Source organism: Streptomyces cavernicola (assembly GCF_029968035.1).
Taxonomy (GTDB): Bacteria; Actinomycetota; Actinomycetes; order Streptomycetales; family Streptomycetaceae; genus Streptomyces; species Streptomyces cavernicola.
Map to the genome: position 1 here is coordinate 1 of NZ_JASCIQ010000002.1, position 56,491 is coordinate 56,491.

A 56,491-nucleotide genomic window follows, 5' to 3' on the forward strand; every position below is an offset into this window, starting at 1 on the left:
CGGCCTCGGAATTCAATTCGGGCATGCCGAAATTGACCCCGTAGGGAGATCGTGCTGAGTTTGGTGTGCCGCTCACGCGGCGAGAGTGGCCGCCGCAGAACCGTTACGGCTCCGTGGCAACCCGGAGAACTTTACGGATCCGGTCAGGGGCTGTCAACCCCGGGTTCACTCCAGATCCGAGAGCCTGCCGCCGGCGTCCGGCTGGGCGTCCTCGACCCTGCGAAGCAGCCTGGTCAGCAGCTCGCCGAGGAGTCCGCGCTCCTCCCCGGAGAGGTCCTGCAGCAGGTCCTCCTCGAAGACCGTGGCCAGGCGCATCGCCTCCAGCCACTTCTCCCGGCCCGTGTCCGTCAGCTCGATGATGACCCGTACCCGATTCGACTCGTCGCGGTCGCGGGTCACTAGGCCCTCCGCGACCATGCGGTCGATCCGGTGCGTCATGGCGGCCGGTGTGAGGCCGAGGCGCTTGGCGATCTCGCCCGGACCCAGGCGGTACGGAGCGCCGGACAGAACGAGGGCCTTCAGGACCTCCCACTCCGCATTGCTGATGCCGAGCGTCGCCGTCTGACGGCCGTACGCCACGTTCATCCGGCGGTTCAGGCGGCCGAGCGCGGAGACCACCTGCTCGACCTGGGGATCGAGGTCCTTGAACTCGCGCTGATACGCGGCGATCTGCTCCTCGAGGGTCGGCTCGGTCGGTGCTGTGGCATCGGCGGTGTCACCCATGCCCGGCAGTATCGCACGCTGCGACTTTGCACTAAAGACCTTCGAGCCGTACTCTTTAGCTCTGAACTTTAGCTTCTAAGTCTTCAGGTCTAACTCCTGGAGCGACTCCTAAGGCAGGTGAAAGTGACCAGGGCGAAGGGCGCTGCGATGCGCCGGATCCACGTGGGCAACGCACTGAGTGCGTTCGGTCTCGGCTTCACGGTCCCGTTCCTCTACGTCTACGTGGCGCAGGTGCGGGAACTCGGTCCTACGACGGCGGGCCTCGTGCTCGCCGTCTTCGCCGTGGCCGCGCTCGTAGTGCTGCCGTTCACCGGTCGGGCCGTCGACCGGCGCGGTCCGCTGCCCGTGCTGCTCGCCGCCCTGGTGACCGCCGCGATCGGTGCGATGAGCCTCGGGCTCGCCACCGGCCCCCAGACGGTGCTCGCCGCGGCCGCGCTGCTCGGCGCCGGGCAGGCCGTGATGCAGCCGGCGCTGGCCACGATGATCGTGGAGTGCTCGACTCCAGAGACCCGGACGCGCGCCTTCGCCATGCAGTTCTTTCTGCAGAACCTGGGCCTCGGCATCGGCGGCCTGATCGGCGGCCAGATCGTGAAGCAGGAGCGCCCCGGCGACTTCACGCTGCTCTTCGGCATCGAGGCCGGCATGTTCCTGGTGCTCGTCGCGATCATGGCGACGGTGAAGCTGCCGGCGCAGCCGCGTATCGGCGATGCCACTCCGCAGGCGAAGGGCGGCTGGAAGCAGCTGTTCAGTCAGCGGGCCATGGTGCAGCTGTGCGTTCTCGGCTTCGTGCTCTTCTTCGCCTGCTACGGGCAGTTCGAGTCCGGTCTGTCCGCGTACGGCGTCGAGGCGGCGGGGATCTCGCCGTCCACCCTTGGTATCGCGCTCGCCGCCAACACCGGGGCGATCGTGGCGGCGCAGTTCCTGGTCCTGAAGTTCGTCGAGCGGCGCAAGCGCTCGCGCGTGATCGCTTCCGTCGGGCTGATCTGGGCCGTGGCCTGGGTCTTCGCCGGGTACGCGGGCCTCGGGCACGGCAGCCAGGCCATGGCGACGGCCGCGTTCATCTCCACGTACGCGCTGTTCGGGATCGGGGAGGCGATGCTGTCGCCGACCGTCGCGCCGCTGGTGGCGGATCTGGCGCCGGACGGGATGGTCGGTCGCTACAACTCGGCCTTCGCGCTGGTGAAGCAGCTCGCGCTCGCGGTCGGGCCCGCGGTGGGCGGGCCTATGGGGGCCTCGCTGCACGGGCCGTACATCGCGGTGTTCGTGCTCTTCTCGCTCGGCATCACGGTGCTCGCGCTGAAGCTCGGCCGGTCGCTCACTCCGGCGCAGAACCACCCGTGGGCCGAGAGGAAGAGCCTCGTCGTACGGGAGGGCAAGCCCGCCCCGGAGGCGGTCAGCGCCTGACGGCGGGCATACGGGCTACTCGCGCGGCAGGGCGAACTCGCACCAGACCGCCTTGCCGCCGCCCGGGGTGCGCCGGGAGCCCCAGGAGGACGCGATCGTCGCGACGATGGCGATGCCGCGCCCCGCTTCGTCGGCCGGCTCCGCGCGGCGGCGGCGCGGCAGGTGGTCGTCGCCGTCGGTGACCTCGACGATCAGGCGGCGGTCCGTACGGCGGAGTCTCAGGCGCATCGGCGGGGTGCCGTGCTGCAGGGAGTTGGCGACGAGTTCGCTGGCGGCGAGGACGCCCAGGTCGTGCAGCTCAGCCGGGAAGCGCCAGCTGGCGAGGACGCCGGAGGCGAAGGCACGCGCGCGTGGTGCCGCTTCCACGCCGCCGAGCAGTTCGAGGGCGGCGCCCCGGAAGCGCTCGGCGTCGGCGCCCGTGCGCTTGGGGTGCTGCAGGACCAGGACCGCCACGTCGTCGTCGTGCTCGGCGGTCACGCCAAGGGTGCGGATGAGGCGGTCGCAGACCACCTGCGGGTTGCCCGTCGCCCCCGCGAGGGCCTGCTCCAGGGCGGCGACTCCCTGGTCGATGTCCTCGTCCCGCCGCTCCACCAGGCCGTCGGTGTAGAGGACGGCCGTGGCGCCGGGCGGGAAGGGCAGGGAGCCCGAGGTGTGCATCCAGCCGCCGGTGCCGAGCGGCGGTCCGGTCGGCTCCTCCGCGCGGTGCAGCTCGCCCTCCTCGTCGCGTACGAGGATCGGGAGGTGGCCGGCGGAGGCGTAGGTGAGGCGGCCTTCGTTCGGGTCGTGGATGGCGTAGACGCAGGTGGCGATCTGGCTGGCGTCGATCTCCGCGGCGAGGCCGTCGAGCAGTTGCAGGACTTCGTGCGGGGGCAGGTCCAGGCGCGCGTACGCCCGGACCGCCGTGCGGAGCTGGCCCATCACCGCGGCGGCGCGCACGCCGCGCCCCATGACGTCCCCGATGACGAGGGCGGTGCGGCCGCCGCCGAGGGTGATCACGTCGTACCAGTCGCCGCCGACCGCGGCGTCCGTGCCGCCCGGCTGGTACGTGGCGGCGATGCGGAGGTCGTCCGGGCCCTCCAACTCCTGGGGGAGCAGGGAGCGTTGGAGGGTGACAGCGGTCTCGCGGTGGCGGCGCTCGCTCGCGCGGAGCCGTTCGGCGGCCTCGGCCTGGTCGGTGACGTCGGCGGCGAAGACGAGGACGCCGCCGCCGTCCGGGGTGTCGAGCGGGGTGCACGTGAACGTGTACGACCGGCCGCCGGGGACCTTGCGGGACTTGACCGTGCGCGGCTTGGCGCTGCGCAGGACCTGGTCGAGCAGCGGCAGCAGGCCGAGCTCCTCCAGCTCGGGCAGGGCTTCGTGCGCGGGGGCGCCGACGGGGCGGGGGCCGAAGGCTTCGGCGTAGGCGTCGTTGACGTACGCGATGCGGTGTTCGGGGCCGTGGACCAGGGCGACGAGGGCGGGGACGCGGTCGAGGACGCCGCGCACGGGGATGTCCTCGACGGCGGGCGTGGGAACGGCGTCGTCCGCTTCGTCGGCCGGGTGCTCGGCGCGGGCGGCGGGCACGGATCCGCGGTCGGATCGTGCTGCGGCGCGGCGCTGCGTTCCGGGGAGTCGGGCGCTCCAGCGCGTGAAGTTCACTGCGTTAGGCCTCGTGTGTTCGCTTCTGGGTCGAGACACGGCACTGGGGATGCCTCGTGCAAGGTCGAGGGGCGGTTCGCCCGTGGTCGTGTCCAGTCTGTCCGACCGGACTGACATCCGTCAGACGCCGGTGCTGTACGGGGAGTTCCTGGCTCCGGTCAGGAGGACTCCTTCGGGCGCTGTCCTCCGGCAGCGAGTTCGAACTCCGCACGCGGGTGCTCGAGGGAGCCCAGGGAGACGATCTCGCGTTTGAAGAGCCCGGCGAGGGTCCATTCGGCCAGGACGCGGGCCTTCCGGTTGAAGGTGGGCACCCGGCTGAGGTGGTAGACGCGGTGCATGAACCAGGCAGGGTAGCCCTTCAACTTCCGCCCGTAGACGTGTGCGACGCCTTTGTGGAGGCCGAGGGACGCGACGGATCCGGCGTACTTGTGCGCGTAGTCCGTCAGGGGTCTGCCGCGCAGTGCGGCGACGACGTTGTCGGCTAGGACCTTGGCCTGGCGGAGCGCGTGCTGGGCGTTGGGGGCGCACTCTGTGCCCGGTTCGGCGGCGGTGATGTCGGGTACCGCGGCCGCGTCACCGGCCGCCCACGCGTGCGTGGTGGCGTCCAGGGCGAGCTTGGCGGTGCACTTGAGGCGGCCGCGTTCGTTGCGGGGCAGGTCGGTGGCGGCGAGCACGGGGTGGGGTTTGACGCCTGCGGTCCAGACGACGGTGCGGGTGGGGAAGCGGGAGCCGTCGTCGAGCACGGCGACGCGGTCCTGGCAGGAGTCGAGCCGGGTCTCCAGGCGTACGTCGATGTTGCGGCGGCGCAGTTCGCGCACCGTGTAGCTGCCCATCACCTCGCCGACCTCGGGCAGGATGCGGTTCGAGGCCTCCACGAGGATCCACTTCATGTCCTCGGGTTTGACGTTGTGGTAGTAGCGCGAGGCGTAGCGGGCCATGTCCTCCAGCTCGCCGAGCGCCTCCACGCCCGCGTAGCCGCCGCCGACGAAGACGAAGGTGAGGGCCGCGTCGCGCACCGCGGGGTCACGAGTGGAGGAGGCGATGTCCATCTGCTCGATGACGTGGTTGCGCAGGCCGATGGCCTCTTCGACGGTCTTGAAGCCGATGCCGTAGTCGGCGAGTCCGGGCACGGGCAGGGTGCGCGAGATGGAGCCGGGGGCGAGGACGAGTTCGTCGTACGTGATCTCGACGGCGCCGGTGCCCTCCTCCTCGGTGGCGAGGGTGGTGACGGTCGCGGTCCGCTTGGCGTGGTCGATGGACTGCGCCTCGCCGATGACGACCTTGCACTGGTCCAGGACGCGGCGCAGCGGTACGACGACATGGCGCGGCGAGATCGATCCGGCGGCGGCCTCGGGCAGGAACGGCTGGTACGTCATGTACGGGTCGGGGGTGACCACGACGATCTCCACCGACCCCTGCCTGAGCTCGGGTTTCAGCCTCTTCTGCAGCCGCAGCGCGGTGTACAGCCCGACGTAGCCGCCGCCGACGACGAGAATGCGAGCCCGGGGCGATCCGGGGGCCCTCCCCCGTGAGTTTGCAGCCATCACCTGTCCATGACGCACCGCGGCCGCGCGTTTGTCCACAGGCCCGGCAATTTGTGTGACCGGAAGTCGGCGGGGCTCCGGTGCCCGGCGTGTTCCGTGAGTTCGGAGAAATACGCAGGTCAGCGTGTGACTTCGACGGCTCGACCGGGGGTGCAATCAGGGTGGAACCGGTGCGTACTCCGATCGGGGGGCGCTCCGTGCGGAACTGGCCCCTTCTGAATTGACTCCGCCTCAACTATGTTCGTGTGTCGTCGGGGTGCGGGGGAAGCACCACAGATGATCACGGCCAGATCCCCTTCGCGCACCGGCAGTCAGGCGGGGAAGTCTCCGGGGGGAGACGTCATTACCGGGGGAACGCTTATGCACATTCAGGATTCTCATTGGGGTACCGCGTCGGCTCTCGCGGACGGCGCGGACTCGCAGGCCAGGACCGGTGCTGCGGACGGTTCGCGCAGCACGCCGCTGCGCGTGGACGCCCAGCGCAATCTGGAGCACGTGCTCCGCGCGGCGCGCGAGGTCTTCGGCGAGCTGGGGTACGGCGCGCCGATGGAGGACGTGGCGCGGCGGGCGCGGGTCGGGGTGGGCACGGTCTACCGCCGCTTCCCGAGCAAGGACGTCCTCGTACGGCGCATCGCCGAGGAGGAGACGGCGCGGCTGACCGAGCAGGCGCAGACGGCGCTCGGGCAGGAGGAGGAGCCGTGGTCGGCGCTCTCCTGCTTCCTGCGGACGTCGGTGGCGTCCGGCGCGGGCCGGCTGCTGCCGCCGCAGGTGCTGCGCGTGGGCGTGGCCGACGAGGGCGCGGCGGAGTCGGCCGAGGACGCGGCGCGGGTGCCGCAGCAGCGGCATGCGGCGGCGCAGCCCGATCTGCGGCTCGTGGAGCAGCGGCAGTCCCCGGAGCAGGAGGCCGCGGACGCCGACGCCGACTCGGGTACGGCGGCGCTGCTCGACGTGGTCGGTCAGCTGGTGGAGCGGGCGCGGGCGGCGCAGGCGCTGCGCGCGGACGTGACCGTGGCGGACGTGCTGCTGGTTATAGCCACGGCTGCGCCTTCGCTGCCCGATCCGGCGCAGCAGGCGGCGGCCTCGGGGCGGCTGCTCGACATCCTTCTGGAGGGGCTGCGGTCCCGGCCCGCCTGATCTCTTTTCGGGGCTTCGGGTACGCCTTGCGGAAAAGGCCGGAAAGGCGGGAAATGCCGGAGAAGTCGGGGCCCTTACGGGTCTCGGACCGGTCAACTCGCCTTCCCGGCATACCCGTTCAGTGTGCCCCGAATGAGTGAACGGCAGTGCCGGGTTTCCGGAACTCGCCCCGGATGAGTGGTTGCCCGCATTCGGGGTTCGTTGCCGTTGACGCATGTGACACTCTTTCCCGGTGTTCGGTCTGAGTGTTTGTGCGGGGGCTACGCGCTATGAGCGTTGACGGGCGGGACGAGCCACTCTCCGGGGGTGTGGACTCCAGTGGGCTGCCCTCTCGACAGGTGCCGAGTCAGGGCGGCCCTTCCGGCCCCTCGGGTCACGCGGGCGACGAGAGCGCGAACAGCGTCCCCTCACAGCGCGAGAGCACGGACTCCACGGACCACGCGGCGCAGGCCGGCGGTTCGCTCGCCGACGACCTCCTCTCCTCCTCCGAAGGTCCCGCGGCCGACCATGAGTTGATCGCTCGGATGCGTACGGGCGACGACTCGGCGTACGAGGAGCTGTACCGCCGCCATGCGGAAGCGGTACGGCGCTACGCGCGTACGTGCTGCCGGGACGGACACACCGCGGACGACCTGACGTCCGAGGTGTTCGCCCGCATGCTGCAGGCGGTGCGCGGGGGTTCGGGGCCCGAGCACGCGGTGCGCGCGTATCTGCTCACCTCGGTGCGGCGGGTGGCGGCCGGCTGGATGAAGGCCGGCCATCGGGAGCAACTCGTCGAGGACTTCGCGGTGTTCGCCTCACAGGCCTCGCGTTCCTCGGAGGTCTCCGACGACGACACCCTGGACCTGGGCGCCGACGTGATGGCCATGCACGAGGCCGAGCGGTCCATGGTCATGCAGGCCTTCCGCAGCCTGTCCGAGGAGTGGCAGGCCGTCCTGTGGCACACGGAGGTCGAGGACGACCCGCTGAGCGAGGTCGCCCCGCTGTTCGGGCACGCCTCGCCCAACGCGACGGCGCAGCTGGCGAGTCGGGCCCGCGAGGGTCTGAAGCAGGCGTATCTGCAGGCGCATGTGAGCACCGCGCTCGCCTCGGACGACGCGTGCGCCCAGTACGCGGACCGGCTCGGGGCGTACGCCCGCGGGCGGCTGCGCACGCGCGCCGAGCGGGGCCTGCGCAAGCACCTGGAGGAGTGCTCCAAGTGCCGCCTCGCGGCGGGCCAGATCAAGGAGTTGGCGGGCGGTATTCCGGCGCTCGTTCCGGTCGCGGTCATCGGTTGGTTCGGCGCCGCCGGGTACTCCGTCAAGGCCGGGCTGCTGCTCGGTGGCGGCGCGGCGGGCGCAGCCGGCGCCGGTGCGGCGGCCGCCGCGGGCGGCACCACCGGAGGTGCGGCCGGGGGTGCGGCGGCCGAGGGGCTCGGCGCCCCGGCGAAGGCCGGCATCGCGGCGGGCGTCGTCGTCGCGGCCGGGGTCGCCGTGGCCCTCGCCCTGACCGGCAGCGAGCCCCAGCCGGAGGCGAAGCCCAAACCGGCGCCGACGCAGTCCGCCGAGCCGCAGCAGCCCGAACCGGAGCCCGAGCCGGAGTCCCCCGAGCCTGAGCCGCCGGCCCCTGAGCCCTCGCCGGAACCGACCCCGACGCCCACTCCTACCCCCACGCCTACCCCGACTCCGACGCCCACGCCCCCTCCGCCGCCGGAGCCGAGCCCGACGAAGCCGTCGCCGCCCCCGCCGGCGGAGCCGAAGGTGTACCCGGTCAACGAGCTGGAGTACAGCGTCCTCGGCGACGGCACCAAGCCCGAGGTGCGGATGGGCGAGTCCAGCTGGTTCTGGCAGCGCCGCAATCTCCGCATCGGCGGCGAGCAGTACGACCACGGCATCACCGTGCACGCCCGTTCCTCGCTGACCATCGACCTCAACCGCACCTGCAGCACGTACGACGCGCTGGTGGGTGTGGACGACATGACGATGGGGCTCGGCGCGGTGCGGTTCCAGGTGCTGGCCGACGGGGAGCCGATGTGGAGCTCGCCGGTGATGCGCGGCGGGGATCCGGCGGTGCCCGTGCACGTCGACCTGACCGGGCGCAAGACGATGCAGTTGATCGTCGAGCCGGAGTCGGACTTCGACGCGGTGGCGCTCGCAGACTGGGCGCAGTCACGGATCGCCTGCGAGTAGCGCCCGCGCCGCTCACCCCAGCTCCAACCCCCGCTCTGCGGCGGCCACTTCGGCCGCTACGCCCTCCGGGCCCGGCTCGTCCCCGGCCGTCCGCTCCGTCTCGTACCGCTGCTCGCCGAGGGCCGTGCGCAGGGCGCGCTCAAGGGCTTCCGTCTCGGCCCTTTCGGGTACGCAGCGGGGCCGGGCCGCGCGCCAGGCCGTGGCGGCGGCGAGGAGGCGGGCCGCGCGCGGGTCGTCCAAGGCGCGCAGCAGCACGGCGAGGCTCTCGGTGAGCGTGGCCGGGACGAGGACGAGTTCGGCGCGGCGCGCGGCACCGCGCGCCGCAGGCCCTCCGCGACCAGGGGCAGGCCCGCGCGCGGGCTCGACTCGGCGGCGGTGATGCGGCCGTCGAGTTCGGCGATCGCCGCCTCGAACTGCGGTGGCGGCGTGGCGCGTTCGCCCTGGCGCCGAGCCGTCTCGCACTCCTGCCACAGGGCGAGCGCCTCGCGCAGGACCCGCGACGTGGTGGCCGGATCGCCCGCGCGCAGCGCCTCCGTACGCTGCCGGGCGCGGCGTTCGAGGCGGTGCAGGTCCACGTCGTCGGGGTCCGCGTCCCGTCGGTAGCCGCCGGGGGCCGAGGCGACCGCCCGGCGGCCGAGCGCCCGGCGGAGCCGGCCCGGCAGGGCCTGGAGTGCGGCGGGGGCGTCGGGCGGCGGGGCGTCCGCCCGCACCTCGTCGATGAGCGTCCCGACCGGGACCGTACGCCCCGTGTGCAGCGCGAGTGCGGCGAGGAGCGCGCGCACGCGGGGGCCGCCCACCGGGGCGGGGGCGCCCTGCTCGTCGCGCGCCGTCGTGGCGCCCAGGATTCGGTACCGCACGGGTCCATTGTTCCCGCGGCCACTGACAACCGCCGGTGATCGGTCGCGCAGCCGGCCGGGGCCGAAGGGGGCGTACGGCCTCAGACCCCGGTGGGGCTGCCCGCGCCCCCGAGCGCCCCCCTGCGCTGCCCGAGCACGCCCTTGTGCGGGGTGATCCCGGAAGGCACCGCACGCGCGCGTGCCGGTGTGCCCGTCCAGCAGGTGCCGCGGCGGGACAGGAGCCGGCGCAGCCACAGTTCGGTCGAGACGAGTTCGGCGAGGCCGTCGAGCCCGCTCCGGTCCCCGTCGGCGGCCTCCCGCAGGGCGCGCTGCACCACGCGGCCCTCGACCAGGCCCGCCTGGGCGAGCAGCGGCGCGGCGAACAGGTCGTCCAACTCCTCGACGGCGACGCGGAGTCCGGTGCCGACGGCGGCCGTGGACGAGGCCAGCGTCGGCTCGCCCCAGCCGTCCGGCAGCTCGGCGACCCCGGCGCCCTCCAGGACGGTGCGGAGGATCTCCGCGCGTGCGCCCGGTCGCACCCGGAGCGCCTCGGGGAGCGCCCGGCACGCGCGTACGACCTGGTTGTCGAGGAACGGGGCGTGCAGGCGCTGGAAGCGGACCTCCGCGGCCTGTTCCAGGACCCGCAGGTCGGCGGCGTGCCGGGTCAGGGCGGCTCGGGCGCGCAGCTCGCCGGGGTGCTGGCCGGGGCCCGGTCCCGGGCGGGTCGCCGCCTGTTCGAGGCGAACCGATACTTCAGCGAGCGCCTCGCCGGTCAGCCACCGCGCGGCGGGCCCCGGTCTCGCCCAGGCGAGCGCCGCGAGGGAGGCGCCGACCGCGCCCGCGGGCTCCTCGAACCTGCCCTCTCTCAGACGTACGGCGGCGTCCTCGATGCCTGCGCGGTACGACGTACGGGCGAGACGGCGGGCGGCCGCGTACACCCGCGCGGGGACGAGAACCGATCCCTCCGCCTTGGCCAACGCCGCGACGGGGCGCACGAGATGGCGTCTGCGCCGGTCCATCAGGAGGTCCGCCAGGCGCGCGGGGTGGGCGTCGAGCACCTGGCGTGCGCCGTACCCGGTGAAGTGGTCGGCGCTGCCCGAGGCGAGGCGGGCGCGGTGGCGTGCGGCGGTCACCAGAGAGGGGCCCGGCTCGTCGGTGAGCGGCCCCTCCAAGTCGGCGTAGGGCAGGGCCTCTTCGCCCGCCGCGACCACGACGTGGTGCAGGCGCGGGTTGGCCGCGATGGCGCCCGCGCGCTGCAGTTCGGCCTCGCGCCCGCCGGTGGCCAGGTCGTTGAAGGTGACGGCGAGGAGCCGCTCGCCCGCGCCGGTGCCGTGGCCGAGGACGGTGCCGGGCAGTCCGGGCAGCCCCGCGGCGAGCAGCGCGAGCGTGCCGGACGCCGGCCCGCCGGAGAGGTCGGCGCCGATGCCGGGCACGGGTCTGCGCGCGCCGCGCCGCTCCGCGGGCCCCATGCCGGGGACCGGGCCCGGGTCGATGTCCGGGACGTGCCGGGGCGCGGCGAGCCGGGTGCGCACGGCCTCGACCAGGGCGTCGCGGACGCCGTCCACCGCCCGCGCGCCGTCCATCTGCGGTGCGGCGACGACGAGCGAGGCGAGCGGTTCGTACCCGGCGATCTCGCGGGCGCCGTCGCGCAGGATCAGGGCGTGGCCGGGCGGGATGCGGTGCACGCCGAGGTAGGGCGTCGAGTCGTGCAGGGCCTCGGGGACGTCGGGGCAGGCGAGCAGGGCCGCGAGGTGGCCGATGTCCAGGTTGGCCTCGATGAGGTCGGCGAGCGGCAGGGCCGCGGTGGCGTACGCCGTGCCGCCCGCCCAGGGGGTGTGGAAGACGGGGCGCGCGCCCGCGAGGTCGCCCGCGACGGTGATGCGGCGGCCGACCTGGACGACCGCGGTGTAGCTGCCGGGCCAGGCGGTGAGGTGGCGCAGGGCGCCGCCGCGGGCCGCGAACAGGCCGACCCGCAGCTGTTCGTCACTCGCCCCGCAGGTGCCGAGTACGGCGATCCTGGTGCGCTCGTCGGCCTTGACGACGCGGACCTCGTCGGGCCGCCAGTCGCCGACCGCCCACAGCGGATCCGGGTCGCCCCACAGGAGTTGGGAGCCGACGGGGTGCACGGTCTCGCCGCCGTCGTGCGCATCGGGCGCCATGGCCGGGCCCGTCCTCGCGGTGGTACTGCTCCACCCCACCAGCCACCGCATCGACGCCTCCACAGGCTGTGGACAACCGAACCGAAGAAGCCGGAGCGCTGCCGGAGCACTGCCGGGAACTCAGGTCCATGCTGCCACGAAGAAGGCGTACGAGAGGGGTTCCGGGAGCGTACGGGCATGCCTCAACGCGCCCCCGGATTCGGACACTTGAGACATCTCGGGGGCGATCGGCAGGCATCGATATTTGGCCAATTCGGTGTCCGCGCAAACGGCACCACAGCAGGGGACGAGGGCTGGCACGCGCGCGTGGGGCCTACGGATCGACACAGTCCGGGAGGCGCCCATCACCTCCCGGACCGCTCCGCCGCCCGCGGGGATGAAGGCGGCGGCATCCCCCAGCCCACTGGTTCCAGTGCACAGCGGGCCGACCCACGCACCGCCCATGGAAGCGCTCCCCCCGGGTGTCCGAGAAGAGCGCACATGCGGGCGCACGGCCACACGCCCGGAGCACGACCGACGGGACCCGCACTCCTGTACAGACAACATTCCCGCCATCCGGAACCAGGGCCCTTAACGCTTGGAATGCGGGGAACTACGCTGGGTTTACGAATGCCGCGTGGTTATGCCAAAGCCGCGGCAGCCGTCTGTGTCGAGGGGTGGCGCATGTCCAGGGAGCAACGCGGGCCGAACGAAAAGCTCGGCGCGGTTCTCGCCCTCGCGGGAATCAGCAACGCCGGCCTGGCACGAAGGGTCAACGACCTCGGTGCACAGCGGGGGTTGACGCTTCGCTACGACAAGACCTCGGTGGCCCGCTGGGTCTCCAAGGGCATGGTGCCGCAGGGCGCAGCGCCGCATCTGATCGCCGCGGCCATCGGCCAGAAGCTGGGCCGCCCGGTGCCGCTGCACGAGATCGGACTCGCGGACGCGGACCCGGCGCCCGAAGTGGGCCTCGCCTTCCCGCGCGACGTCGGTGCGGCGGTGAAGTCCGCGACGGAGCTGTACCGCCTGGACCTCGCGGGCCGCAGGGCCGGAGGGGGCGGCATCTGGCAGTCCCTGGCCGGCTCCTTCGCCGTGAGCGCGTACGCGACCCCGGCGTCCCGGTGGCTGATAACCCCCGCCGACAGCTCCGTGGAGCGCTCCCCCGAGAGCGCCGCGGAGGGCGACACGGCCGCCGCGGCGGGCGAGACGCTGCAGCGCGTCGGCCACAGCGACGTGCACAAGCTGCGTGAGGCCGCCGAGGACGCGCGCCGCTGGGACTCCAAGTACGGCGGCGGGGACTGGCGTTCGTCGATGGTCCCGGAGTGCCTGCGGGTCGAGGCGGCCCCGCTACTCCTCGGCTCGTACTCCGACGAGGTCGGCCGCGCCCTGTTCGGAGCGACGGCCGAACTGACCCGCCTCGCGGGCTGGATGGCCTTCGACACGGGCCAGCAGGAGGCCGCCCAGCGCTACTACATCCAGGCGTTACGCCTCGCCAGGGCCGCCGCCGACGTCCCCCTCGGGGGGTACGTCCTCGCGTCGATGTCCCTCCAGGCCACCTACCGCGGCTTCGGCGACGAGGGCGTGGACCTCGCGCAGGCCGCCATCGAGCGCAACCGCGGCCTCGCCACCGCACGCACCATGAGCTTCTTCCGCCTCATCGAGGCGCGGGCACACGCGCGTGCGGGCGACGCGCAGGCCGCGGGGGCCGCGCTCAAGGCCGCCGAGGGCTGGCTGGAGCGCGCGCGGGACGGCGACAACGACCCGCAGTGGCTCGGCTTCTACTCGTACGACCGCTTCGCCGCCGACGCCGCGGAGTGCTACCGCGACCTGAAGGCGCCGCGCCAGGTGCGCCGCTTCACCGAGCAGGCGCTGTCCCGGCCGACCGAGGAGTTCGTCCGCTCGCACGGCCTGCGGCTCGTGGTCAGCGCGGTCGCCGAGCTGGAGTCGGGCAACCTGGACGCGGCGTGCGCGCAGGGCCTGCGCGCCGTCGAAGTGGCCGGACGCATCTCTTCCGCCCGTACGACGGAGTACGTGCGGGACCTGCTGCACCGCCTGGAGGCGCACGGCGACGAGCCGCGCGTCGCGGAGCTGCGGGAACGGGCGAGGCCGCTGCTGGTCGCCCCGGCGTGAGGCGAGCGTCCGGAACATGAGCGTCCGGCGCACCGCCCCTTGTCACCTCGGCAGCAGTCCATGATCCTTTCGGGTTTGAAGGCATTGTCAGTGGCGCAGTGCACTATCGGACCTGGGAGGTGGAGCGCATGACGTACGACTGCGACGTGCTGGTGATCGGCGGCGGGATCGTCGGCCTGTCCACTGCGTACGCACTGACGCGCACCCGTCCGGGCACCCGCGTCACGGTCCTGGAGAAGGAGCCCGGCCCGGCCCGGCACCAGACGGGGCGCAACAGCGGAGTGATCCACAGCGGGATCTACTACGCCCCGGGCTCGCTCAAGGCGAAGTACGCGGTGCGCGGCGCCGCGGAGATGGTCAAGTTCTGCGCGGAGTACGACATTCCGCATGCCGTCACCGGCAAGCTGATCGTCGCCACGGACCGCGCGGAGCTGCCCCGGCTGCACGCGCTCGTGCAGCGCGGCCGGGAGAACGGCATCCCGGTCAGGGAGCTCGGCCCCGCCCAGATAGCGGAGTTCGAGCCACAGGTCAGCGGCATCGCCGGCATTCACGTCGGCACGACGGGCGTATGCGACTTCACGGCCGTCGCCGACCGCCTCGCCCGCGCCTCGGGCGCCGAGGTGCGGTACGGCGCGGAGGTCACGGTGATCGACCGCCGCCCCGAGCGAGGCGTAGCGGTGCGCACGTCGGACGGCACGGTGCTGCGCGCCCGCGCCCTGGTCAACTGCGCGGGCCTGCACTGCGACCGGGTGGCCCGGCTCGCGGGCGACGACCCGGGCATGCGGATCGTCCCCTTCCGCGGGGAGTACTACGACCTGGCCAGACCCGAGCTTGTGCGTGGCCTGGTCTATCCGGTGCCCGACCCGGCCTTCCCGTTCCTCGGCGTGCACCTCACGCGCGGGGTCGACGGCGGCGTGCACATCGGCCCCAACGCCGTCCCGGCCCTGGCCCGCGAGGGGTACGACTGGTCGGTGCTCCGCCCCCGGGACCTCGCCGAGACGCTGACCTGGCCCGGCAGCCGCCACATCGCCCGCAGACACTGGCGGTACGGAGCGGGCGAGCTGCAGCGCTCCCTGTCCAAGGGCGCCTTCACGGACGCGGTGCGCCGGCTGCTTCCCGCCGTCACGGAGGACGACCTGCGGCCCGCGAAGGCCGGGGTGCGCGCCCAGGCGGTGCTGCGCGACGGCACGCTGGTCGACGACTTCCTGATCCGCGAGGCGCCGCGCACGGTCCACGTCCTGAACGCCCCGTCCCCCGCAGCGACGGCCTCCCTGCCCATCGGCCGCGAGGTGGCCCGCAGGGCCCTCCGGGCGCTGGACTCGGTGTAAGGACCGCCCGGTCCTCGGGGCGCTGGACGCGGTGTAAGGACCGCCCGGTCCTCGGGGTGCTGGACGCGGTGTAAGGCGTGCGCCTTCGGGATCACGTTCCACGCCGTCGGCCATCGCACCCTCGGCCACCGCGCCCTCGGCCACCGCACCCTCGGCCACCGCACCCTCGATCGCCCTGCGGGCTCGTCCTCAAACGCTGGACGGGCTGAATTTCGCAGCCCGCCCAGGCGCAAGCCGGCGGCACCACGGCCCCGAGCCGGGGACGGTCACGGTCGCACCGAGCCGAGCAAGGGCCCAAGCCAAAGGGATCCCGGCCGGGCAAGAACCCGAGCCGAGAGGGCCCCGGGTCGAGAAAGGGATGGCCAAGCAAGGTCCCAAGTCCAGCCAGGGACGACGGCCGAGCCAGGGACGACGGCCGAGAAAGACCCGAGCCAAGAGCCTTCGGCCGAGCAAGTACCGAGCCAAGAGGGACCCGGCCAAGCAAAGCCCCCCGCCGAGCAAGAGACAACAGCCCAGCCACGGACGACGGCCGCACCCCCGCGCCGCACCCCCGTAAAATTGCTCTCACTGTGTCTGATTTCCACGCGCCCGACGCCCCCGAAGCCGCCCCGACGACGCCCGCCGCTCCGGCCGCCGCAGAACCGAGCGCGGCCCCGGCCCGGGAACCGGCCTCCGCCCCGGAACCGACCGCGGAGCGGGCCGCCGCCGAGCAGCCCGTCGACGCGCAGCCCGTCGACGCGCCCCGCCGCGCCCGCCCGAAGAGCGAGCCCCGCTTCCCGGACGGGCCCGCGCCCGACCCCGCGGGCTCGCACCACGAGCGCCGGATCCGCAGCTTCCAGCCGCGCCGCAGCCGGGTCACCACCAGCCAGGCCGAGTATCTGCAGCGGCTCTGGCCCAAGTGGGGCCTGGACATCGACGGCCTCGGCAAGCTCGATCTGGACGAGATGTTCGGCGGGCTCCCCGTCGTCCTGGAGATCGGCTTCGGCATGGGCGAGGCCACCGCGCAGATGGCGGCCGACGACCCGGACACCGGCATCCTCGCGGTCGACGTGCACACGCCCGGCATGGGCAACCTGCTGGGCCTCGCCGAGCGCGGCGGCATGACCAACGTCCGCGTGGCCAACGGCGACGCGATCATCCTGCTCCGCGAGATGCTGCCCCCGGCCTCCCTCGACGGCCTGCGCGTCTACTTCCCGGACCCCTGGCCCAAGAAGCGCCACAACAAGCGCCGCCTGATCCAGCCGGAGTTCCTCACGCTCGCCGCGCACTCCCTCAAGCCGGGCGCCCTGGTGCACTGCGCCACCGACTGGGAGGAGTACGCGGAGCAGATGCTGGAAGTCCTCACCGCGCACCCCGACTACGCCAACACCCAGGACGACGGCGGCTTCGCCCCGCGCCCCGCCTTCCGCCCCCTGACCCGCTTCGAGGGCCAGGGCCTGGACAAGGGGCACGTCGTCCACGACCTGCTGTTCCGCAGGAAGTAATTCAGGAAGTAGTTCAGGACGTAGCTCAGGACGTAGTTCAGGAAGCAGCTCAGACAGTTCAGGAAGCAGCTCAAGTCGTAGTTCAGGAGCCGCTCAGGAAGCAGGTTTCGCCCCGCCTGCCCGAAAGGTCCGGAAGAGTCGAGCTCGCATTCGCGAACACCATCGCCCAACCGGCACCCCGCTCGTTATCGTCGAACGCGTGACCCTCGCGCCTCTTCCCCACGCCCCGCAGTCCGGGACGTCCTGGTGGCGGCGCTCGTTCAAGCGGCGGCACTCGGTCAAGCTGTGGACGCTCGGCACCCTGCTCGCGCTCTCCGGTCTGGTGATCCTCGCCCTGGTCCGGGAGGAGACCGGCACCGAGGGCTTCCTGGTCGGCCTCGGCCTGGCCACGCTGCCGGTGCCGCTGCTCACCGCCGCGTTCCGCTGGCTGGACCGGGTCGAGCCGGGCCCCTGGCGGAACCTGTTCTTCTCCTTCGCCTGGGGCGCCTGCGCCGCCGCGCTCATAGCGATCGTGGCGAACTCCTTCGCGACCCGCTGGATAGAGACGGCCACCGCCGACCCGGCCGGCGCCGACGCATGGGGCGCGACCGTCATAGCGCCCGTCGTCGAGGAGTCCGCCAAGGCCGCCGCCGTACTGCTCGTCTTCCTGTTCCGCAGACGGGAGTTCACCGGGATAGTCGACGGGGTGGTGATAGCCGGGGTCACCGCCACCGGCTTCGCGTTCACCGAGAACATCCTCTATCTGGGCACCGCGTACGGCACCGACGAGGCCAGCGGCATCACCGGCCTCGCCCTCGACTCGGTCACCGCCGCGACGTTCTTCGTCCGCATCGTGATGTCGCCCTTCGCGCACCCGCTGTTCACGGTGCTCACCGGCATCGGCTTCGGCCTCGCGGCCCGCGCCGCGCACCGCAGGCGCGTCCGCCGCTTCCTGCTCCCCCTCCTGGGGCTCGTCCTCGCGATGGCCATGCACGCCATCTGGAACGGCTCGGCGGTCTTCGGCGGGTTCGGCTTCCTCTTCGTCTACGTCGGCCTGATGGTCCCCGCCTTCGCGCTCCTGACCTGGCTCACGATCTGGACGCGCCAGCGCGAGCTGCGCACCATCCGCACCGAACTGCCCGTCTACGCCGCGGCCGGCTGGATCGGCCCCCTGGAGGCGTACGCGCTCTCCTCCATGCGGGCCCGCGGCCTCGCCCGCGACCACGCCGCGTACATCGGCGGCCCGTCAGCGGCCCGGACGGTCGCGGAGTACGAGGCGTACGCGACGTCCCTGGCGTTCCTGCGGCACCGAGGGCGGAGCGGCCGGGCGGGCCCGGAGTTCGTCTCCCGCGAGCGGGAACTCCTGGACGAGATCTGGCGGCGCCGCGAGACAGCCCGCCCCGCCCTGGCCCACGCGGCCCGCGCCACGGCCCCACCGATCCCCGCACCCCGCCCGCACCCGTACGCGTACCCCTACGCGCCTCCGTACGCGCCTCCGTACGCCTACGCGCAACCGCACCTCACGTACGTGCCGAGCCCCGCGGCGCACGGACCGCACGCGTACGCGCCGTACGCCCCGGCCCACAACCCCTACCGCTCAGGCTGAGGCAGCCGTCAGCTCGGCGACCTCGGCGTCGGTGAGCTCGACTTCGGCGACCGCGACAAGGGCGGGCAGCTGCTCGACCGTACGGGCCGAGGCGATCGGCGCCACGACGGTCGGCTGCGCGGCGAGCCAGGCGAGGGCGACGGTGGCGAGCTCGGCGTCGTGCGCGGCCGCGACCCGGTCGAGGGCGTCGAGCACCTTGAGGCCGCGCTCGGTCCCGAGGTGACCGCCCGCGCTCTCCGCCCGCACGCTGTCGACGGTGGCGCCCGGCCGGTACTTGCCGGTGAGGAACCCGGAGGCGAGCGCGTAGTACGGCACGGCGGCGAGGCCGGCCCGCGAGGCCACCTCCTGGAGCTCGCCCTCGTACGTGCCGCGCGAGACGAGGTTGTAGTGCGGCTGCAGCGCCACGTACCGGGCGAGGCCCTCGCGCTCGGCGAACTCCAGGGACTCGCGCAGCCGCTCGGGCGAGATGTTGGAGGCGGCGACGGCGCGCACGGTGCCCGCGCGGACCAGGTCGTCGAGGGCGGTGACGATCTCCTCGACCGGGACGGTCGGGTCGTCGAAGTGCGTGTAGTACAGGTCGATGTAGTCCGTGCGAAGGCGGCGCAGGGAATCCTCGACGCCCCGCTTGATGGTCTTCGCTGCGAGGCCCTTGACGCCTTCGAGGGCGCCGACCTTGGTGGCGAGGACGACGTCCTCGCGGTTGCCGCGCGCCGCGAGCCAGTTGCCGATGACGGTCTCGGACTCGCCGCCGCTGTTGCCGGGAACCCACGCCGAGTAGACGTCGGCGGTGTCGACGAAGTTGCCGCCGGCCGCGGTGTAGGCGTCGAGGACGGCGAAGGACTGGTCCTGGTCGGCGCTCCAGCCGAAGACGTTGCCGCCGAGGGCGAGCGGGAAGACCGAGAGGTCGGACGAGCCGAGGGGGCGCAAAGAGGTCATGGGAACGTCAACAGCCGCCGCGGACGGGCCTATTCCGGCGCGCGCACCGCAGAACGGAACGCGTACCGGAACAGGGAACCCGTCACACGACGGCTGTGGAGGGCATGCCTCACCTCACCGATGCATGCCTCGTACCGGCAGCCCTGACGTCGGGGGGTAAGCCGCCAGGACCACTGGAATCCAGGAAGGTCCTGAACGCCCTGAGAAGTCAGACGCCGAGCCTCAGATGCTGACGCCCTTGCCGCGCAGCCACGCGCCCGGGTCGATCAGTTCGCCACCGGACTTGACCTCGAAGTGGAGGTGCGGACCGGTGGAGTTGCCGGTGGAGCCGACCCGCCCGATGACGTCGCCCGTCTTGACCTCCTGGCCGACGCTGACGCTCATCGACGACTGGTGGTTGTACGCGAGCTCCGTGCCGTCGTCCAGCTCGATCACCGTGCGGTAGCCGTAACTGCCGGACCAGCCGGCCTCCTTGACGGTGCCGCTGTGGATCGACTTGATCGGCGTGCCCGTGGGCGCGGCGAAGTCCAGACCCGTGTGGTAGCCGGAGGACCACATCGAACCGGCCTGCCCGAACACCGTGCTGATGGTGTACGAGGAGAGCGGGGCGGTGAAGCTGCGGGCGAGCTTGGCGAGGCGCTCGGCCTCGGCCTTCCGCTTCGCCTCCTCCTCGGCCTTGCGCTTGGCCTCGGCGGCCTTGCGCTCGGCCTCGCTCTGCTGCGCCTCGGCCTCCTCGGCGGCGGCCTTCACCGCGGCGTCGGCGGCGGCGGCCTGCTCGGCGGCCGCGGCCTGGTCCTGCTTCGACTCGGCCTGCTGCATGATGCGCGAGCGCAGCGCCTCACCGGCGTCGGCGGAGGCTGCCTGCTGCTCGCCGCTGAGCTGCGCGACGGGCGCACCGCCCGCGGCGGTGGCCTGAGTGACGCCGGAGAGGTCCTCGGCGCCCGCGGCCTCGTCGGAGTCGGAGATCAGCGAGCCGACGCCGGGAAGGGACTCGGCGTCCGGCAGGGACTCGGTGACGCCGGAGAGGTCGGGCATCGAAATCGGTACCGGCGGACGGTCCTTGGCGGTCGCGATGCCGCCGGCGCCGACCGCGGCGATGACGCCGACGCCGAGCACGGTGGAGCTGCGCGCGAATCCGCCACGCTGCTTGCCGACGCGGTGCCGGCCGCGCACGGGACGAACGGACTCCTCAGTGGGGTTCCACTCTTCCCAGGGCCCTTCGTCGTGCCCGAACGCCTGGTCTCCGTCCGGGAAGTACGCGGGCTCATGGCCGGTCGTGCCTCGGCTTGCGGGGGTCGCCACTGGGGCGCACTCCTTTCCTTCCTTCTCGCCTACCGGGTTAGCTGACGGGTTCGGAACAGGAAGGTTTCCTACGGGCGAAGAACGCCCGATTCACCCCAAGTTGGTGGTTCCCCGGCTCCCTTGCGGGATTAAGCGTGTGCGCACGGAGCCGACTCTTGTGACGGCTGGGACGACCGCGCTGCGTTATCGAACGTTAATAGACAGCGGCATCGGATTCCAAGCCGTTCCGACTGATCGTTCACGACTCTGGCCAAGGCTTTTCGGGACACGAGGGGGCGGAACCGGGCGAGTTGACCCTCCGTCGTACACACGAATCCTCCACGAATTTTCTGACGGTGCGTCATTTGTTATGCGGAGGGCGGCGCTTCACTCACGGACGGTGACAACTGCTCCCCCGCGGCGGGCCTGCGTACGGCGAGCAGCGCCATGTCGTCCGTCATGCCCGAGCCCCCGGTGTGCGCCCGCACCTCCTCGGCCACGGTGCCAAGGAGGGAGTCCGGCGTCGTGAACATCCGCCCGCTGAGCCGGGCCGCCGGGTCGTAGAACTCCCCCGCCTCGTCGCGCGCCTCGGAGAGCCCGTCCGTGTAGCAGAGCAGCGTCGCGCCGCCCGGGAAACGGCACTCGCCCGCGCGGTCCGGCCATATCCCCAAGTCCCCCATACCGAGCGGCAGCGCGGGCTCCTCCGCGGTCAGGAGGCACAACCGCCCACCGGCCGACAACAGCAGCGGCTCCGGATGACCCCGGTTGATGAACCGTACGACCTCCCGCCCGTGCGGCATCTCGGCGAGCACCGCCGTCGTGAACCCCTCGAAGGCGTCGAGGCCGGAGCGCCGGGTGCCCTCGCGGGCGAGCGCGCGCTCCAGACGCTGCGCGACCGCCTCGAGCGTCGCCTCCTGCTCGGCCGCCTCCCGGAACGCGCCGATCACCACGGCCACGGCCTCCACCGCGCCGAGCCCCTTGCCGCGCACGTCGCCGACGATCAGCCGTACGCCGTGCGGGGTGTCCTGCACCGCGTACAGGTCGCCGCCGATGAACGCGTCCGCCTGCGCCGCCTCGTACCGCGCCGCCACCTGCAGCCCGCCGATCCGCGCGGCCGGCTCGGGCAGCACGGCGCGCTGCGCGGCCTCGGCGATCTCGCGCGCGGAGGCGAGCTTCTCGCCGCGCTGGCGTACGACGAAGTTGATGAGGACGGCGAGCCCGGAGACGGTGACCACGTTGATCAGCTCGGTCAGCTCCTGCGGCCGGCCCACCGTCCCGTAGTACAGCTGCAGCAGCACCACGGAGCCGGACGCGGCCACGCCCGTGAGGACCGTGCTGAACAGCCCGAAGAACGGCGCGGCGACGAGCGGCGCCGCCGAGAACAGCGGGGCCGCGGTGAACCTCGGAGGGGTGAGCAGCGCGGAGATGAGCCCGATGAGGATGAGCAGCAGCGGCAGGGCGCGGACGAACGCGTGCGCGTGGGCGTGGGTGCCGGTCCGTTTCCGCTCCGGCTCCGCGCGGGTCCGCCGACGGCGCGGCAGCCCACCGCCACCGGCGCCCCGCCGCGCGCCTCGCGCTCCTCGCTTCCCCACCGGTCGTCTCCTGCCGCGTCCACAGTGTCGGCGGACCACTGCCGCTCCTGTCCCAGGGTTTCCGCAGGGGCCGCGACCAGCGACTCCTGTCGGCCGTACAGGTGACGCGCGCCTCGTGGAAAGGGTGGCGCGAGGGGTCCCTGAGATGGCGTACACTTGTGTTTACCGACGCGGGGTGGAGCAGCTCGGTAGCTCGCTGGGCTCATAACCCAGAGGTCGCAGGTTCAAATCCTGTCCCCGCTACTGAAACATCAGGCCCGGCACATCACATGTGCCGGGCCTGATGCATGTCTGCCTCCCCGCGTTTCCCGTACGGGTCGTCAACAGGCCCACGGAACGCCCCAGTTGCCGCCCGCACGGCTCCCGCGGCCCCGAACGAAGAAGCGCCCGCCCCCACCGAAGTGGAGACGGGCGCTGCTGTGCAGGTCAGACGGGTTTCCCGAAGACCCCCGCGTCGTAGGCCGTGTGGGACTCGAACCCACAACCAATGGATTAAAAGTCGTGGAGGGGGTCGTCCGGGTGGGTCCGGACGGTCCTTCGCTGTCCTCCCGCACCTGTTCAGAGAGGGGGCGGGGTGCTGCTCGGTCCAGGCCGTGACGCGCTCTGACGGCGCATCCGCTCACGCATCGCTCACGCAGAGCGCCCCCGAAGATCGCTGGTCACGCCTGGTTCTGGGAGTCGATTTCGGCGATGAGGGCCTCGATACGGGTCTTGATCTCGTCGCGGATCGGGCGGACGGACTCGACTCCCTTGCCCGCGGGGTCTTCCAGGGCCCAGTCGAGGTACTTCTTGCCCGGGAAGATCGGGCAGGCGTCGCCGCAACCCATGGTGATGACGTAGTCGGACGCCTGGACGGCCTCTGTGGTGAGGACCTTGGGCTTGGCGTCGGCGATGTCGACGCCGACCTCCTTCATCGCCTCGACAGCAGCCGGGTTGACCTGGTCGCCGGGGACCGATCCTGCGGAGCGGACCTCGACGCGGTCGCCCGCGAGGTGGGAGAGGAAGCCGGCGGCCATCTGCGAGCGGCCTGCGTTGTGGACGCAGACGAAGAGGACGGAGGCCAGGGGGGTGGAGGACATGGGAGCCCCTTCAACGCTTCAGGCAGCACTGGTGTCAGTCAGGAATGATGTGACAGTATCAGCCCATGATGACGTCAGTCGACGCTGACCTGATCCGGGTCCTGGCCGACCCGCTCAGGCTGCAGATCGTGACCCTGCTCGCCCGCGAGACCCTCTGCACCACCCACCTCGTCGAGGAGACCGGTGCCCGGCAGACCAACCTCTCCAACCACCTGAGAGTCCTGCGCGAGGCCGGGGTCGTGGAGACCGAGCCGTGCGGCCGGTTCACGTACTACAAGCTCCGGCCCGACATCGTCGCCTCGCTCGCCGGCCAGTTCGCCGAGCTGGCCGAGAGCGCCCGTACCGCCGCCGACAACAAGAGGGCCTGTCCGTGACCCGCACCGAAACACCCACCCCCGCGACGACCGAGGAATCCTCGGTCGTCGCCAAGCTCTCCACACTCGACCGCTTTCTGGCGGTGTGGATCCTGCTCGCCATGGCGCTCGGCCTCGGCCTCGGCCGGCTGATCCCAGGTCTGAACGACGTTTTGGCGAAGGTGGAGATCGGCGGGATCTCGCTGCCCATCGCCGTCGGCCTGCTGATCATGATGTATCCGGTCCTGGCCAAGGTCCGCTACGACAAGCTCGACGCGGTCACCGGCGACCGCAAGCTGATGGTCTCGTCGCTCGTCATCAACTGGCTCGTCGGCCCGGCGGTCATGTTCGCCCTGGCCTGGATCTTCCTGCCGGACCTGCCCGAGTACCGCACCGGCCTGATCATCGTCGGCCTGGCCCGCTGCATCGCCATGGTGATCATCTGGAACGACCTGGCCTGCGGCGACCGCGAGGCGGCGGCGGTCCTGGTGGCCCTGAACTCGGTCTTCCAGGTCCTGGCGTTCGGTCTGCTCGGCTGGTTCTACCTCGACCTGCTGCCCGGCTGGCTGGGTCTCGGTGAAGGCGAGACGCTCGACATCTCGATGTGGAAGATCGCCCTGAACGTCGTCATCTTCCTCGGCATCCCGCTCGCCGCAGGGTTCCTGACCCGCCGCATCGGCGAGAAGAAGCTGGGCCGCGAGTCCTACGAGTCCAACTTCCTGCCGAAGATCGGCCCTTGGGCCCTGTACGGCCTGCTGTTCACGATCGTCATCCTCTTCGCCCTGCAGGGGAAGACGATCACCTCGCAGCCCCTCGACGTTGCCCGCATCGCGCTGCCGCTCCTGGTCTACTTCGCGCTGATGTTCTTCGTCCCGTTCCTGCTGGGCAAGGCCATCGGTCTGACGTACGAGCGCAGCACGACGCTGGCGTTCACGGCGGCGGGCAACAACTTCGAGCTGGCCATCGCCGTCGCCATCGCGACGTTCGGCGTCACCTCCGGCCAGGCGCTGTCCGGTGTCGTCGGCCCGCTGATCGAGGTGCCGGTCCTGATCGCGCTCGTCTACGTGGCGCTGGCCTGGCGCAAGAAGTTCGCGACGGCTGCGTGACCGTGCAGCGCACCGATGTGGTGATCGTGGGCGGCGGCCAGGCAGGTCTGGCCGCCGCCTACCACCTGCGCCGACTCGGCGTGGACTTCGTCGTCCTCGACGGACAGTCCACGCCGGGCGGCGCCTGGCAGCACGCATGGGACTCGCTCCACCTGTTCTCCCCGGCCGCCTTCTCCTCTTTGCCGGGCCAGCCGATGCCCGTGCAGGAGGGCGAGACGTACCCGGACGCGCGACACGTCGTGCAGTACCTCACCGCGTACGAGCACCGCTACGAACTGCCCATCATGCGCTCGGCGTTGGTACGCGGCGTGCACCGCGACGGGGACTTCCTGCGCGTCGAGTCCGAGATCGGTACGTGGCGGGCGCGAGCCGTGATCTCCGCGACGGGGACGTGGTGGCGGCCGTTCCTGCCCGCCGTCCCCGGCCGCGCCGAGTTCGCGGGACGTCAGCTGCACACCGTCGGGTACCGCTCGCCGGCCGACTTCGCGGGGCAACGCATCGTGGTGGTGGGCGGCGGCAACTCCGGCGCCCAGATCGCCGCCGATCTCGCGTACGACACCGACCTGATCTGGGTCACCCAGCGCCCGCCCCGATTCCTGCCCGACGAGATCGACGGGCGCGCGCTCTTCGACGCGGCCACCGCCCGCCGGCAAGCGCTTGAGGCGGGCCGCGCGGACACCGGCGGCGTAGCCGCGCTGGGCGACATCGTGGCTGTGCCTCCGGTGCGGGAAGCGCGGGACTCCGGGCTGTTGAAGGCGTCGCCGATGTTCGTACGTCTCGACCGCGACGGTGTCGTCTGGTCCGACGGCACGCGCGCCGAGGTCGACGTCGTCATCTGGTGCACCGGTTTCCGCCCCGCCCTCTCCCACCTCGGCCCGCTCCAACTCCGGGGCACGCGTGGACACATCGCGACCGAGGGCACCCGCGCAGTCGATGAACCACGGCTGCATCTGCTCGGGTACGGCGACTGGACCGGGCCTGCCTCCGCGACGCTGATCGGCGTGGGGCGCCCTGCGAGAGACGCGGCTCGCGAGATCGCCGGACTGCTCGCATCCGATTAGCTCGGCGTCGTTCACGTCGGCTCCGGGATGCAAGCGGTGGAGAGGTTCCCGACCGCTCAGTCGTGACGTGCGAGCTTGACCGCGGAGACGAGCAGGATCACGGCCAGCGCGGGGATGAGCACTACGTCCGGGAACGCACCGAGGAGGAGACCGCCCAGGACGGCGCCCGCGATGGAGCCGGCGGCCATGGTGACCGTGAAGCGGAGGTTGGCACCGAGGACAGAGAAGCTGCCGTCGCGGCTGTAGCGAGCGAACGCGACCAGCATGGTCGGCAGGGAAACCAGCAGGGACAGGCTTCCGGCGGTTTTGATGTCCTCGCCGAACAGCAGCACGATCGTGGGGATCAGCAGCTCGCCACCCGCCACGCCCATGATCGCGGCCACGACACCGATGCCGAACCCGGCCGCGGCACCGGCGGGTACCTGGGCCCAGAGCGGCAGCGCGAGGGCGGCCAGAGTGGTGGTGTGGGTGAGCACCAGGGCAGCCGCCATGAGGACCATCAGCACGGCCAGCACCCGGTAAAGGGTGGAACTGCGCATGCGCACGGCCCACGATGCGCCTGCCCAGGCCCCCAGCAGGCTGCCCGCCAGCAGGTTCACCGCGACGGGCCAGCGGGCGGCGACGTCGGCGGCCGGGACCGCCGAGAGACGGGCCGGCAGCGCGACCAGGACCACGACCAGGCTCATCGCCTTGTTCAGGATGACTGCCGAGAGGGCCGCGAACCCGAACAGGCCGATCAACAGCGGCAGGCGGAACTCCGCTCCGCCCAGCCCGATCATCCCGCCAAGAACTCCGATGGCCGCTCCCGCGCCGAACACCACCGGCGCTGAGCGAGTCGGCCAGGTAGGGCGGAGGGTCTGGTCCGTGCTCATGACGGGCATCCTGGCCGGTGGAGAGCCTGTACGGCTACGGCGCGCGCTCACCTTCAGGGCATGGCACCGGACATCCGGAGCGGATTAGTTCGGACCTACGAAGCCGTCCGCGTCTGCCCTGCCACCGTTCTCGTGCACACCTGGCCAGGCCGGAGGCGCGGCATCACGAGGATCACTCCGAGGTGAGCAACCGCCCCATCGAGGCAAGCACCGACGGCTCGACGCGGTAGTACACCCAAGTCCCGCGCCGCTCGGAGGTCAGCAGGCCGGCCTCTTTGAGCTTCTTCAGGTGGTGGGAGACCGTCGGCTGGGAGACGCCGACATCGGAAATGTCGCAGACGCACGCCTCCCCGCCCGCGTGCGAGGCGACCGCCGAGAACAGCCGCAAGCGCACCGGATCGCCCAGCGCCTTGAACATCCGCGCCGTGCGCTCCGCTTCTTCAGCGGTGAACGGCCTCTCGGTGAGCGGAGGGCAGCAGGGCGCCACGGACTCCGGCCCCGACCCCGTCTCCGGTTCCAGCAGCGGCAACGCCTTGATGTTCGACATGCATCTATGTTGACACATGTCGAATCAAAGCCGCCAGGGTTGCGCGCTCGTGGCCGACAGGTTCAGAGGCCAGTAGCGGTCGGCGCCTTGCGGACGTGGGCGACCAGCGCGTCGGCCACATACTCCGCGTCGCGCGCCACCCCGCGCAGGGTGTTGGAGGCGAAGGACCGCTGGAATTCGAGGCCGAGGTAGACGAGCCCCGGGTGGGTGGCGGAGATGCCGCCGCTGTGCAGGGGCAGGCCGTGCTCGTCGAGGGCGCCGAGCTTGGCCAGGTAGTCGAGGTGGGGCCGGTACCCAGTGGCGAACAGGGCAACATCGACCGGCTCGCGGCTGCCGTCGCCCCACACGACCTCGTCGCCGTCGAGGGCGGTGAACATCGGGCGGCGACGCAGTCGGCCGGACTCCAGGGCGTCGCGGTAGCGGCCGTTGTCCAGGACGAGGGTGCCGCCGACATAGTGGATCAGCCACTCCGGCGGCAGCTGGTCGAAGCCGCTCGACGTCAGCCAGTGGTGCAGGTCCTTCCCGTCGCGGGTCTGCGGCAGGAAACGGACCGGGTTACGGCTGGCCAAAGTCAACTGAGCTGCTTCGGCAGCTAGTTCGTGGCCCACCTGGACGGCGGAGTTGCCGCCTCCGACGACCACGACGCGCTTGCCCGCGTACGGGGCGGGGTCGCGGTAGTCGGCCACGTGCAGCACCTCGCTGACGAAGCTGTCCCGGCCGGGAAGGTCGGGCAGCACCGGATTGCCGAAGGCGCCGGTGGCGGCGACGACCCCGGCCGCGCCGAGGGTGCGGCCATCATCCGTACGCAGCAGGAACCCCGCTTCGCTCCGCTCCACGGTCTCGACCCGGGTGCGGGTGCGGATCTCTGCGTCCAGGCGGCTGGCGTAACGCGCCAAGTACTCGACGACCTCGTCCCGGTGCGGGTAGCGGTCGCCGTCGCCGCCGAACTCCAGACCGGGCAGTGCACTGAAGCGGGCGGGCGAGAACAGCGTGAGGCTGTCGTAGTAGTCGGGCCAGGAGCCGGTCGCCTCGGCGGATGCCTCCAGGATGACCGGCTGCAGCCCCCGACCGCGCAGCACGTGCGCGGCAGCCAGCCCTGACTGACCGCCTCCGATGATCGCGACGTCGACGTATTCCATGATCCACATCCCTTGTTTCGATGAACGCCTATGTTGACGCTTATCGAAACAGGTGCAATGCTGTCGACACAAGCCATCGACAGTTATCGAAACAAGATTTTCGAAACAGACATCGAGGAGTCGTCGTGAACGCGTCCACCACCCCCGAACTGCCGGTCGTGGTCGTCGGAGCAGGCCCGATTGGCCTTGCCGCCGCCGCCCACCTGATCGAGCGCGGCCTGGAGCCGCTGGTCCTGGAGGGCGGATCGTCAGCCGGGGCGGCCGTGCGCGAGTGGTCGCACGTCAGGCTCTTCTCCCCCTGGGCTGAAGTCACCGACGAGGCCGCCGAGAAGCTGCTCGCCCCCACCGGCTGGACCCGACCTGACGGGGCCGCCTACCCGACCGGCGGCGACTGGGCGGAGCAGTACCTCCAGCCCCTCGCTGATGTCCTCGGCGACCGCGTCCGCTTCGGCGCCACGGTCACCGGCGTCTCCCGCGCCGGACGCGACCGCGTGGTCGACACCGACCGAGAGGACCAGCCCTTCGTCGTGCACATCCGCACCGCCGACGGCCACGAGGAGCGACTCCACGCCCGTGCGGTGATCGACGCGTCGGGCACCTGGACCGCCCCCAGCCCCGTCGGCGCGAGCGGACTGCCCGCACTCGGCGAGCGTGCCGCCGCCGACCGCATCACCTACCGCGTCCCCGACCTCAACGACCCGTCCGTACGGGCCCGTTACGCGGGCAAGCGCACCGCCGTCGTCGGCTCCGGCGCCTCCGCCTTCACCGCCCTCGCCTACCTGGCCGACCTCGCGAAGTCCGACGACGGCACCGGCACGAAGGCCGTATGGGTCCTGCGTCGCGGCATCTCCGGCTCCACGTACGGCGGCGGCGAGGCCGACCAGCTGCCCGCTCGTGGCGCTCTGGGCCTCGCCGCGAAGGCAGCCGTCGACCAGGGCCACGCCGAGGCCGTCACCGGGTTCCGCACCGACGCCGTCGAACGGGACGGCAAGGGACGCCTGGTCCTGGTGGGCGAGGACGGGCAGCGCCTCGAACCGGTCGACGAGGTCATCGTCCTGACCGGCTTCCGCCCCGACCTGTCCTTCCTGTCCGAAGTCCGCCTCGACCTCGACGTACGCCTCCAGGCCCCGGTCGAACTCGCCCCGCTGATCGACCCCAACCAGCACTCCTGCGGCACCGTCTACCCGCACGGCCACCGCGAGCTGTCCCACCCCGAGCAGGGCGTCTACCTCGTCGGCATGAAGTCCTACGGCCGCGCCCCGACCTTCCTCGCCCTCACCGGGTACGAGCAGGTCCGCTCCGTGGTCGCCGCGCTCGCCGGTGACCTGGACTCGGCCGACCGCGTCGAGCTCACCCTGCCCGAGACCGGCGTGTGCAAGGGCGGCGGCCTCCTCACCGCCCCCGAGACCGAAGCCGATGCCGATGCCGATGCCGGAGGCTGCTGCGCACCTGCCCCCGCTCTCGTCGAGATCGGCGCTCCGGCGGCGACCACCAGCGAGACGACGGCTTCTGGGGGTTGCTGCGGCTCGTGACCAACGTCGACATCCACCGCCGTGAGACCGTGACCGGCATCGCACACCGGTCGCGGCCCCGGGCGGCGCTGCCCGCCCTGTGTCTGACCCAGATCACCGGCTGGGGCGTCGTCTACTACGCGTTCCCCGTGCTGAATCCGCAGATCACCGCCGACACCGGCTGGTCGGCGGGCGGGACGACGGCCGCGTTCTCCGCCGCGCTCTTCGTCTCCGCCGTCGCGGGAATCCGGGTCGGCCGCATCCTCGACCACCGTGGCCCGCGCACCGTCATGACCACAGGTTCGGCCATCGGCGCAGCGAGCCTGATCGTCGTGGCCACCGCCCCCAATCTCCTTGTCTTCGCTGCGGGTTGGCTACTCGCCGGGCTCGCCATGGCGTCGACCTTCTACCAGCCGGCCTTCGCCGCCCTCACCCGCTGGTGGGCCCCCGACCACGTACGCGCCCTCACGATCGTCACCCTCGCCGGGGGCCTCGCCTCCACCGTCTTCGCACCCCTGACGGCCACGCTCGCCGACCACCTGTCATGGCGAGCCACCTATCTCGTACTCGCCGCGATCCTCGCCGTGGTGACCGTCCCAGCCCACGCCTTCGCGCTGAAGGCTCCCTGGCCGCAAGCACCGTCTGCCACCACCGAAACCGGTGGCAGCGCTCAACAGGCCGCCCACAGCCGCCCGTTCCTGCTCCTCGGCGTAGCCCTCACGATCTCCGCGTTCGCCATGAGCGCCGTCGTCATCGCACTCGTACCGCTCCTGCTCGAACGCGGCTACACCACCGCCCAGGCGGCATGGGCCCTCGGCCTCGGCGGCGCCGGACAGACCCTCGGCCGCACGCTGTACGAGGGCCTCGCCCGCCACACCAGCACCACCGCGCGCACCGCGGCCCTCATCGCACTCGGCGGCCTCACCACCGCCGCACTGGCCTTCACGCCAGGCCCGTACGGCCTGTTGATCGCCCTTTCCGTCCTCGCCGGCACCGTCCGCGGCAACCTCACGCTGCTCCAGGCCACCGCCGTCACCGACCGCTGGGGCACCACCCACTACGGCCGCCTCTCCGGCCTCCTCGCAGCACCCACCACCACGGCATCGGCCCTGGCCCCGTTCGCGGGCGTCGCCCTCGCGCTGCCCCTGGGCGGATATCCGGCGCTGTTCGCCGTACTCGCCGTGCTGTCTGTCCTGGCCGGAACCATCGCTCTGGGCACCTCATGGCCAAGACGCGTCTGACACTTCGAGACAGCTCCATCTCGTCACTCTGTGCTGGCTCCCATGCCCTATCAGACACCCGGCATAGGCAACTCTTTTGCGCGACAACACTCGATCGTGTGCATTGTCGATCCTTAGCGCCGCCCGTCACCCGGCGTGCCTAGCCTCGCACTGTGCCGAAGAAGTCTCCCATCGGATCGAAGATCTACAAGATGCTGGCCGAGGCCCGCACGATTGAGCCGTACCCGGTCTGGATGACCTGGGAAGGCGTTGCCGGCGAGGTATATGGCTACTCGTTTGAGACGCGCAATGCGCAGCAATGCGTCAGCAGACTGTCCTCGGTCGGCGTCGTGCGCTACACCACTGGCCGCACGGCAGGTGCGAGGATCTGGCCCACCGATGCCGAGCAGTGGATGCTGCTGCAGGTGAGGCGGGTGTTCACCGGTGCCCTGATCGCTGTGGACAGTCCTCGTTACCGGCCGCCGACGAGAGATGAGGTCCTGCAGGGGTTTGTCCAGGGCCTTCATGACCCAGAGGTATGGGTGAATCTCGGTGAGGTTGTTGCCCTGGTTAATCAGAGCTGCAAGACATCGTTCGACGCCTCAGAGGTGATGTGGTGGCGCTTGGGCCTGGAGAGGCGCCGCGAGCAGGAGCGGAAAGTCTGCCTGCGCCGCCTTGGTGTCGCGATGAGCAGGCTCCGTACGGAGCGGGAACGACAAGAGGTTGAAGCGCGCAAAGTGTGGCTCGGCCCGTGGCGCGTGGATCCTGAGCGGCTGACCGAGTGCCCTTGTTGCCGCCAAGAGATCGCAGCGCCATCCGTGTTCGCGCAGGACGTCCGCGCAGGGTAAAGCGAGCACCCACTGCTGTTGGGCTGGGGCGTCGGGGGCCTGCCCCTTGTCAGCCTCGGCGTTCGGCGTCGTCGGGCGGGCGATGTCGGCCCAGTTGTCATCGCTGAGGTGGCTAGCCCAGCGCCGCCTTGCAGAATTCGACGAACGTCTGCCACGCGACCGGCGGGACGGTCACCTCGCCGCGCGTGCGTGTCTTCGTGTCCCGGATGCGGACCCTGCGCGGGTCGTTGTCGGCGACTTCGACACAGCTATCCGTGTGCGTGTAGCTACTGGTGCGCCAGTTCGGCGTCTCCGCCATCTTCCCGTCACCCTCAGCGGTTGAAATGGTCAAATGCTGCCTGGATCAGCTTCCGTGCAGGCTGGCCGTACACAGCAAGCTGCCTGTGCAACTCGAACGCCTTCATGTAGGTCTCGATCTCGCCCGGCGCCGTGACGGTCATCTCCGCGGAGAGGGTCTCGACCATGACGAGCTTGTCGTCGAACATGGCGAACCCGTGTCCGACCCAAAGCCCGAGCTGGGCGTCGCGGGGGACGATGCCCAGGCTCAGCCTGGGAAGCGACATCACATTCATCAGTCGGTCGAGTGCCCCTCGCATCACGCCCGCTCCGCCGTGGTTCGAGTAGAGAGCCTGCTCCCCGAGCACCACGTTGAAGATCCGGTCCCCCGCTGACAGGTACCCCTGGCGCTCAAGCCGCTTCGCCACGGCGGCTTCCGTGTCTGCTGGCGTTCCGTACAGGTTGGCCGCTTCCTCAAAGATGGCCTCGGCATAGGCAGCCGTCTGGATGGTGCCCCAGATGACGTTGGGCTCGTAGATGCGGAAGATCTTGGTTCGCTTGTAGAGCGACAGCGACTTCTTCTGGCGCTTCTCGGCACCCTCTTGGAGCTGCCGGCGCCACTCCAGCCACAGCTCGTCGATATGACGGAGTGTCGCAATGAGGTCGTCGAGGACGGCCTCGCGCCCGGTCAATTCGCACCAGACGCGGAGGTCGTCCTCGCTCGCGTTCTGCTTGCCAGTCTCGATCCGCGAGACCTTGGACTCCTGCCAGCCTGTGGCCTCGGCGAAAGCCTTGCCGCTTCGGAATCCCGCGTCCTTGCGGAATCCACGCAGCCTGGTGCCCAACGCCTCTCGTGTCGCCTGTGCTCGGTTACTCACTGATCGGTCAGGGCTTGTACTCGGAGTGCTTGATGGCGGCGGCCCAGAGTTCGTCCCGCAGCCGAATGCACTCGGCCACGGTGTCCGGGTCCTCAATGATCTGCGATCCCAGGACGCGTCCGTCGGGGTCGAAGTGCCCGACCGCAAGAAGGCGATCGTCGTACAGCCACCAGTCGTTGCCCTCAACCGGGAAGGTGATTCCATCGGGCAGCTGGTGCCGCGGCAGCCACCGGATGTCCTCGCCGGCCTCGACGTTGAGGTTAGTCAGCGAATGCTCCCACCCGACGTACTGCGAGTGGGGCTCCGTGACCACTCGGACTCGGCGGACCGTCTTGCCCTCCCCGGTCACCCGCTTCATGAGCGTCATCCAGGGGTCGAGCCACTTGTAGTCGTCGGGCTGCGCCCTCTGCCACCTCGCGTAGGGAGTGTCCTCGACGGGCGACCCGTAGTCGTCCCTCAACTCCAGGTGGAACGCATCGTGCTCGAAGCTGTTGAACAGCTCGTCACGCTGGGCGCTGGTGATCAGGTCCACTGCTCTCCTCCAGTAGGGCCGTGATCGAGGACTTGGGGACCTCGATGCAATCCTCGTAGTCAGGCAAGCGCATCTGGCTCAGGGCCTCGGCATCGCGCATCACCGGACCCTGCACGATGCATGTGCCCTGTTCGGTGACGAGCATGATCGGGGCCTCGAACTTCCGGATCTCACCATGCGCGAGACCGTCCTTCGTCAGGTGCTCGAAGAGTTCGGTCGGCACCTCGACGGCCGTCTGCCCCTCCGGCACATCGAGCTGCACGAGCAAGTCTTGGGCGTAGACCCTCCAGCCTTGTACGACGTAGCCGTCCTGGTCGCTGGCATACAGGGTGGGGCTGTCTCCGGGGGTGGAGTTCTTACCAAGGAACCGTAGCTTCATGGTCACTCTCCCGTCCTCTGCCTTGCGCGAGATTGCGCATGCGGTGATGGTCGATGGAGCGTTCGAGCCCGTCAATCGACTTCCCGCAATTAGGCGCAATCTCCTTGGGAGTTGATCCCAGCTCGCTCTACGTTCGGTGCCGAACCGAGCAGCCAAGGCGGCCGCAACCCGTGCGGTCCCGAGGGGAGATGCGTGGTGTCTGCCGTGTCCGAACAGCACGATGTAGCCGGTCTCGAATCCCTGCCTCTCGATGTGGAGTTGATTGAGGACAGCACGGAGACGGTTCTCGCGATGCAGATGGCGACCTCCACCCGGCCGTCGCTCGACAGCAAGACCCCTGTAGTCGTGGGCCACTTGCAGTTGCTCCTCGGGGAGGAGCTGGGGGCTGACGAAGACCCCGAGGTCCGCGACCTGATCGTCCGCTCGTACCGGCTGCTCGACCTCGCGGCGCGGCCCCGCGAGGAGTCGCCGGCCTTCAACGTCTTCTTCTACAACCGCGACGTAGCGCTGCTGACGCGCAAGCTGCTCTGGGTCTACCAGGAGAGACGCGAAGCAGGTGGCGCGTGAGTCCGAGGTCTCAACAGACGGTCTACGTCCTGGCCCTCGCCGTGCTCGTCGCGGCGCTGGCGTACGGGATCGCAACGGCCGGCGTGAGCCGCTGACCGGACGCAGTGAACTTCCGCCCCCGAGGTGACTCCACCCGGGCCTCCCCGCTCGACTCACCCTCGCGGGGCGGAGCCCAGCCCCCACCCCAGTCAGCCAGTACCCGGCAGAAGGACAAGCCGGACCGGGGTGGGTGGAAGTGCAAGGCGGTCGCGGAGACCGACTCTCCGCACAGCACATGCGCAAGGAGGAACACCCCATGCCGAACCTCTACACCCTCCCCGCTGTCGACGACGGCGCGTTCGAGAACTTCTGCGGCGGCAACCTGGGCGGCGAGCACGAGGCGTGCATCGACGTCGCGGCCATCCCCGGCGCCGTGGAGGCGTTCGAGCTGCGCGACTCGAAGCCCGAGGGCGTCGGCGAGAAGCTCCGAGTGACCGCCGCCGAGGTCGACGACTTCGTCCTCGGTTGGGCCAAGAAGCGGGGTCTGGCGCTCTAGCCTGACGCTTCCCCATCCAGGACAAAACGGGCCGCCCTGCTTCGGTGGGGCGGCCCTGCACCTCCAGAAGGGCACCCACATGAGCTGGTCAGGGCACTGGCATGGATACGGGCCGTGGATCGGACCGTCAGCGGTGTACGGGAAAGAGGGAGGCCGACGGCCCGCGCACCCCAACGGCCCGCCCTCGGTGATCGACCCCGAGGACAAGAAGCAGCAGGCCGTCCTCGACCGATACCGCGAAGCCGCCTCCGAATTCACCACCGGCAACGTGCCGCCCACGATGACCGGCTACTGGCTCCTGAAGAAGAACCAGGTCTCCGGCGACCGCACCTGGTCGGACCTCGGCATCGTGCTCGCCTGGCTGACGAAGCAGTACGAGGCCAACCCGCCCTTCGAGAGGCCGGACAGGCGGCAGGCGTACAGCACCCTGGACACGAAGCTCGACTACGCAACTGACGTGCTGCCTCGCGGCGTTGACGTGAGCTGGGTGTACTACACGCCGTCGGAACGCCTGATCTCCTTCTCCATCGTGTGCTGCCCCAACCGGTTCCACCCCGAGATCGCCTGCCCGCTCCCGCCGTCATAAGGAGTCGACGCCATGTCGCTGCGCCTGCTGCTGCCCGAGGAAGGCGTCACCGAACTGCTGACCTCGTGGCCGGACGAGCCCCGCGTCTATGACCGCGGCCGCCCGGCACTCGACGAGGCCGTCACCTCGGAGGCCATCCGGGGCTACCTCTACATGGGCACCGTTCCGGCCCACGAGATCGCAGCCGTCAAGGCACCGAACCCGTCGCTGAGCCAGAACGCGTACATGACGGACGGCCGGACCGACCGCGCGAAGCTGGTGCGCCTGTACGAGCAGGGCTACACCATCCGACTGGGCAACCTCCAACGCGTCGTCCCGGCCCTGGCCGGGATCTCCGAGGCGATCCAGACGGAGACCGGCTACTCGAACTACATCCACGCCTTCCTGACTCCGCCCGGCCACCAGGGACTCCGCCACCACTGGGACCAGCAGATGGCCGTGATCGTCCAGATCGCCGGGACGAAGCGCTGGCAGCTCTGGCGGCCACCGGTCACGGCACCGATGCGCGAGTACAACGAGAGCTTCCGCGTGTGGAAGGACGAGTACATCCCCACGTGGGAAGCGGCAGGGCCGGACCTGGAGATCGACCTCAAGGCCGGCCAGTCGCTCCTGCTGCCGCGCGGATGGGTTCACAACCCTCACGTACTCGAATCCGAAGAGCACAGCATCCACCTGACCTTCGCGATCCGGGAACGCACCCGGTTATGGCTCGCAGAGAAGCTGCTCGCCGGAGCCATCACGCGGGAGGAGTTCCGCAGCATCGTCCTCCCGCATCAGTTCAGCGGGGAGAGCCTGATGCAGCAGCTCGGCGAAGCACGGGAGGCGCTGGTGAAGTACGTGCAGGACCTTGACCTGTACGAGGTGGCCCCGAGCGTCATAAGGGACGCGTTGACGGAGCTGGAGTACAGGACTTGACGGGGGCTGAAGCCCGCACCCACTCCCGCGTCGGCCCGTGGATGCCGTCAGCGCCGTCGCGCGCGTGGCTGCGGTTGTCGCGACCCGGCCGCCATGGGGTGCGCCTGGGCACCGGGGAGCGGCGAGGGGTTGTAAGCCTTGGCTGTCCGGGCCCTGGCTGCTTGTGCTCGTGGGCTGGGGGCGTGGCGTTCGCTGAGGCGGCGGATGCGCCAGGTCAGGGTGCGGGCGGGGCTGCGGACATCACCCAGGGTGCGTTGGCCGAGTGCCTGGGCGAGGACGGTTGCTGTGTTGTGGCCTGCTGCTTCCGCCTGGGCGAGTACGGCGGCGAGTGCGTCCCAGGCAGGGTCGTTGAGGATGCGCTCCGCGTGTGCCGGTGCGGCCTGCTGCAGATGGTGGGCGTAGCGACGTTGGGCCTGTTGGCTGGGGGTGTGTTGGGCGAGCTGTGTCAGTACGGGCTCCGCGACTTGGACGTACGCGGAGTGCAGGTGGACGAGGGCTTGTTCGGCTGCTGCTGCTTGTTGGGCGTGCTGGCGGGTGCGGTGCCAGTGCAGGGCGAGCGCGACGGCGGTCAGCGTGACGTCCAGGAGCATGGCAAGCCCTGTGCCGTCGCGGTCCTGGGGACGCTCGCGCCAGATGCTTTGCAGGCTGCGGCGCAGTGCGCGGGTGCTGTTGAGGTCGGCAGTGATGCGGGAGCGACTGGCGCGCTCGAATGCCATGGCAGCTTGGGAGAGTTCAGACCTGACCGCGGCTGGTGCGGCTAGGGGCAGCACGTCCAAGGTCATCCCGAGGGCGACGAGTTGGCCCTGGGCAGCATGGTCGTCGCCACTTACGAGGTGGTGGGGGATGCGTTCGGTGGCGGCGGTGGCCTGGTGCCAGGGGTTGCCCGGCGGGACGTTGGCCGGTTCGGGGCTGGTGGTCGCGAGGCGTTCGCGGATCTTGGGCAGGGACAGGTCGGGGGCGAGGGTGGAGCCCGCGTAGAAGACCGGCTCTCCCTTGTCGTTGGTGTCGCCGGGCAGGGCGAAATTGCAGCCGAGGGCGTCGCCGGAGGGGCCGCGCTTACGGCGTACGTCCACGCCGGTCACTTCCAGCAGGGCGAGGAACTCGGTCTCGTCGGCTGCGGCTGCCACTGCGCGGCGCACTCGCAGGCGCAAGATGTCGCGGGCGGTGGCGTCCTGGCCCAGGCGCTTGGCCTTGAAGTGTTCCTTGCTGGTGGCGCGCTTGGCGGCGGTGCCGTCGCCGGCCTTCAGCCGCCTTAGCCCGTAGTCGACTTCGATCGTGCGGGCTTCCTTCTGTACGGCGCGTTGGTCGTAGTCGCGTTTGGGGCGGCGGCCGTCCTGGCGTACGAGGGTGGCGGCGATGTGGATGTGGTCGTCGGCGTGGCGGACGGCCACCCAGCGGCAGGCGTCCTCGTCGCCGTCGGGTGCGATGCCGGCGGCGGCCACGATCCGGCGGGCGACCTCGGCCCACTGGTCGTCGGTGAGGATCGGGTCTTCGGGTGCGGCGCGGACGGGGCAGTGCCACACGGTGTGCTTGGGTGCCTTGTCGCCCAGCATCCTTATGGGCTGGTCGAGTTGGGCGACGAGTTGCTTTTCCACATCCTGTGGATCGCGGTGAGGGCTGCGGCCGGGGTCGGGGGCGAAGCCGTTCCAGGAGGCCACCAGGTGCGGGTCGGTGTGTTCGTTGGCGCGGCCGGGGCCGAAGAGGTAGCGGATGGTGCGGCGTGTGGCGTCGGGCCCCTTACCGAGGATGATCTTCGGGATCATTGACGCTCACCGACCCTCTGTGACTTGGGCGATGGCGGTGTCCAAGTCGGCGATGGATGCCTCGACACGACCCAAGAGGCGGTGGACGGTGGCGTCGTGGGGCCAGGCGCCGTCCTGGTTGAGGTGGCGGGTGAGTTGGTTGAGGTTGCTGCCGATCTTGCCGAGCTGTCCGTTGGCGGCCATCAGGGTCTTGACCATGGCGCGGTAGTCGGCGACAGCGGCGGTGGGGTCGTCGGAGCGGGCGGCAGCGAGGGAGCACTCGGCCACATAGCCACCGAGCGCCATGCCGCTCAAGGAGGCGGCTTGGCGCACGAGGGCAAACTCGTCGTCGTTGTAGCGGGGGTGGACGCGGCGCTCGCGCAGTTGCTTGTCACGCAAACGTCGGCGCAGCGCAGGCGACTGCGGCACGTTCGACGACGACGGCTCGCTGCTGCCCACCCCCACGGTCGGCACCCCCGGGCCGACCGACTCCGGTGCCGCCCCGGCGCCGGATGCCTCCTCCCCCTCTGGGGCGGGGGCCGGGTAAGGACTCCTTACCCGACAACTTGCTGCGCTGTTTTCGCTGGTGAGGTCGTCGGTCATCTGCTGTTCGGGGGTGGGGAGTTCGCTGGGTTCGTCGTGCATGGACTGGTTCTCCGGTGGGAGGTGCGGGCTGATGGCAGAGGGGCTGGGCGTGCCCCCCGTGTCTGCGGGCACGGGGGGGGACGCCCAGCAGGGGCTGAGGGCGGCTCGTCCTACGAGTCAGGCGGCGTCGGCGCCTGCCGCGCTGAGCTCTGGCCACTGCTCAGCGGCTGCTGCGTCGAGTTCAGCCTGGACAAGGTCCTTCAGCAGGTCGGCCTCCTTCCGGCCGATCGTGAGGTCGCGGTCGCGGAAGGTGGCTTCGATGTGGCGGCGGGAGGCTCGCCCCTGTCGTCCGAGCGGCGCGCTGCGCGCGATGACGAGCCTCTCTGCGGGCACGGGCTCTTCCGAGGTGCCCGCCCCTTGCCGCCCATCAGCCACTCCGGCGGCAGCCGGAGCCACATCAGCCACGTCTTGGCGGCGTACGACGATGTAGAGGTGGACGGCGCCGGCCAGGGCGAGCGGGGCGATGGCGGAAAGGCCGCCGACGGTGACGTCGTCGAGGCGTATGCCATCACCGTGGCGGGCCTGCTGGTTGAGGCGGACCGCGTGCAGGGCGTTGGCCCAGATGCTGGTGAGGGTGGCGGCGCCGACGAGCAGCCAGACGTAGACGCGGGAGCGTGTCGGAGCAGAGCGGAGCATGAGCAGGGCGCCAACGCCGATGGCGATAAACCCGTCGATGACGAGCGGGAAGGCGCAGGTGAGCAGCCAGCTGATGTGGATGGCGACGGCCATCTGTCGGAGGGCGTCGTAGGAGAGGGCGAAGGCGAACGCGGCGAGCATGGCGATGCCGGCGCGGATCGCGGTGGTACCTGAGAAGGACTTGGCGAGGCTGCGGAGGGTCAAGCGGGGCACTCCTGGTGAGGTGAGGCAGCAGCCGTCCGTTGGCCTATCGGCTCGACTCCCCAATTGGGGAGTCGAGTCCGGAGATCGGCAGGAGGCGACGGCAGCCGGGTGGTGCGTTGTCTCGTCCCACTCGTCGCGTGCCTGGTCAGGACAGGTACGAGTGGGCGCGTGATGTCGAGTCGACTCGTTGCGGCTCGGGCACTCGTCCCTGCGCTGACCTGCGCCGGGACGAGTGCGACGAGTCGTGGCGGGTCAGGCGGCGCTGCCCGGCAGCGGCTCGGGCGCAGCCTGGGCGGGCTGGCTCGGAGCTGGCGGCTCGGGACAGTAGCGGGCCCAGGTGTCGAGGAACTGGGTGCGGGCGAAGCCCTTGGCCTGTGTCCCGTCGGGGAAGCGGCGGTTGGCCGAGCTGATGCCGTAGGGCTTCAGCAGGAGTTGGAGGCCGCGCGGGGTCAGGCCGTTGGGACCGTACTCGGCCCAGGGCGCTTCCTTGTCCGCGTTGAGAGATTCCAGCAGACGCTTCGTGGCCAGGACCGCCGGGTCGTTCTCGGCTGCGAAGGCCCGGCGGATGCCGACCAGGAGGCGGGTGCGCAGGCCGCCCTCCTCGTCCTGCCCGGCCTCGTAATCGGTCATCACGCGGCAGGCGGCACGGGCCAGCGCGGGCCAGTCGCCTCCGGCGAGGTCGGCGATGACGACCAGGGGTTCCCAGGTATCCGCCGCTCGGTCCTCGACCGGCATGGGCGGCTCCATCTCCATCGCCTGTACGTACAGCGGCTGCAGCCAGGCGGTGAGCCGGTCGCGGATCGCGTGCAGGGCGGGGGTGTCCCGGGAAGTGCGGAAAGCCGCGACCTTCTCGCCCGCCGCGCGGCGGCGCATCCGAATGACCACCGAGCGGTCCATCACCGTGTCCGGCAGGTCCCCGATCCCGGCGAGCGCCGCCATGGCGAACGTGGGAAACGCAGTGGGCTTGTGCTCTGGCCCGGTCACCCGCAGCGTGGGGCGACCGCGCTGGTGCCCGGCGTTGATCAGGCCGCGCACCTCCTCGTTCTTCTCCGCCGCCTTGGCGGTGCTGAAGAGGGTGTCGGCCTCGTCGACCAGGAGGGTCGGCGGGTCCTCGTCGTTGATCGACCGGAAGATCGCCGCCGGGCTGGCGTTGACCGTGATCAGCGGGTTGCGCACGGTCTCCGTCACCACATCCAGGAGGCGGGACTTACCGCACCGCTTCTCCGGAGCCACGATCGCCAGACGCGGCGCGTGCTGCCACGCGGGCTGCAGATGCGTGGCAGCCACCCACAAGGCCACCGCGGTGAGGGCCTCTTGGCTCGGCATCGCCACGTACCGCTCGATCTGCGCCCGCAGATCGGCGAGAATCCGCGCACCCTCGGAGGCCGCTGGCGCTGCGGTCGGCTCCTCAACTGGGCCCTCCTGCAGGGACGGTGGAGGTGTCTCGGTGTCGCCAGCCGGCTGGCCGGGGATGGCAACCGGCGGCCACGTGGGCTTGGCGTCGTCGGAATAGGGCTCGGCACCTGCGTGTTCCACAGGGCAGCTCCTCGTCTGGCGGTGGCGGGCTTGCACGCCCTGACCGCCGGTTTGGTTCTTCCAGGGCCGTTCGGGGTTGCTCGGGCCTCCGGCGTTGCACCGCCGGAGGCCCATCCCGTTCTCGCGGGCAGCGGGGCACCGCGAGGGAACACGGACCGTACGTCCACGCCTGGCAACAGTCCAGCAAATCTGTGTCAGCTCAGCGCAGAACGAATTGATACGCTCCCCAGCTTTCACGCCGCGAGCCCCAGCAGCCCCAACAGATCCGCAGTCACGACCCGGTAGGCGTTACCGAGCCGAAGCACCTTGCACGGATACTCGCCCCGCTTCGCCAGCTCGTACCCCTTGCTCCGCCCGAGACCCAAAGCACGGTTACTCGTGTCCAGGTCAACAGCCACAGGCAGGGCGAGCAGCTCCTCCCGGCTCATCCCCTTCGAGCCCTTCGACTGTCCGGCCAACTCGTCGTCACGCATGCAGTACGTCCCTTATCGGTACAGCCCTCGGCGAACGCGGTCGTCACGTCCGGCTCCAGGCGTCTACGTACCAGCATGGCCAAGCTAATGTGTCTGCATGACACAACGCCGTGTGGATGCTGATCAGGAAGACGCCTTCCCGGAGTGGGTGGACCGGATCAAGGCCAACGTGGCCGGCGAAGTCCGGCGCAGAAGAAGGGAGATGGGATGGAGCGCGCAGGACCTGGCCGACCGGTGCGAGGAGCTAGGGCACCCCATTCCGCGCAACGTGATCGCCAACATGGAGTCCGGACGCCGCGCCAATCTCCCGCTGGTGGACGTCATGGTCCTGGCAGCAGCCCTGGAGACGTACCCCGTCTGCCTGATCTTTCCGGTCGGCTACGTGAAGAAGACCCAGGAACTCCCCTTCCAGGAACTCGTGCCCACCTGGGACGCCCTGCGGCGCTTCACCGGCGAAGAGCAAGTCCTCGGCTTCGACCCCGGTCTCGTACCCGACTACGAGCACCACGCAAGCCTCGTGCACACCGCCCTCGCCGCCCTCGAAGAGGAAGACCGCGCCCGGTTCGCAGCCAAGACCGCCACCAGCCGCGCCCAGCAGGAAGAAGCCGAACGCAAGCGGAGCACGTACGCCGACCAGGCCATCTCCGCCAAGTACAGACTTCGCCAGCTCCGCCGTGAACTGCAGGAAGAGGGTGCCACCTTGCCGCAACTTCCCACCGGCCTGGACGACGTCGACCCACCCGACCCCGGATCCGACCCCAACACCACACCGGAGGAACGCCTTTGAAGGGCTCCACCCACCGCCGTTGCTACTGCCGCGACCCCAAGTCCGGTAAGCCGCTTGGCAAGAAGTGCCCCAAGCTCTCCAACCGCAAGCACGGCACGTACTCGATCCGCCAGGAGCTCCCGCCCCGCGAAGACGGCACTCGCCGCTCCTTCAGCCGCGCCGGCTACGACTCCCTGAAGTCCGCCCAGGCGGACCTCGACCACGTCCGCGCCCTGATCGGCCTCGCCGACTCCGACGATGCCGACAGCATCTCCCGCCTCGTCACGATGCTGGAGGCGATCGTCGCGGAGAACGCGCCTCTGCCCGACGTCGAAGAGACTCGCCGCCGCCTCAACGCGGGCATTGCCCTGCGCGGCAGCCTCACAGTCGGCGAGTGGCTCGACACCTGGTTCGCCGCGAAGAAGCGCCGGAAGACCACGCTCAACGGGTACGCCTCGCACATCCGCGTCCACCTGAAGCCCCTCATCGGACACGTGCGCCTGGACCGTCTCAACGTCGGCCACCTGGTGGAGATGTTCGACGGGATAGCCGACGAGAACGAGGTCATCACAGCGGAGAATCAGGCCCGGCGCGAGCAGGTGGCGCGCTGCAAGCCGAGCAAGCCCGGCCGCCCCGTCGCCGCAGAGCGCGAACACCTCGCCGTGGAGCGGGCCAAGTTGGCGGAGATGAAGCCGTTCCGGAAGGTAAGCGGCCCTAGCACCTGGCAGGCGATCAGGCGCACGCTGCGAGCGGCCCTCAACGCGGCGATCTCCCAGCAGCTCATCACGTTCAACCCGGCGTCCCACGTCGAGTTGGAGTCGGGACGGCGGCCCAAGCCCCTTCTCTGGACCGATGAACGGGTACGGCGCTGGCGCGAGACCGGCGAGATTCCGGGCCCGGTCATGGTGTGGACGCCGGCCCAGTTCGGGGCGTTCCTCGACGCGGCCGAGGCCGACCGGCTGTACCCGCTGTTCCACCTCATGGGCACCCGTGGCCTTCGGCGCGGCGAAGCGGTCGGCCAGGACTGGCACGAGATCGACCTCGACGCCGGCCTGATCACCCCCGCCAGGGCACTGGTGGTCGACGGCTGGGACGTCTACGAATCGGAGCCGAAGACCGAGGGCAGCTCCAACACCATCGCGCTCGCCGACACGAACATCGCCGTCCTGCGCGAGCACAAGGCCAGCCAGGACAAGGACCGTAAGAAGTGGGGTGCCGCCTGGCAGGACACCGGCAAGGTGTTCACTCGGGAGAACGGCTCCTGGCTGCACCCCGAGACGGCCTCCGAGACCTTCCGCAGCATCCTCGCCACCACAGACCTGCCGCCCATCAAACTCCGTGATCTACGCCACGTAGCGGCCACACTCACGCACGGAGGCGGCGGCGACATCCACACGGTGAAGGAGACCTTGCGGCACTCCACCATCGCGCTCACGTCCGACACGTACACGAGCCTGCTCCCCGAGGTCGACCGCGAGATCGCCGAGAAGGCTGCGAGCTTGATCCCCAGGGCCGGAAAGTCCGGTTCCTGAGCGCTGCTGGTACGGCGGCCTCTCACACAGCCCCGCTCTCAGGCGGGGAGATGGATCCCCAACATCACGCCCCTCCCTTCCCCGTCAGGGAGATGATCGTGTTGATGACAGTGGAGATCAGCGCCAGGATCCCGCCCAGGCTGGCGAGCCCCGTCACCGGATTCTCAAAGAGCTGGCCCATGCAACTGCGTAGCCGAGGGCGAACGAAAAACGTCCGCATGCGCTGCCACTTGTGCTGCTGCAGGTGGCAGCCGCGAAGGACGCCCTTGGCGTTGTTCCGGCAAGCCCTGCCGGCGTTGCGAACAGGGGCGCCGCAGGGGTTCGGCGCCTGGAAGAGGAACCACAGGAAGCTGAGTCCGAAGAGCGCCGCTGTGCCACCAGGACCGATGTCCGAGGTCAGCCACCCGGTTATCGCGACGACCAAGGCGATCAGGCCCCAGTAGGGGAGGATCTTCTTCAACATGGTCGGGGACGGTATGGGCGCCAAATTCGCTTCACAAGGGCGCAATTGAGACACCGGATGTTCTCCGCTGACGTCCCGTCCGCTCACGCATCGCTCACGCAGAGCCCACACAGGCACCCCGAAACGAAGCAGCGCCCGCCCCCACCGAAGTGGAGACGGGCGCTGCTGTGCAGGTCAGACGGTTTTCCCGAAGACCCCCGCGTCGTAGGCCGTGTGGGACTCGAACCCACAACCAATGGATTAAAAGTCCACTGCTCTGCCAATTGAGCTAACGGCCCGCGTCAACGCACCCCCCGAGCATAGCCGCAGGCGCGGACGGAACCGATCGGGTATCGGTACGGCGATGCGAAAGCGGGCCCGCTCCGGGGAGTGGGCCCGCTCTCACGTCAGTCGGTCGTGCCGATCCGATCAGCCGTTGCGCTTCCAGCGCGGCTTGTCGTCGCGGCGGCCGAAGGAGCCGGCGCCGCGGTCGTCACGGCGGTTGAACGGGCGGTCGCTGCCGCCGCGGTGGTCGCGACGGTCCCGGTTGAAGGGGCGGTCGTCGCGGTTGAACGGACGGTCGCTGCCACCGCGGTGCTCACGGCGGTCGCGGTTGAATCCGCCGCCGTTGCCGCCCCGGTCGTCCCGGCGGAAGCCACCGCGGTCGTCGCGGCGGTCGCGGTTGAACGGGCGGTCGCCGCCGCCGCGGTGGTCACGACGCTCGCGGTTGTCCCGGTTGAACGGACGGTCGTTGTCCCGGCGCTCGAAGGAACGGCCACCGCGGTCGTCCCGGCGGAAGCCGCCGCGGTCGTTGTCGCGACGGTCACGGTTGTCACGGTTGTCGCGGTTGAACGGACGGTCGTTGTCGCGGCGCTCGAAGGAACGGCCGCCGCGGTCGTCGCGGTCGCGGTTGAAGCCACGGTCGCCGCGGTCGTCCCGGCGGAAGCCACCGCGGTCGTTGTCGCGACGGTCACGGTTGTCGCGGTTGTCGCGGTTGAACGGACGGTCGTTGTCCCGACGCTCGCGACGCTCGAAGTTGCCGCGGTCGTCCCGGCGTTCACGACGCTCGTACGACGGACGCTCGTCGCGGAACTCGCGCTGCTCGCGCACCTCGCGCGGCTGCTGCTCGGGCACCTCGACCTCGGCGACGGCGGCCTCGGCGGCAGCGGCGACGGCCTCGGCCGGGTCCTCGCCCCGCTCGCGCGCGGCACGCGCGGTGAGGCGGTCGGCCTCCTCGCGCAGCTCGGTCGCCCGGCGCTGGGCGCGCTCCAGCTCCTTGGTGAGCTGCGAGACGTCCCGCTCGGCCTGCTTCGCGGCGTTGTCCGCGGAGTCGGCCTGGACCTCGGTCAGGGACCGGGCGCCGGTGATCTCGGCGACCTCGGGGTCGAACGCGCCGCCCTGGCCGATGATGTGGCGCGAGGCGTCGACGCCCGCGTCCTCCATCAGCCGGAAGATCTGGCGGCGCTGGTGCGGCAGCGACAGGGACACGACCGTGCCGGAGCGGCCCGCGCGGGCGGTACGGCCGGAGCGGTGCAGGTAGTCCTTGTGGTCGCCGGCCGGGTCCACGTTCAGGACCAGGTCGATGCCGTCGACGTGGATGCCTCGGGCGGCGACGTCGGTGGCGACGAGCGCGTTGACGTAACCGTCCTTGAAGTCCGCGAGGGTGCGGGTGCGCGCGCCCTGCGTCATGCCGCCGTGCAGCGCGTCGGCCTTCACGCCGGCGTCGCGCAGCTGCTCCGCGATGCGGTCGGCGCCGAGCTGGGTGCGGACGAAGATGATGGTGCGGCCCTTGCGCGCGGCGATCGCGGCGGTGACCGGCGCCTTGTCGCGGGGCTTCACGATGAGGATGTGGTGCGTCATGGTCGTGACGGCGCCCTGGGCGGCGTCGACCTCGTGCGTGACCGGGTCGGTCAGGTAGCGCTTGACCAGCGTGGAGATCTCGTTCTCCATCGTGGCCGAGAACAGCATCCGCTGGCCGCCGGCCGGGACCTGGTCGAGCAGCTCGGTGACCTCGGGCAGGAAGCCCAGGTCGGACATCTGGTCGGCCTCGTCGAGGACGGCGACCTGGACGTTCTCCAGCGAGCAGGCGCCGCGGTTGATGATGTCGCGCAGGCGGCCCGGGGTGGCGACGAGGATGTCGACGCCGCGCTCCAGGGCGTAGATCTGGTTGCCCATCGACGTACCGCCGCAGACGACCTTCATCTTGAGGCCGAGGACGTCGCCGTACGGCTGGAGGGCGTCGGCGACCTGCATCGCCAGCTCGCGGGTCGGGGTCAGGATGACCGCGCGGGGCTTCTTCTTCTCGGTGTGGCCGTCGGCCAGGGCGGCCAGGGTCGGCAGACCGAAGGAGAGGGTCTTGCCGGAGCCGGTGCGGCCGCGGCCGAGGATGTCCTTGCCGGCCAGGGCGTCCGGGATGGTCGCGGCCTGGATCGGGAAGGGCGTGGTCACGCCGTTCTGCGCGAGCTTGCGGACGACGCCCTCGGGCAGGCCCAGGTCGCCGAAGGTGACTTCGGGAGCCTCGGGCGCCTCGGGGGCTTCGGTGGTCGCCTCGGTGACGACAGCCTCGTCCGCGGTGTTCTCGGGCAGGACGGAGTGCTCAGTACTGAAAGTGGACATGCGAAATGCGAAACCTTCCGGAGTCTCGGCACGCGCCCAAACTCCGTGAATCGCAATTTCGACCGCCTCAATGCGGTCAGCCACGGCTAGGGAGAGTACGCGCCACACGGCGCTCTTCGATGCTGGCGCCGGGCAAATGGGATCAAACGATCTACTACTGTACGCACCCCTCGGCCCGAATGGCAAACCGCCCTCCTGACCTGCGATGACGCCCGAAAACGGAACCGACGGCAGGGGTTTCGCAGGGGCGGCGCCGCCTCAGCTCGGCCCGGCCTCGGGCGAGGGCTCCCGCCCCGCGAAGCTCGCCCCGCGCACCCCGTCCGCGCCCGAGGACTCGCCGCCGCCCGCCGCGGACGACGACGGCCGCCCGGTGTCCGGCTCCGGCGTGGGCGTCGCCCCCGGCGTGCTCCGCGTGGGCGTGGGGGTCGGCGTGCGCGTGGGCGACGACATGCCGGACGGGCGGGGCCTCGACGTCGTACGCGTCGGTCCTGGCCGGTCCGGGGAGGCCGACGGGCGGGGCGGGGAGGCCGACCGCGAGGAGGACTCGGACGCGGGGGAGGAAGGGGCGCCGCCCTCGGACCGGGAGGGCGCACCGTCCGACCGCGCACCCTCTTGCCCCGTGACCCCGCTCACCACCGGCCCGCCGTCCGGCCCCGCCTCGCCGGAGCGCTCACCGGAACGCTCCTCCGCCGACCGCGAGGACTCGGCGGGCGCGGGCTCCCGGGCGTCGCCGCCGACGCTCACGCACCCGGCGCCCGCACCGAGGGCGACCACCACGGCGGCCAGACGGACGGGTACGTACAACTGGCGCACGGGCGGGCACCTCCGGAGCGCGGCAATGTGGTTGCCGTGCCCAACTCCCGCCGCCCACGGGAGGACACGCCGCGCACACGACCCCCGAACCGCGCGTTCCGCACGCCGCACGCCCCGCACGACGCCCCTGCCTCGCACAAGTCCCTTTCATCACACCATTTTTGACTGTATGTCAGCTAACTGCTCACCCTGCCCGCACACCCGAGGCCCCGCCCCCACCGCACGCACCCCGAGCACCCCGGCCGTTCCGGCCCCCGCACATCTCGCGCCCGTCCCGGACAATGGGGCGTGTGCTGGAGATGACCCGTGAGGCGTTCGAAGAGCTGGTGAGCCAGGCCCTGGACCAGATCCCCCCGGAACTGACCAGAGTGATGGACAACGTGGCCGTGTTCGTCGAGGACGAACCCGCCGCCGACGACCCCGAGCTGCTCGGCCTGTACGAGGGCACGCCGCTCACCGACCGGGGCGAGTGGTACGCCGGGGTGCTCCCCGACCGCATCACCATCTACATGGGCCCGACCCTGCGCTACTGCGAGACCCAGGAGGACGTCGTCGACGAGGTCGCCGTGACCGTCGTCCACGAGATCGCCCACCACTTCGGCATCGACGACGAGCGGCTGCACGAGCTGGGCTGGGGCTGACTCCCACCCCCGGACCGGCATGGACGCCCGCAAGCCTGGGCATACCGGCCCAATGGCCAGCGCACGCGCCACGGCCCGCGCCGCCGCCCGCAACGCCCTGCACCGCGTACGGACCGCCCCGGCCGCGTCCGTACGCCACTACCGCGCGCGCCACCCGCACCCGGTCGGCGCCCTCGTCCACCCGCCGCACCCCTACGCGCGCGCCCTCGGCCTGGTCGCCGTGGTGCTGCTCGGCGCCTGGCTCGGGCTGCTCGCCGTCGGCGGGGTGCGCGTCCCCGTCGGCCCGATGGACACGCAGATGACGCTGCGGCCCTCGCTCGCCGGCGGCACGAAGATCAACGTCTCCCCGCTCGGCGCCCTCGAACTCGACTCCCACAGCGCCCCGGTCCGCCTCGACGTGGACGTGGACAGCCTCGACCCGGACCGCGCCCGCGCCCTCGTCGACCACCCCGAGCGCATCGCGGGCCTGCAGGACGAGGTCACCCGCGACGTCCAGGCGGGCGCCCTCGACCTCGCGCTCCGCTCCTGCGTCGCGGTCGTGCTCGGCGCCGCCGCCCTCGGCCTCGCCGTCTACCGCAGGCCGCGCCCCGCCCTCGCCGCCGGCGGCACCGCGCTCGCCCTGCTCGTGGTCTGCGGCGGCGCCGCCCTGGCCACCTGGAACCCCAAATCGGTCCTGGAGCCCCGGTTCTCCGGACTGCTCTCCTCCGCCCCGTCCGTGGTCGGCAACGCCCGCAACATCGTCAGCGAATTCGACGCGTACCAGAAGGAGTTGGCCCGCCTGGTCACCAACGTCACCAAGCTCTACGACGCCACCTCCACGCTCCCCACCTACGCCCCCGACCCGTCCACGGTCCGCGTCCTGCACGTCTCCGACATCCACCTCAACCCCGCGAGCTGGCACATCATCGCCTCACTCGTGGAGCAGTACGAGATCGACGTGATCGTCGACTCCGGCGACACCATGGACCACGGCACCGCCGCCGAGAACGGCTTCCTCGACCCGATCGAGGACCTGGGCGCCCCCTACGTCTGGGTGCGCGGCAACCACGACTCCATGACGACCCAGCGCCACCTGGAGCGCCTGAAGAACGTGCACGTCCTGGACCAGGGCCGCACCGTGCGCGTCGGCGGCCTCCGCATCGCGGGCATCGGCGACCCGCAGTTCACCCCGGACCGCTCCGTCGTCGCCCGCGGCGACCCGGCCGAGCGCACGGCGGGCGGCTACCTCGCCGGGTCCCTGCGCGCCCAGCGGGCCCTGGGCGCGCCCGTGGACATCGCCGTCGCGCACAACCCGGTCGCGGCCCGGCAGACCGACGGCCTGGTGCCGCTGGTCCTCGCCGGGCACGTCCACCACCCGAAGACGGAGCAGCTCCCCCGCGGCACCCGGCTGCGCATCGAGGGCTCCACCGGCGGCAGCGGCCTGCGCGCCGTCGAGGGCGCGGAACCCGACCCGGTCTCCGCGTCGATCCTGTACCTCGACCGGACCACCAAGCGCCTGCAGGCCTGGGACCAGATCGCCCTCGGCGGACTCGGCCTCACCACGGCGGAGGTCAGCCGGCACGTGCCGGAGGAGAACGAGCCCGGCACGACGCCCACGCCGCCGGACGACCTCACATCTTTTCGGTTTGGTCGAGGTCCAAACGCCGTAGTACAGTCTGGGCGTGCCCAACGGCACCGGTCAGGGCTTGACCGTCCAGAACTCTGCAAGGAGCGAAGGAGAAGCGGAACCCTCTGGGGGAAGCGGAGTCACATGCTTCTCACGTCCCCTGGACGCGCAGACGAAGCAGAGCTGTAACCAGTAGTTCCGCCCTCATCGTCTAGTGGCCCAGGACGCCGCCCTTTCAAGGCGGTAGCACGGGTTCGAATCCCGTTGGGGGCACGCACCACCCTGTGCGACACTTAGTCGCGCAACAGCTTGGTCCTGTGGAGCAGTTTGGAGTGCTCGCCACCCTGTCAAGGTGGAGGCCGCGGGTTCAAATCCCGTCAGGACCGCTGAGATTCCTCGCGAATCTCGTGGCTGGGTAGCTCAGTTGGTACGAGCGTCCGCCTGAAAAGCGGAAGGTCGCCGGTTCGACCCCGGCCCCAGCCACAAAAGAAGCCCCCGTCTCCGGACGGGGGCTTCAGTGTTTTCCGGACGCGACGGCCCCGACGGGACGCGACAGACCAGCCCGTACGCCAACGCCGTACGCCAACGCCCGCCCCGCCGACCGGACATGGACGGACGGCGAGGCGGGCGCCAGAGTTCAGCTCTCCCGTTCCACCGCCTTGCCCCGTACCTCCCGGCGCCGCCAGGCACGTACCCCGAAGAACGTCGCCGTCACGGCCACCGCCGTGAGGACCAGGACCGTGTCCGAGACCCGCTCGCCGAGACCCCGGGCCCACTGCTCGACCGCGAACGAATCGTCCACGTCCAGGATTCCGGGCAGGGCCGTCGTGCCGTCGAAGGCCAGGAACAGCGTGCCGAGCGCGATGAAGAACAGGCCCGACAGGGTCGAGGTCGTATGCAGCTCGAAGCGGCCCACGCGGAACGTGCGGCCGCGCAGCCAGCGACGCCGGCCCAGGTCGAACCGCTCCCAGAGCAGCGCCAGAAGGAACAGCGGGACCGCCATGCCGAGGGCGTACACCGCGAGCAGCGCACCCCCGTACCCCGGATTGCCGCCCAGGGCCGCGACCGTGAGGACGCTGCCGAGGATCGGGCCCGCACAGAAGCCCGCCAGGCCGTAGACCGCGCCCAGGGCGTACACCGACAGGGCCGTGGTCGGGCGGATGCGGCCGGAGAGCTCGGACATCTTCCGGGACGCGAAGCCCATGCCGAGCAGCTGCAGCACGCCGAGCACGATGATCAGCCAGCCGCCGACGAGGACCAGCAGATCCCGGTTGCCGTAGAAGAACCGCCCCGCGAACGAGCCCGCCGCGCCCAGCGGGACCAGGGTGGTGGCCAGGCCCAGGTAGAAGATCCCGGTACGGGCCAGGAGCCGGGACGAGCTGTCGATCGAGTACGCGAAGAACGCCGGCAGGAGCAGCGCGCTGCACGGGCTGAGCAGCGCGAGCAGCCCGCCCAGGAACGCGGCGAGATAGCCGATGTCGCCGGTCACTCGCCCTCGCCCTTCCGGTCAGCCGTCGCCGCCGCCTGCTCGATGGCCTGCTCGAAGGTCTCCGCCGGCTGGGCGCCCGCCAGCGGACGGCCGTTGATCAGGAAGGACGGGGTGGAGGTGGCGCCCAGCTTGTACGCCTCCTCGGTGTCCTCGGCGACGGCTTTCCTCGCCGCGTTGCTGTCGAGGTCCTTCGCGAAGCGGTCGAGGTCGGCGACTCCGGCCTCCTCGGCGAGCGCGGTCAAGCGGTTGGCCTTGAAGCCCTTCTCCTTCGCGCCGTCCGCGTACGCCGCCTCGTGGAACTGCCAGAAGCGGCCCTGCTGTCCGGCCGCCCAGGCGCCGCGCGCGGCGGCCTCCGACTCGGCGCCGAAGATCGGGAAGTTGCGCCACTCGATGCGCAGCGTGCCGTTGTCGACGTACTTCTTCACGAGGCCCGGCTCGGTGTCGCGGGCGAACTTGCCGCAGAAGCCGCACTTGAAGTCCGCGTACTCGACGAGGACGACCGGGGCGTCCGCCCGGCCCTGCGCGAGCGGGTCCTTCGCGTCGCGGCGGGCCAGCTTCTCCAGCTCCGGGTAGACGCCTTCCTGCGGGTCGGTGGATACGTCGGCTACGGGGGTGTCGCCCGCGCTGTCCTTGCCTGCGCCGGAGCCCGGCTTGGTCGCGGTGTACGAGAAGACGCCGAGGAGCAGCGCGGCCACGAGGACGGCCGCGCCGATCGCGATGCCGCGGCCCTTGCCGGCGGCGGGGGACGTGTTCTTTGACGTGGGGGCCATGGGTGTTCAGGTCTCCTGGTGGTACGGGTCGAGAAGCTTCGGGAGTCGACGGTCAGCGCGCGGGCGTCGCCGGGCACGCCACCTCGCCGGCGAGCCGGCGGACCGTGGCGACGGCGAGCAGTGCGAGCGAGGCGACCGCGAGCACGGGCTGCAGCGGCGCCCAGACGGTGAGCGCGCCGGAGGTGCCGAGGGCGAGCAGCACGAGCTTGTTGCAGACGGGGCAGCCGATGGCGAGGAACGAGAGCAGTGCGCCGGCGGAGCCGAGCCGCGAGACGCGGTCACCGTCCTCGCCAGGGCGGTCACCGTCCTCGTCCTGGCGGTCGTCGCCGTCCTCGTCCCGGGTGCGCTCCGCGCCCGTGCGGACGTACGTCGCGAGCAGCAGTCCGGCGAGCAACGCGGAGGCCACGAGCACCGGGTAGCTCCACCACTCGGGCGGGATCTCGCGGCCGAAGAACGGGTTGGGCACGAGGGCCGTCGGCAGGCCGAGCAGCACTCCGCTGAGCAGAGCCGCGCCGAGCGCCACGGACCAGCGCGCCGCCGGCCAGAGGGCGGGGGCGCGCAGTGCGAGCCGCAGATTCATGCGGGGTTTTCTCCTGTCCTGGGCGTGTGGGTGAGGGCCGGAGACAGGGCCTTCTACACGCGCAGTACGGAGAGTTCGACGGGGGACGGCGGGTCCCGGGGCGGTGGGCCGCGGTCGGGTGCGAGGCGGGCGAAGCGGCCGTCGGCCGTCCAGTCGCCGGAGGCGCTCTGCTCGTAGGAGAGCGTGGACTGGAGCTGTTCGTGGGCGGCCGCGCCGCGGTTCGGGGCGGCGGGCTGGCCGTCCCGGTCCTTCTTCTTGCCGCAGCCGGTGCCGTCGCCCGCGCCCGGATGACCCGGGTCACCGTCGGGAAGCGAGGCCTCCGGGACCCCGACCCGCACCGACTGGGCGGGCGCGGCGGCGGCCGTGCTCGCCGGGGCACAGCTGAGGCCGAGGGTGAGCACCGCCAGGAGCACGCCCAGGAACAGCGTCACCGTGGAGCGGCGACGGCGGGCGGGCTCTGGCGACATGGCTCCATACTGCACCACCCGGACAGAGGGGACAGAAATGCGTTCGCCAGTGCCGACAGACGGGTGAGATCCTGGAGTTCGTATGTCTACTTCCTATGCCGAACTCGCCCGGCTCCTCGACGAGGCCTCGCTCCGCGACGCGCACCGTTTGGGCCGTCGCCTCGAAGGCAGCCGTAAGATCCGCAGGCCCGAGGCGCGGCAGTCCGTCCTCGACGAGATCGCGGCCGAGGCGGAGAAGTCCGCCGCGCGGATACGGGAGCGGCGTGCGGCCCTGCCGCCGGTCACGTACCCCGAGCAGCTGCCGGTCAGCCAGAAGAAGGACGAGATCCTCGCGGCGATCCGGGACCACCAGGTCGTGATCGTCGCCGGTGAGACCGGTTCCGGGAAGACCACGCAGATCCCGAAGATCTGCATGGAGCTCGGGCGTGGCGCCCGCGGCATGATCGGCCACACGCAGCCCCGCCGGATCGCGGCGCGCACGGTCGCCGAGCGCGTGGCCGACGAGCTGGACACCCCGCTCGGCGAGACGGTCGGCTGGAAGGTCCGCTTCACCGACCAGGTCGGCGGCGACACGTTTCTGAAGCTGATGACGGACGGCATCCTGCTCGCCGAGATCCAGACGGACCGCGAGCTGCGCGCGTACGACACGATCATCATCGACGAGGCGCACGAGCGGTCCCTGAACATCGACTTCCTGCTCGGCTACCTCGCCCAGCTGCTGCCGAAGCGCCCGGACCTGAAGGTCGTCATCACCTCGGCGACGATCGACCCGGAACGCTTCAGCCGGCACTTCGGGGACGCCCCGATCGTCGAGGTCAGCGGCCGTACGTACCCGGTGGAGGTCCGCTACCGCCCGCTGCTCGAAGAGGACAGCGACGACTCCGACCGCGACCAGATCACCGCGATCACGGACGCCGTCGAGGAGCTCCAGAAGGAGGGCGACAGCGGCGATATTCTCGTATTCCTCTCCGGCGAGCGCGAGATCCGCGACACCGCGGACGCCCTGGAGAAGAAGAAGTACCGCTTCACGGAAGTCCTCCCCCTCTACGCGCGCCTGTCGCACGCCGAGCAGCACCGCGTCTTCCAGCAGCACACGGGCAGAAGGATCGTCCTCGCGACGAACGTCGCGGAGACCTCCCTCACGGTCCCCGGCATCAAGTACGTGATCGACCCGGGCAACGCCCGCATCTCCCGCTACAGCCACCGGACGAAGGTGCAGCGGCTGCCCATCGAGGCGATCAGCCAGGCCAGCGCCAACCAGCGCAAGGGCCGCTGCGGTCGTACGTCGGACGGCATCTGCATCCGGCTCTACAGCGAGGACGACTTCGACGCCCGCCCGGAGTTCACGGACGCGGAGATCCTCCGTACGAACCTGGCGAGCGTCATCCTGCAGATGACCGCGGCCGGCCTCGGCGACATCGAGAAGTTCCCGTTCATCGACCCGCCGGACCACCGCAACATCCGCGACGGCGTCCAACTCCTCACAGAGCTGGGCGCGTTGGACCCCAAGCAGAAGGACGTACGCAAGCGGCTCACGCAGTCCGGCCGCAAGCTCGCCCAGCTGCCCGTCGACCCGCGCCTGGCCCGGATGGTCCTGGAGGCGGACAAGAACGGCTGTGTGCGCGAGGTCATGGTGATCGCGGCCGCGCTCTCCATCCAGGACCCGCGCGAGCGCCCGGCCGAGAAGCAGGCGCAGGCGGACCAGCAGCACGCCCGCTTCAAGGACGAGACCAGCGACTTCCTCGCGTATCTGAACCTGTGGCGGTATGTGCGCGAGCAGCAGAAGGAGCGCGGCTCCAGCTCGTTCCGCCGGATGTGCAAGCAGGAGTACCTGAACTTCCTGCGGATCCGCGAGTGGCAGGACATCTACCACCAGCTCCGCACGGTCGCGAAGCAGATGGGCATCCACCTCAACGAGGACGACGCGCCGGACCAGCAGGTGCACATCTCCCTCCTCGCCGGTCTGCTCTCGCACATCGGCATGAAGACTGCATCTGACAGCGGCTCCGCCGCGGGGAAGGAGTCCAAGGAGAGCGACCCGAAGCAGCGCGGCGGGCGGAACGAGTATCTGGGCGCCCGGAACGCCAAGTTCGCGGTCTTCCCCGGCTCCGCCCTGTTCAAGAAGCCGCCGCGGTTCATCATGTCCGCCGAGCTGGTGGAGACCTCCCGCCTCTGGGCCCGGGTCAACGCGAAGATCGAGCCGGAGTGGATCGAGCCGCTCGCCGAGCACCTCCTGAAGCGCACGTACTCCGAGCCGCACTGGGAGAAGGACCAGGCGGCGGTGATGGCGTACGAGAAGGTCACGCTGTACGGCGTCCCGATCGTGGCGCAGCGCAAGGTGAACTACGGGCGCATCGACCCCGAGGTCTCCCGCGAGCTGTTCATCCGCAACGCCCTGGTCGAGGGCGACTGGCGCACACACCACAAGTTCTACGCGGACAACCGCAAACTCCTCACCGAGGTCGAGGAGTTGGAGCACCGCGCCCGCCGCCGCGACATCATGGTCGACGACGACACGCTCTTCGACTTCTACGAGCAGCGCATCCCCGAACACGTGGTGTCGGGCGCGCACTTCGACTCCTGGTGGAAGCACAAGAAGCGGGATGAGCCCGAACTCCTCGACTTCGAGCGGTCGATGCTGATCCGCGAGTCGGCCGAGGCGGTCACCAAGGCCGACTACCCGGACTCCTGGCGTCAGGGCGCGCTGAAGTTCCGCGTGACGTACCAGTTCGAGCCGGGCGCGGACGCCGACGGTGTCACGGTCCACGTCCCGCTCCAGGTCCTCAACCAGGTCACGGACGAGGGCTTCGACTGGCAGATCCCCGGTCTGCGCGAGGACGTGGTGACCGAGCTGATCCGCTCGCTGCCCAAGCCCATCCGCCGCAACTACGTCCCCGCGCCCAACTTCGCGAAGGCCTTCCTGGAGCGGGCGACGCCGCTGCAGGAGCCGCTTCCCGTCACGCTCGCGCGGGAGCTGAAGGGCATGGTCGGCGTCCCCGTGGCGGCGGACGACTTCGATCTGTCGCGCGTACCGGACCACTTGAAGATCACGTTCCGGATCGTCGACGAGCGACGCCGCAAGCTCGCCGAGGACAAGGACCTGGAAGCGCTCAAGCTGAAGCTGAAGCCCAAGGCCCGCAAGGCGATCTCGCAGGCCGCTGCGGCCACCGCGGAGCGCTCCGGCGGCGAGTCCGTGGAGCGCACGGGC

General features: G+C 70.9%; 50 protein-coding genes, 5 tRNA genes and 1 riboswitch (1 of these 56 cut by a window edge). Of the genes, 26 read left to right on the forward strand and 29 right to left on the reverse strand.

Going from position 1 to position 56,491, the window contains the following annotated elements; all coding sequences use genetic code 11:
* Positions 1-165 precede the first annotated feature (165 nt).
* A complete protein-coding gene (locus QIS96_RS01740) occupies positions 166-723 on the reverse strand; it encodes a MarR family winged helix-turn-helix transcriptional regulator (protein ID WP_282540527.1) in 558 nt (185 codons plus the stop codon).
* A gap of 123 nt (positions 724-846) precedes the next feature.
* Here QIS96_RS01740 and QIS96_RS01745 point away from each other — a divergent pair, with 123 nt between their 5' ends.
* Complete coding sequence (locus QIS96_RS01745) at positions 847-2,127, forward strand: MFS transporter (RefSeq protein ID WP_282540528.1); 1,281 nt, start codon at positions 847-849, stop codon at positions 2,125-2,127.
* 15 nt (positions 2,128-2,142) lie between these two features.
* On the opposite strand, the gene QIS96_RS01750 is transcribed toward QIS96_RS01745, so the two are convergent.
* On the reverse strand, positions 2,143-3,765 hold the full coding sequence (locus QIS96_RS01750) for an ATP-binding SpoIIE family protein phosphatase (protein WP_282540529.1): 1,623 nt from the start codon (positions 3,763-3,765) through the stop codon (positions 2,143-2,145).
* 158 nt (positions 3,766-3,923) lie between these two features.
* Complete coding sequence (locus QIS96_RS01755) at positions 3,924-5,309, reverse strand: NAD(P)/FAD-dependent oxidoreductase (protein ID WP_282540530.1); 1,386 nt, start codon at positions 5,307-5,309, stop codon at positions 3,924-3,926.
* Between the two features lie 360 nt (positions 5,310-5,669).
* On the opposite strand from QIS96_RS01755, the gene QIS96_RS01760 reads away from it, so the two are divergent.
* On the forward strand, positions 5,670-6,443 hold the full coding sequence (locus QIS96_RS01760; RefSeq protein WP_282540531.1) for a TetR/AcrR family transcriptional regulator: 774 nt from the start codon (positions 5,670-5,672) through the stop codon (positions 6,441-6,443).
* A gap of 269 nt (positions 6,444-6,712) precedes the next feature.
* A complete protein-coding gene (locus QIS96_RS01765; protein ID WP_282540532.1) occupies positions 6,713-8,611 on the forward strand; it encodes a sigma-70 family RNA polymerase sigma factor in 1,899 nt (632 codons plus the stop codon).
* A gap of 56 nt (positions 8,612-8,667) precedes the next feature.
* Here QIS96_RS01765 and QIS96_RS37645 read toward each other — a convergent pair whose 3' ends face one another.
* Together QIS96_RS37645 and QIS96_RS01775 are read right to left on the reverse strand one after the other, a co-directional pair.
* Positions 8,668-9,468, reverse strand: a complete 801-nt coding sequence (locus QIS96_RS37645; RefSeq protein WP_349017358.1) for an AfsR/SARP family transcriptional regulator — start codon at positions 9,466-9,468, stop codon at positions 8,668-8,670.
* An 80-nt stretch (positions 9,469-9,548) separates the two neighbouring features.
* On the reverse strand, positions 9,549-11,657 hold the full coding sequence (locus tag QIS96_RS01775; RefSeq protein ID WP_282540533.1) for an asparagine synthase-related protein: 2,109 nt from the start codon (positions 11,655-11,657) through the stop codon (positions 9,549-9,551).
* 612 nt (positions 11,658-12,269) lie between these two features.
* Between QIS96_RS01775 and QIS96_RS01780 the strand changes: the two genes are divergently transcribed.
* The 4 genes from QIS96_RS01780 to QIS96_RS01795 all read left to right on the forward strand — a co-directional run bounded on the left by QIS96_RS01780 (position 12,270) and on the right by QIS96_RS01795 (position 18,112).
* Positions 12,270-13,715 (forward strand): MFS transporter, encoded by a 1,446-nt coding sequence (locus tag QIS96_RS01780; protein ID WP_282540534.1) that lies wholly within the window; start codon positions 12,270-12,272, stop codon positions 13,713-13,715.
* Positions 13,716-13,843: 128 nt separating this feature from the next.
* Positions 13,844-15,043, forward strand: coding sequence for an L-2-hydroxyglutarate oxidase (gene lhgO / locus QIS96_RS01785; RefSeq protein WP_282540535.1), 1,200 nt, complete (start codon positions 13,844-13,846; stop codon positions 15,041-15,043).
* Between the two features lie 569 nt (positions 15,044-15,612).
* On the forward strand, positions 15,613-16,527 hold the full coding sequence (trmB, locus tag QIS96_RS01790) for a tRNA (guanosine(46)-N7)-methyltransferase TrmB (RefSeq protein WP_282540536.1): 915 nt from the start codon (positions 15,613-15,615) through the stop codon (positions 16,525-16,527).
* A gap of 199 nt (positions 16,528-16,726) precedes the next feature.
* Positions 16,727-18,112: a PrsW family intramembrane metalloprotease gene (locus QIS96_RS01795; protein ID WP_282540537.1), complete on the forward strand. Its 1,386-nt coding sequence runs from the start codon at positions 16,727-16,729 to the stop codon at positions 18,110-18,112.
* Here QIS96_RS01795 and QIS96_RS01800 read toward each other — a convergent pair.
* From QIS96_RS01800 to QIS96_RS01810, 3 genes are all read right to left on the reverse strand, one after another.
* The gene (locus QIS96_RS01800) at positions 18,104-19,048 is read right to left on the reverse strand and encodes an aldo/keto reductase (RefSeq protein WP_282540538.1); all 945 of its coding nucleotides are present in this window, start codon (positions 19,046-19,048) and stop codon (positions 18,104-18,106) included. The genes QIS96_RS01795 and QIS96_RS01800 overlap by 9 nt on opposite strands.
* Positions 19,049-19,270: 222 nt before the next feature.
* Positions 19,271-20,350: a M23 family metallopeptidase gene (locus QIS96_RS01805; protein ID WP_282540539.1), complete on the reverse strand. Its 1,080-nt coding sequence runs from the start codon at positions 20,348-20,350 to the stop codon at positions 19,271-19,273.
* Positions 20,351-20,361: 11 nt separating this feature from the next.
* A riboswitch (cyclic di-AMP (ydaO/yuaA leader) is annotated at positions 20,362-20,495 on the reverse strand.
* A gap of 202 nt (positions 20,496-20,697) precedes the next feature.
* Entirely contained in the window at positions 20,698-21,921 is a 1,224-nt protein-coding gene (locus QIS96_RS01810) for a PP2C family protein-serine/threonine phosphatase (RefSeq protein WP_282540540.1), read from the reverse strand.
* 169 nt (positions 21,922-22,090) lie between these two features.
* On the opposite strand from QIS96_RS01810, the gene QIS96_RS01815 reads away from it, so the two are divergent.
* Positions 22,091-22,164, forward strand: a tRNA-Met gene (locus QIS96_RS01815).
* Positions 22,165-22,580: 416 nt separating this feature from the next.
* On the opposite strand, the gene QIS96_RS01820 is transcribed toward QIS96_RS01815, so the two are convergent.
* Positions 22,581-23,000 carry an arsenate reductase ArsC gene (locus tag QIS96_RS01820; RefSeq protein WP_282540541.1) on the reverse strand — a complete coding sequence of 140 codons (420 nt, stop codon included), beginning with the start codon at positions 22,998-23,000 and terminating at the stop codon, positions 22,581-22,583.
* Positions 23,001-23,065: 65 nt separating this feature from the next.
* On the opposite strand from QIS96_RS01820, the gene QIS96_RS01825 reads away from it, so the two are divergent.
* From QIS96_RS01825 to QIS96_RS01835, 3 genes are read left to right on the forward strand one after another with little or no spacing between them, the layout of a single operon-like run.
* Positions 23,066-23,374, forward strand: coding sequence for an ArsR/SmtB family transcription factor (locus tag QIS96_RS01825; protein WP_282540542.1), 309 nt, complete (start codon positions 23,066-23,068; stop codon positions 23,372-23,374).
* Complete coding sequence (gene arsB, locus QIS96_RS01830) at positions 23,371-24,459, forward strand: ACR3 family arsenite efflux transporter (RefSeq protein ID WP_282540543.1); 1,089 nt, start codon at positions 23,371-23,373, stop codon at positions 24,457-24,459. The genes QIS96_RS01825 and arsB overlap by 4 nt, the downstream gene beginning before the upstream one ends.
* Positions 24,456-25,520, forward strand: a complete 1,065-nt coding sequence (locus QIS96_RS01835) for an ArsO family NAD(P)H-dependent flavin-containing monooxygenase (RefSeq protein WP_282540544.1) — start codon at positions 24,456-24,458, stop codon at positions 25,518-25,520. Before arsB ends, QIS96_RS01835 begins: the two co-directional genes overlap by 4 nt.
* A gap of 56 nt (positions 25,521-25,576) precedes the next feature.
* On the opposite strand, the gene QIS96_RS01840 is transcribed toward QIS96_RS01835, so the two are convergent.
* The 3 genes from QIS96_RS01840 to QIS96_RS01850 all read right to left on the reverse strand — a co-directional run bounded on the left by QIS96_RS01840 (position 25,577) and on the right by QIS96_RS01850 (position 28,078).
* Positions 25,577-26,392: a sulfite exporter TauE/SafE family protein gene (locus QIS96_RS01840; RefSeq protein ID WP_282540545.1), complete on the reverse strand. Its 816-nt coding sequence runs from the start codon at positions 26,390-26,392 to the stop codon at positions 25,577-25,579.
* A gap of 172 nt (positions 26,393-26,564) precedes the next feature.
* Complete coding sequence (locus tag QIS96_RS01845; RefSeq protein ID WP_282540546.1) at positions 26,565-26,939, reverse strand: ArsR/SmtB family transcription factor; 375 nt, start codon at positions 26,937-26,939, stop codon at positions 26,565-26,567.
* Positions 26,940-27,001: 62 nt separating this feature from the next.
* Positions 27,002-28,078: a flavin-containing monooxygenase gene (locus QIS96_RS01850; RefSeq protein WP_282540547.1), complete on the reverse strand. Its 1,077-nt coding sequence runs from the start codon at positions 28,076-28,078 to the stop codon at positions 27,002-27,004.
* Between the two features lie 125 nt (positions 28,079-28,203).
* Here QIS96_RS01850 and QIS96_RS01855 point away from each other — a divergent pair, with 125 nt between their 5' ends.
* The 3 genes from QIS96_RS01855 (at position 28,204) to QIS96_RS01865 (ending at position 31,657) form a co-directional block, all read left to right on the forward strand.
* Positions 28,204-29,610, forward strand: a complete 1,407-nt coding sequence (locus QIS96_RS01855) for an NAD(P)-binding domain-containing protein (RefSeq protein WP_282540548.1) — start codon at positions 28,204-28,206, stop codon at positions 29,608-29,610.
* The gene (locus QIS96_RS01860) at positions 29,607-30,830 is read left to right on the forward strand and encodes an MFS transporter (protein WP_282540549.1); all 1,224 of its coding nucleotides are present in this window, start codon (positions 29,607-29,609) and stop codon (positions 30,828-30,830) included. The genes QIS96_RS01855 and QIS96_RS01860 overlap by 4 nt, the downstream gene beginning before the upstream one ends.
* Before the next feature lie 152 nt (positions 30,831-30,982).
* Positions 30,983-31,657: a hypothetical protein gene (locus QIS96_RS01865; protein ID WP_282540550.1), complete on the forward strand. Its 675-nt coding sequence runs from the start codon at positions 30,983-30,985 to the stop codon at positions 31,655-31,657.
* A 112-nt stretch (positions 31,658-31,769) separates the two neighbouring features.
* On the opposite strand, the gene QIS96_RS01870 is transcribed toward QIS96_RS01865, so the two are convergent.
* From QIS96_RS01870 to QIS96_RS01885, 4 genes are read right to left on the reverse strand one after another with little or no spacing between them, the layout of a single operon-like run.
* Complete coding sequence (locus tag QIS96_RS01870) at positions 31,770-31,955, reverse strand: DUF397 domain-containing protein (RefSeq protein ID WP_282540551.1); 186 nt, start codon at positions 31,953-31,955, stop codon at positions 31,770-31,772.
* A 13-nt stretch (positions 31,956-31,968) separates the two neighbouring features.
* Positions 31,969-32,778, reverse strand: a complete 810-nt coding sequence (locus QIS96_RS01875) for a helix-turn-helix domain-containing protein (RefSeq protein ID WP_282540552.1) — start codon at positions 32,776-32,778, stop codon at positions 31,969-31,971.
* Positions 32,779-32,818: 40 nt separating this feature from the next.
* Entirely contained in the window at positions 32,819-33,343 is a 525-nt protein-coding gene (locus QIS96_RS01880) for a DUF6879 family protein (protein WP_282540553.1), read from the reverse strand.
* On the reverse strand, positions 33,315-33,722 hold the full coding sequence (locus QIS96_RS01885; RefSeq protein ID WP_282540834.1) for a hypothetical protein: 408 nt from the start codon (positions 33,720-33,722) through the stop codon (positions 33,315-33,317). Before QIS96_RS01885 ends, QIS96_RS01880 begins: the two co-directional genes overlap by 29 nt.
* A 204-nt stretch (positions 33,723-33,926) precedes the next feature.
* Between QIS96_RS01885 and QIS96_RS01890 the strand changes: the two genes are divergently transcribed.
* From QIS96_RS01890 to QIS96_RS01905, 4 genes are all read left to right on the forward strand, one after another.
* Entirely contained in the window at positions 33,927-34,289 is a 363-nt protein-coding gene (locus QIS96_RS01890; RefSeq protein WP_282540554.1) for a hypothetical protein, read from the forward strand.
* Between the two features lie 295 nt (positions 34,290-34,584).
* Entirely contained in the window at positions 34,585-34,824 is a 240-nt protein-coding gene (locus tag QIS96_RS01895) for a DUF397 domain-containing protein (protein WP_282540555.1), read from the forward strand.
* Positions 34,825-34,903: 79 nt separating this feature from the next.
* Positions 34,904-35,410: a hypothetical protein gene (locus QIS96_RS01900; RefSeq protein ID WP_282540556.1), complete on the forward strand. Its 507-nt coding sequence runs from the start codon at positions 34,904-34,906 to the stop codon at positions 35,408-35,410.
* Positions 35,411-35,422: 12 nt separating this feature from the next.
* On the forward strand, positions 35,423-36,325 hold the full coding sequence (locus QIS96_RS01905; protein ID WP_282540557.1) for a JmjC domain-containing protein: 903 nt from the start codon (positions 35,423-35,425) through the stop codon (positions 36,323-36,325).
* A gap of 47 nt (positions 36,326-36,372) precedes the next feature.
* On the opposite strand, the gene QIS96_RS01910 is transcribed toward QIS96_RS01905, so the two are convergent.
* The 5 genes from QIS96_RS01910 to QIS96_RS01930 form a co-directional block, all read right to left on the reverse strand.
* Positions 36,373-38,088 carry a relaxase family protein gene (locus QIS96_RS01910; protein WP_282540558.1) on the reverse strand — a complete coding sequence of 572 codons (1,716 nt, stop codon included), beginning with the start codon at positions 38,086-38,088 and terminating at the stop codon, positions 36,373-36,375.
* A 6-nt stretch (positions 38,089-38,094) separates the two neighbouring features.
* The gene (locus tag QIS96_RS01915; protein WP_349017359.1) at positions 38,095-38,712 is read right to left on the reverse strand and encodes a plasmid mobilization protein; all 618 of its coding nucleotides are present in this window, start codon (positions 38,710-38,712) and stop codon (positions 38,095-38,097) included.
* Positions 38,713-38,829: 117 nt separating this feature from the next.
* Positions 38,830-39,489 carry a DUF2637 domain-containing protein gene (locus QIS96_RS01920; protein WP_282540836.1) on the reverse strand — a complete coding sequence of 220 codons (660 nt, stop codon included), beginning with the start codon at positions 39,487-39,489 and terminating at the stop codon, positions 38,830-38,832.
* A 315-nt stretch (positions 39,490-39,804) separates the two neighbouring features.
* Positions 39,805-41,088: a DUF3631 domain-containing protein gene (locus tag QIS96_RS01925; protein ID WP_282540559.1), complete on the reverse strand. Its 1,284-nt coding sequence runs from the start codon at positions 41,086-41,088 to the stop codon at positions 39,805-39,807.
* 233 nt (positions 41,089-41,321) lie between these two features.
* Positions 41,322-41,561, reverse strand: a complete 240-nt coding sequence (locus QIS96_RS01930) for a hypothetical protein (protein ID WP_282540560.1) — start codon at positions 41,559-41,561, stop codon at positions 41,322-41,324.
* Between the two features lie 97 nt (positions 41,562-41,658).
* Here QIS96_RS01930 and QIS96_RS01935 point away from each other — a divergent pair, with 97 nt between their 5' ends.
* Together QIS96_RS01935 and QIS96_RS01940 are read left to right on the forward strand one after the other, a co-directional pair.
* Positions 41,659-42,348 carry a helix-turn-helix domain-containing protein gene (locus QIS96_RS01935; RefSeq protein ID WP_282540561.1) on the forward strand — a complete coding sequence of 230 codons (690 nt, stop codon included), beginning with the start codon at positions 41,659-41,661 and terminating at the stop codon, positions 42,346-42,348.
* Positions 42,345-43,859: a site-specific integrase gene (locus tag QIS96_RS01940; protein ID WP_282540562.1), complete on the forward strand. Its 1,515-nt coding sequence runs from the start codon at positions 42,345-42,347 to the stop codon at positions 43,857-43,859. The genes QIS96_RS01935 and QIS96_RS01940 overlap by 4 nt, the downstream gene beginning before the upstream one ends.
* Before the next feature lie 64 nt (positions 43,860-43,923).
* Here QIS96_RS01940 and QIS96_RS01945 read toward each other — a convergent pair whose 3' ends face one another.
* The 4 genes from QIS96_RS01945 to QIS96_RS01960 form a co-directional block, all read right to left on the reverse strand.
* Entirely contained in the window at positions 43,924-44,322 is a 399-nt protein-coding gene (locus QIS96_RS01945) for a hypothetical protein (protein WP_282540563.1), read from the reverse strand.
* A gap of 205 nt (positions 44,323-44,527) precedes the next feature.
* Positions 44,528-44,600: transfer RNA gene (locus QIS96_RS01950), tRNA-Lys, on the reverse strand.
* A 130-nt stretch (positions 44,601-44,730) separates the two neighbouring features.
* A complete protein-coding gene (locus QIS96_RS01955) occupies positions 44,731-46,917 on the reverse strand; it encodes a DEAD/DEAH box helicase (protein ID WP_282540564.1) in 2,187 nt (728 codons plus the stop codon).
* 258 nt (positions 46,918-47,175) lie between these two features.
* A complete protein-coding gene (locus tag QIS96_RS01960) occupies positions 47,176-47,730 on the reverse strand; it encodes a hypothetical protein (RefSeq protein ID WP_282540565.1) in 555 nt (184 codons plus the stop codon).
* Positions 47,731-48,020: 290 nt separating this feature from the next.
* On the opposite strand from QIS96_RS01960, the gene QIS96_RS01965 reads away from it, so the two are divergent.
* The 5 genes from QIS96_RS01965 to QIS96_RS01985 all read left to right on the forward strand — a co-directional run bounded on the left by QIS96_RS01965 (position 48,021) and on the right by QIS96_RS01985 (position 50,460).
* Positions 48,021-48,371, forward strand: coding sequence for a metallopeptidase family protein (locus QIS96_RS01965; protein WP_282540566.1), 351 nt, complete (start codon positions 48,021-48,023; stop codon positions 48,369-48,371).
* A gap of 52 nt (positions 48,372-48,423) precedes the next feature.
* The gene (locus QIS96_RS01970) at positions 48,424-50,166 is read left to right on the forward strand and encodes a metallophosphoesterase (RefSeq protein ID WP_282540567.1); all 1,743 of its coding nucleotides are present in this window, start codon (positions 48,424-48,426) and stop codon (positions 50,164-50,166) included.
* Between the two features lie 11 nt (positions 50,167-50,177).
* Positions 50,178-50,250: transfer RNA gene (locus QIS96_RS01975), tRNA-Glu, on the forward strand.
* Between the two features lie 38 nt (positions 50,251-50,288).
* Positions 50,289-50,363, forward strand: a tRNA-Asp gene (locus QIS96_RS01980).
* A gap of 23 nt (positions 50,364-50,386) precedes the next feature.
* Positions 50,387-50,460 (forward strand) — tRNA-Phe (locus QIS96_RS01985).
* A 154-nt stretch (positions 50,461-50,614) separates the two neighbouring features.
* Here the strand turns inward: QIS96_RS01985 and QIS96_RS01990 are convergent.
* From QIS96_RS01990 to QIS96_RS02005, 4 genes are read right to left on the reverse strand one after another with little or no spacing between them, the layout of a single operon-like run.
* On the reverse strand, positions 50,615-51,466 hold the full coding sequence (locus QIS96_RS01990) for a cytochrome c biogenesis CcdA family protein (protein ID WP_282540568.1): 852 nt from the start codon (positions 51,464-51,466) through the stop codon (positions 50,615-50,617).
* Positions 51,463-52,236: a DsbA family protein gene (locus QIS96_RS01995; protein ID WP_282540569.1), complete on the reverse strand. Its 774-nt coding sequence runs from the start codon at positions 52,234-52,236 to the stop codon at positions 51,463-51,465. The genes QIS96_RS01990 and QIS96_RS01995 overlap by 4 nt, the downstream gene beginning before the upstream one ends.
* Positions 52,237-52,288: 52 nt before the next feature.
* Positions 52,289-52,816 carry a hypothetical protein gene (locus QIS96_RS02000; RefSeq protein ID WP_282540570.1) on the reverse strand — a complete coding sequence of 176 codons (528 nt, stop codon included), beginning with the start codon at positions 52,814-52,816 and terminating at the stop codon, positions 52,289-52,291.
* A gap of 53 nt (positions 52,817-52,869) precedes the next feature.
* Positions 52,870-53,283, reverse strand: coding sequence for a hypothetical protein (locus QIS96_RS02005; protein ID WP_282540571.1), 414 nt, complete (start codon positions 53,281-53,283; stop codon positions 52,870-52,872).
* 82 nt (positions 53,284-53,365) lie between these two features.
* Here QIS96_RS02005 and hrpA point away from each other — a divergent pair, with 82 nt between their 5' ends.
* On the forward strand, positions 53,366-56,491 hold the 5' portion of the coding sequence (gene hrpA / locus QIS96_RS02010; RefSeq protein WP_282540572.1) for an ATP-dependent RNA helicase HrpA. The gene runs 858 nt beyond the window's last position; only the first 3,126 of its 3,984 coding nucleotides appear in the window; the start codon lies at positions 53,366-53,368; the stop codon falls past the right edge of the window.

Coding starts and splice junctions, on each gene's coding strand:
- QIS96_RS01740 (WP_282540527.1), bottom strand. CDS start 723: ATGGGTGACACCGCCGATGCCACAGCACCGACCGAGCCGACCCTCGAG.
- QIS96_RS01755 (WP_282540530.1), bottom strand. CDS start 5,309: ATGGCTGCAAACTCACGGGGGAGGGCCCCCGGATCGCCCCGGGCTCGC.
- QIS96_RS01760 (WP_282540531.1), top strand. CDS start 5,670: ATGCACATTCAGGATTCTCATTGGGGTACCGCGTCGGCTCTCGCGGAC.
- QIS96_RS01765 (WP_282540532.1), top strand. CDS start 6,713: ATGAGCGTTGACGGGCGGGACGAGCCACTCTCCGGGGGTGTGGACTCC.
- QIS96_RS01775 (WP_282540533.1), bottom strand. CDS start 11,657: ATGCGGTGGCTGGTGGGGTGGAGCAGTACCACCGCGAGGACGGGCCCG.
- QIS96_RS01780 (WP_282540534.1), top strand. CDS start 12,270: ATGTCCAGGGAGCAACGCGGGCCGAACGAAAAGCTCGGCGCGGTTCTC.
- lhgO (WP_282540535.1), top strand. CDS start 13,844: ATGACGTACGACTGCGACGTGCTGGTGATCGGCGGCGGGATCGTCGGC.
- QIS96_RS01800 (WP_282540538.1), bottom strand. CDS start 19,048: ATGACCTCTTTGCGCCCCCTCGGCTCGTCCGACCTCTCGGTCTTCCCG.
- QIS96_RS01820 (WP_282540541.1), bottom strand. CDS start 23,000: ATGTCCTCCACCCCCCTGGCCTCCGTCCTCTTCGTCTGCGTCCACAAC.
- QIS96_RS01825 (WP_282540542.1), top strand. CDS start 23,066: ATGATGACGTCAGTCGACGCTGACCTGATCCGGGTCCTGGCCGACCCG.
- QIS96_RS01840 (WP_282540545.1), bottom strand. CDS start 26,392: ATGAGCACGGACCAGACCCTCCGCCCTACCTGGCCGACTCGCTCAGCG.
- QIS96_RS01845 (WP_282540546.1), bottom strand. CDS start 26,939: ATGTCGAACATCAAGGCGTTGCCGCTGCTGGAACCGGAGACGGGGTCG.
- QIS96_RS01850 (WP_282540547.1), bottom strand. CDS start 28,078: ATGGAATACGTCGACGTCGCGATCATCGGAGGCGGTCAGTCAGGGCTG.
- QIS96_RS01870 (WP_282540551.1), bottom strand. CDS start 31,955: ATGGCGGAGACGCCGAACTGGCGCACCAGTAGCTACACGCACACGGAT.
- QIS96_RS01885 (WP_282540834.1), bottom strand. CDS start 33,722: ATGAAGCTACGGTTCCTTGGTAAGAACTCCACCCCCGGAGACAGCCCC.
- QIS96_RS01895 (WP_282540555.1), top strand. CDS start 34,585: ATGCCGAACCTCTACACCCTCCCCGCTGTCGACGACGGCGCGTTCGAG.
- QIS96_RS01900 (WP_282540556.1), top strand. CDS start 34,904: ATGAGCTGGTCAGGGCACTGGCATGGATACGGGCCGTGGATCGGACCG.
- QIS96_RS01905 (WP_282540557.1), top strand. CDS start 35,423: ATGTCGCTGCGCCTGCTGCTGCCCGAGGAAGGCGTCACCGAACTGCTG.
- QIS96_RS01910 (WP_282540558.1), bottom strand. CDS start 38,088: ATGATCCCGAAGATCATCCTCGGTAAGGGGCCCGACGCCACACGCCGC.
- QIS96_RS01915 (WP_349017359.1), bottom strand. CDS start 38,712: ATGCACGACGAACCCAGCGAACTCCCCACCCCCGAACAGCAGATGACC.
- QIS96_RS01920 (WP_282540836.1), bottom strand. CDS start 39,489: ATGCTCGCCGCGTTCGCCTTCGCCCTCTCCTACGACGCCCTCCGACAG.
- QIS96_RS01930 (WP_282540560.1), bottom strand. CDS start 41,561: ATGCGTGACGACGAGTTGGCCGGACAGTCGAAGGGCTCGAAGGGGATG.
- QIS96_RS01935 (WP_282540561.1), top strand. CDS start 41,659: ATGACACAACGCCGTGTGGATGCTGATCAGGAAGACGCCTTCCCGGAG.
- QIS96_RS01945 (WP_282540563.1), bottom strand. CDS start 44,322: ATGTTGAAGAAGATCCTCCCCTACTGGGGCCTGATCGCCTTGGTCGTC.
- QIS96_RS01955 (WP_282540564.1), bottom strand. CDS start 46,917: ATGTCCACTTTCAGTACTGAGCACTCCGTCCTGCCCGAGAACACCGCG.
- QIS96_RS01970 (WP_282540567.1), top strand. CDS start 48,424: ATGGCCAGCGCACGCGCCACGGCCCGCGCCGCCGCCCGCAACGCCCTG.
- QIS96_RS01995 (WP_282540569.1), bottom strand. CDS start 52,236: ATGGCCCCCACGTCAAAGAACACGTCCCCCGCCGCCGGCAAGGGCCGC.
- QIS96_RS02000 (WP_282540570.1), bottom strand. CDS start 52,816: ATGAATCTGCGGCTCGCACTGCGCGCCCCCGCCCTCTGGCCGGCGGCG.
- QIS96_RS02005 (WP_282540571.1), bottom strand. CDS start 53,283: ATGTCGCCAGAGCCCGCCCGCCGTCGCCGCTCCACGGTGACGCTGTTC.